We start from the raw sequence: 57,671 nt of genomic DNA, 5'->3' as shown, positions 1-57,671 counted from the left end.
GTCGCGGTTGGCGTTCGTGGCGCTCGCGTTGATGAAGGTGACGTAGATGATGCTGTAGTCACGCGCGGAATTGGCGGCCGCCCAGGTCTGCAGGGCGCCGACGTCGATCTGGAAGACGTCCACGCCGATGTTCTCGCGGTTGTCCCAGTACGCCTGGCTCTTGCCGTAGAACATGGCGCAGCTGGCGCCGGTGGGCAGGGGCGAGCCGATGATGGTCAGGCCGGCGCAGGTGTTGACGTTGTTCAGCTGGGCCAGGTCCACCGTGATGTGCGCCGTGGCCTTCCAGGCGAACTTGACGGCGCGGGTGTCGGCGTCGTCGGCGCCGCTGCGGGGCCGGATCAGCTCGATCGGCGGCATCCCGGTGGGAAGCGGCAGGCGGAGGGGCTGTACCCCGCTCACGCCGGTCATGACCCGGCCGTTGAAGAGGCTGTTGCTGGCCGTCACGAACGACTGGCCGGGGTTGCTCCGGCTGTCGAAGTTGAGCGTCCGGGGGGTGCCCGAGGCGTCGTTGATATAGGTGTGGCTGTCGCGGTCGTTCTCGTTCTTCCGCTGCCAGAAGATGCTGTCCGGCGTGGTGATCAGGTCCATGAAGTGCTGCGACGAGCCGGAGTTCAGGTACAGGTTGGAGTTGGTGTGCACCCAGCCGGCAAAGTCCAGGTTGGGACCGTTGTGGATCTCGAGGTCGCCGTCGTAGAACACGCCGAACTGGAAGAGCGGGATCGACTGCGCGTTGGCCGTGACCACGACCTGGGCCCGGTTGTTGGCCGGGTCGGTGGCGGTGATGCCGATGTCGATCTGCTGGTTGAGGCCGATCAGCCCGCTGAAGGGGCCGTAGGTGATGGTCCGCGGGACCGGCGACCCGATCTGGGTGACGGTCGGCGCGGCAAAGGTGAAGCCCGAGAGCGTCGGCAGGGTGATGGAGGCGAGGTCCGCCGAGCTCAGGATGCCGTCCGTCATCTTCGCCGCCAGCTGCGAGATGACGGCGTCGGCCCCCGCCTCGGCGGCGTAGGACACCCGCGTTCCGCGGTAGTCCACGCTGCCGGAGCGCTGCACCATCACGTAGCTCGCCACGGAGGCGCCCACGAGGACGGAGATGAGGACCAGCACGATCAGCGTGGCCTCCAGCGCGAAACCGCGCCGGTCGGCCATCAGGGTCGTGAGCCGGCTCGCTGCCGGGGAGGTCGGTTCGGGGCGCATCTCGGACTCCTGCTTCGGGTCGGTGGATCGGGTTCCTGGCCACACGGGTGGCCTGACTGGGGAGCTGAGGAAGCAATTCAGGTGCCGGGCAGGGGCAGATTCCTAAGCCATTGCCATGTAGGAAGATAGGTGATTTCCTGCCACGCCCTTTCATGCAGGGAACAGCCGATCGTGCCGTGCATTGCGTGCAAAGTCTTGCAGAGAACCCGTTGCTTGTCGCTCCCTCCGGGCCCGTCTATTATCCCGCGTATCCAGACTCCTCCTTCACCCCCCTCCCTGCGAGCCGGCAGATGGCCGACACCACCCTCATGGACAAGCTCGTGTCGCTCTGCAAGCGGCGCGGATTCGTCTTCCAGTCTTCCGAGATCTACGGCGGCCTCGGCTCGGTGTGGGACTACGGCCCCCTCGGCGTGGCGCTCAAGAAGAACATCAAGGACCGGTGGTGGCACGCCATGGTCCAGGCCCGCGACGATATCGAGGGCCTCGACGCCGCCATCCTGATGCACCCCAAGGTGTGGGAGGCCTCCGGCCACGTCTCCGGGTTCACCGACCCGCTGGTCGACTGCAAGACCTGCAAGGCGCGGTTCCGGGCCGACAAGCTCGACGACGCCCCGTGCCCCCAGAAGCCGAGCAAGAAGGCGGGGCAGCACACCACCTGCGAGCTCACCGAACCCCGGCTCTTCAACCTGATGTTCAAGACCTTCATGGGCCCGGTGGAGGAGTCGGCCGCCGTGATCTACCTCCGTCCCGAGACCGCCCAGGGGATCTACGTCAACTACCTGAACGTCCTGCAGGGGTCGCGCCAGAAGGTGCCCTTCGGCATCGCGCAGATCGGCAAGGCGTTCCGCAACGAGATCACGCCGGGGAACTTCATCTTCCGGACCCGCGAGTTCGAGCAGATGGAGATGCAGTTCTTCGTGAAGCCGGGCGACGACACCGAGTGGTTCGAGCGGTGGCGCGAGATCCGGATGGCCTGGCATCACGCCCTTGGCCTCAATCCGGCCAAGCTGCGCTGGCACGAGCATGGCGAGGGGGAACTGGCGCACTACGCCAAGGAGGCGTACGACATCGAGTATGAATTTCCCTTCGGCTGGAACGAGATCGAGGGGATTCACAACCGCACCGACTTCGACCTCCAGCGGCACCAGGCGGCCTCCGGGAAGAAGCTCGACTACTTCGACCAGGCAAACAACGAGCGGTTCGTGCCGTACATCGTCGAGACCTCGGCCGGGGCCGACCGTGTCACCCTGACGACGCTGGTCGACGCCTACCGCGAGGAACAGGTCGAGGGCGACACCCGGGTGGTGCTCGGCTTCCATCCGTCCATCGCGCCCATCAAGGTCGGCATCTTTCCGCTGGTCAAGAAGGACGGGATGCCGGAGTTTGCCACCCGGCTCTATCACGACCTCAAGCCGCACGTCCCCGCGTTCTACGACGACAGCGGCGCGGTCGGCCGCCGGTACCGCCGGATGGACGAGGCGGGCACGCCATTCTGCGTCACCGTGGACGGGCAGACGCTTGAGGACGGCACCGTGACCGTGCGGCACCGTGATTCGATGACGCAGGACCGGGTGGCGGCGGATACGCTCAAGGGGTGGCTCAAGGAGCGGACTGAAGGCTGAAGACCGACAACAAGGGCGGATCAATGAGCAAGCATCGCGAGATCGGCGGGAAGCCGTTGCGACCCGAGAGCCTGATGATGAGCTACGGGTACGATCCGCGGCTCAGCGAGGGGGCGGTGAAGTGCCCGATCTTCCAGACCTCCACCTTCGCCTTTGAGTCGGCCGAGGCGGGCAAGGCCTTCTTCGAGGTGGCGTACGGCCTCCGGGAGCAGCGGAGCGGGGAGGAGATGGGGCTGATCTACAGTCGGCTCAACAATCCCGACCTGGAAATTCTGGAGGGCCGCCTCGCGCTCTGGGACGACGCCGAGTCGTGCGCCGTCTTCGAGAGCGGAATGGCCGCAATCACGACCTCGCTGCTGGCCTACCTGACACCGGGTGACGTGCTGATCCACAGCGAGCCGCTCTACGGCGGCTGCGACCACTTCGTGAAGCACTACCTGCCGCGGCTCGGCGTCATTCCCGTGGGCTTCCAGGCGGGGATTCCGATGGCGGACCTCGCCGCCGAGGTGACGGCCAAGGTCGCCGGGCGCCCGGTGGCCGCCGCACTCCTCGAGACGCCCGCCAATCCCACCAACGCGCTCGTGGACATCCAGGCCATCTCGGACCTGGTGCACAGCCTTGCGGCCCCTGGCCGCCCCGCCGTGGTGATGGTGGACAACACCTTCCTCGGCCCGCTCTGGCAGCATCCCCTCCAGCACGGCGCCGACCTGGTCCTCTACTCCGCCACGAAGTTCATCGGGGGCCACAGCGACGTGATTGCCGGCGCCGCCTCCGGCTCCGCCGAGGTGATGCTGCCGATCCGCACCCTCCGCACCTTCATGGGCACCATGGCGGGCCCGTGGACCGGCTGGCTCCTTCTCCGGAGCCTCGAGACGCTCAAGATGCGGATGACGGCGGCGATGAAGAACGCGCGGTACGTGGCGGACTTCCTCGCCGAGCATCCGAAGGTGGACGAGGTCCACTACCTCGGGCATCTCGCCGAAGGATCTCCCATGTTCGACGTCTACCAGCGGCAGTGTGTGGCACCGGGGTCGATGATCTCGTTCGACGTGCACGGAGGAGAGGCCGGCGCGTTCCGCTTCCTCAACGCCCTGACCATGGTCAAGCTGGCCGTCAGCCTCGGCGGCACGGAGTCACTGGCCCAGCATCCCGGCTCCATGACCCACGCCGACATCCCGCCCGAGGACCAGGTCCGCATGGGCATCACCGCCGGGATGGTGCGGCTGTCGGTGGGGGTGGAGCATTACGAGGATCTCATTGCGGACCTTGCGCAGGCGTTGGACGCGGCGTAGGCAGGGCGGCGGCGGGGCAGGGAGGCAGCATGAATCTCGCCGATTTTCGGAGGTTGGTCACGAAGCTCAGCGCCGAGGTGCCGGCCGAGTTTCTTGACGGGATCTCCGAGATCACCGTCTCCCCCCGCGCCGTGCCGCATCCCACCCGCGGCGAGATCTTCACCCTCGGGCACTGCATCCCCTTCCATGCCGGCGAGACCGGCGCCGTCGACGAGATCCAGAGCCGGGTGGTGCTCTACTACGGCTCGTTCCTCGCCCTCGCGGAGCTGGACCCCGGCTTCGACTGGCGTGGGGAGGCATGGGAGACGCTTACCCACGAGTTGCGGCATCATCTCGAGTGGCGCGCCCGCGAGGGGGCGCTGGAAGCGTTCGACGAGGCCGCCGAGGAGAATTTCGCGCGGGGCGAGGGCGAGGCGTTTGATCCCCTCTTCTTCCTCGACGGCGAAGCGATTGCCGACGACATCTACCAGGTGGACGACGACTACTTCCTCGACCACATCGTTCGTCGGCTCCCCGCGGCGCTCGAATTCGGGTGGCATGGCCGTCGCTATCGGGCGATGGCGCCCGCCGAGGCAACCCTCCCGGCCTTCCTCACGGTTGAGGGCATCGCCGACCCGCCTCCCGGTGATTTGGTCCTGGTGTTCCGGCGGCCCAGCGGGCTCCTGAATTTCCTGAAGCAGGCAGCGCCCTTCCGGGGGACGGTGTCGGCGGAACCGGCGGGGAGCGGTTAACTTTGGGGTCGGTACTCACGCGTCGGAGGGATGCAATGCGGGGCTCGCTCTTGCTGGGACTCTTGCTGGTCGCGACGCCACTCGCCGCCCAGTCGTACCGGGTCGGGGTGGTCAGCGAGTCGGGGGACATCGTCACCTGGCTCCGGCCGGAGGGCGCCACGCTGGTGGTGGACCACGTGGTGCCGGTGGGCGTCATGCCCGCGGACATCGACGGCCCGCACAACATCACCGTCTCCCCCGACCAGCGCTGGTACTATGTGTCGATTGCGCACGGCACCCCGTACGGGACGCTGTGGCGGTTCGACGCCAGCAACGACACCGTGGCCGGCCGGGCGCAACTTGAATACTTCCCCACCACCATCTCGGTCACGCCTGACGGCGACTTCGCCTTCGTGGCCAACTCCGACTTTCATGGCGACCACCCCCGGGTCAATTCGGTCTCGGCGGTCTATACGCCGGACATGATGACGATCACCGACATCGCCGCCTGCGACATGCCGCACGGCGTGAAGGTCAACCATGCCGGCACGGCGGTGTGGATTTCGTGCATGCACAGCGACGAAGTGCTCCAGATCGACCCCGCCACACTCGAAGTGGTCCGCCGGGCCAAGACCGGCTCCGGCATGGCCATGCCAGCGGCAGCCGCGGGCCACGCGGGAATGAACCACGCCGCACCGGCCAGTGCGCCCGCCGCCGCGCCGCCGGTGGACAACGAGTGCGCGCCGACCTTCGTCAGCCTCTCCTCCGACGACCGGACGCTGTACGTCGCCTGCAATCACAAGGGGACGCTGCAGGTATGGGACACCGATGCGCTGACGATGCGCCAGGAAGTGCCCGTCGGCGCGGGCGCCTACAACGTGGAGCCGTCGCCGGACGGGCGGTACGTGGTGGTGACCAACAAGAAGGCGCAGAGCGCGAGCGTCGTCGACGCGAAGACGCTCAAGGAGGTGGCGCGGATCCCCACCACCAAGAAGATCGTGCACGGCGTGGCGTTCAGCCCGGACAGCCGCTACGCCTACGTGACCCAGGAGTCCATCGGCGCCGACCCCGGCGCGGTGGACGTGATCGACCTGACCACGCTCACCAAGGTGAGCACCACCCCGTTGCCGGCGCAGCCCACCGGCATCACCATCCTCAAGCGCTGAGCGGACCATGGTGCACGAGACGACGACCACGCTGTCCGGCCCGGAGGTGATCGGGCTTGCCAAGACGTTCTTCACCCAGCGGATGCCGCAATCGGCGGCCTTTCCCGAGGAAGAGGGTCCCGCGTTCCTGACCCTGCGGGGGCAGGGGGGCGAGGAGATCGCCCTGGCGGTCTTTGCCGCCGACGGTGCCACGCGGGTGCGCGCCTCGACTCTCTTCTTCGATCAGGCGGTGGGGCGCTTCCTCTCCACGCTGCCGACGCCGGTGGTGGTGACGACATGAGCGCGGACGCGATGCTGGTGCGGGTCACGGTCCAGGACGCATGGGATACCGTGGAGCTCCAGATGCCGGGCACCGCCTCGGTGGCCGAACTCAAGCTCCGGGCGCTCGTCATGACGCATGTCACGAAGGACCCGAACGGCTACGAGGTGAAGTTCCGCGGCGCCTCGCTGCACGACGAGACGGCGTCCCTCGACCAGGCGAAGGTGGTCGACAACGCGGCGCTGATCGTGCTGCCGACGCGCCGCCGTCCGGTCAAGTAGCCTCCTCTCCCCTTCGGCGGGTGTCATGGCCGTCGCCGTCTACAGCCATCCCGGCTGTGTGCTCCACGATCCGGGGCCTGGGCATCCCGAGGCCCCGCGGCGAATGGAAGCCGTGCTCGATGCGCTGGCGGCGGTGCCCGCGGCAGAACTGATCACGGCGCTCCCGGCCGACCCCGACGTCATCCTCACCGTCCATACCCAGGCTCACCTCGCATTGCTGACCGCCGCCCACGCCGCCGGCGGCCGGCCTCTCGACCCCGACACCGTGATGAGTGCCCACAGTTGGGACGCCATACTCGGTGCCCTCGGCGCGGTGCTGGCCGCCGTCGAGCGGGGGAATGCCAGGGCAAGCCACGCCTTCGCGGCGGTGCGTCCACCGGGCCACCACGCCTTTGCCGACCGGGTGATGGGGTTCTGCTTCGTCAACAATGCGGTGATCGCGGCGCGTCGGTTCCAGGCGCTGGGCCGGCGGCGGGTGCTGATCGTGGATTGGGATGTGCACCATGGAAACGGCACGCAGGCGCTCGTGGAGCACGACGCCGAGGTGCGGTTCGTGTCGCTCCACCAGTCGCCATGGTGGCCCTATACCGGGTCCGCATCAGAGCGCGGGGTGGGCAACATTTTCAATGTGCCGAGGCCGCCGGGGCTGGAGCCGGAGCAGTACGTGCGGGATCTCTGGCTGGCCATCGAGGTGGCCACGCGGGACTGGATGCCGGACGCGGTGATCGTCTCGGCGGGGTTCGACGCGATGGCAGGGGACCCGCTGGGCGGGTTCACGCTGGAGCCGAGGCACTACCGGATTCTCACGGAGCGGCTGCGGGAGCGGATGCCCGACACCCCGATCGTGGGGACACTTGAGGGCGGGTATGTGCCAGGACGGCTGGCCAAGGGAGTCGCGGCCCACGTGGCGGCGTTGGCCTAGTTCCGCCCTCTGGGATATTTACGAGGGAGGGTCGGAGAACTGCCGGAGGGTCGGAAGAAAAACTTGGTGGGTGCGGCCGCACCCCCGCTCGCAGTTTCTCCGACGATCCATAACCTCCGACCCTCCCTCGTCTTGTTAGTTTCCGGGCGTTAGCTTTCTCGGGTGACCGAACCCCTTTGACTGGATCTTTTCATGCTGCGTCTCCAGGCCGAATACCTCGAACTCAAGACCCGCCACCCCTTCATCATCGCACGCGGGGGCCAGAGCGACTACAAGACTGTCTGGGTCCGCCTGACCGACGGCGACGGCAACGAAGGGTGGGGGGAGGCGGCGCCGACCAAGTTCTACGGCGAGACCTCCGAGACGGTGATGCAGACCCTCCAGAACTATGCGACGCACCTGCCGGCCGACCCGTTCGACCTCGAGGAAACGGAGCGGCGCCTCGAAACCGCGCTCAAGGGGAACCCCTCGGCGCGCGCCGCGCTCTCCGCCGCGCTGCACGATCTGGTCGGCAAGCGGCTCGGTGTCCCGGTGTACAAGCTGTGGGGGCTCGACCCGGCCAAGGCGCCGATGTCCACCTTTACCATCGGCATCGACACGCCCGACCGGATCCGGATGAAGGTGGAGGAGGCTGCGGAATACCCGATCCTCAAGATCAAGCTGGGTGGCGAGCACGACCTCGAGACGCTGGAGGCAATCCGCGACGCCACCGACCGCGAAATCCGCGTGGACGCCAACTGCGGCTGGACCGTCAAGCACACGATCCGGATGCTGCCGGTGCTCGAGGAGTTTGGCGTGACGGTGCTGGAACAGCCGCTGGTGCCGACCGACCTCGATGGCCTCAGCATGATCCGCATGGCGGCCTCCATCCCGATCATCGCCGACGAGTCCTGCAAGGTCGCGAGCGACATCCCGGGGCTCGTGGGCCGGGTGGACGGCATCAACATCAAGCTGGCCAAGTGCGGCAGCCTCCGCGAGGCGCTCCGGATGATCGCCGTGGCGCGGGCCAACCACATGATGGTCATGGTCGGCTGCATGATCGAGAGCTCGCTCGCCATCACCGCGGCGGCCCACTTCACCCCGCTGGTGGACATCGTGGACCTCGACGGCGCGGCGCTGCTCGCCAAGGATCCGTTCGTGGGCGCCACCATCTCCGGCGGACAGCTCCGCCTTCCCACCGGTCCGGGGCTCGGCGTCACGCCGCGATGACGGAACGGTATGCGCAGGTCGCGCTCCCGCTTCCCCTCGCCACTCCCTACACCTACCAGATTCCCGATACCCTGGCCGACCGCGTGGCGGCCGGGGCGCGGGTGGTCGTGCCGGTTCGGGGCCGGGAACTCATCGGCGTCGTCACGGCGGCCGATGCCCCCGCCCCGGAGATGACCGCCCGCCCCATCCTGGCCGCACCCGACGATGAACCGGCGCTCACCCCGCCCCTCCTCCGCACCGTGGAGTGGATGGCCGGCTACTACGGCGCGCCGATCGGCTTGGCGCTCAAGGCGGCGCTGCCGGCGGGGCTCTGGGGAAGTTCCGAGGTGATCGTCGAGATCGCGGCGGCGCACCGGGTCCCGGGGGGCACCGGCGCCGAGATCCTGGGCTGGCTGGAGCGCAAGGGGGGCTCCGCCCCGGTCGGGTCGATTGCCCGCGCGATGAAGCGCACGGTGTGGGACGCCGTCGACCGGCTGGCGCGGGTCGGCGCCGTGACGCTGAGGATCGAGTCTCCCGACACCGGGGGCGGCGCGGTGACCGAGCGCGTGCTGACGCTGCCGGAGCAGCGACCGACGCTTCTGGAGCGCCAGGCGCTCTTCGGGAGCAGGCACCGCCAGCGGGCGCTCTATGAGGCGGTCGAGGAACTCGGGGGCACCGCCTCGGTGGCCCACCTCCGCACCCAGCTCGGCTTCAGCGGTGCGTTGATTCGCGCGCTGGTGGCCCGAGGCCAGGCGACCATCGAGGACGTCGAGCGGGTGCGCGATCCCTTCGCCGGCGAGGTCGGCACCCCGCCACCCGACAATCTCTCCGGCGACCAGCAGCGGGCGCTCGCGGAGGTCGAGAGCCTGCAGGGCGGCGAAGGGGCGCTCCTGTTCGGGATCACGGGAAGCGGGAAGACATTCGTCTATCTCGAGGCGATCCGGCGCGGGCTGGAAAGCGGCCGGGGCGCCATCATCCTCGTTCCCGAAATTGGGTTGACGCCGCAGACGGTGCGTCGAGTCCGGGGCATGTTCGGCGACGACGTTGCGGTGCTCCACAGCGGGCTGTCGGATGGGGAGCGGGCCGACGCCTGGCGGGCGCTGCGCCGGGGGGAGCGGCGGGTGGCCGTCGGCGCGCGGTCGGCCATTTTCGCGCCGGTGGTGGGGCCGGGGGTCATCGTGGTCGACGAGGAGCACGAGGCGACCTACAAGAACGGCGAGACGCCGAGGTATCATGCGAGGGAAGTGGCCGCGGTGCGGGCGCGGCTCGAGGGCGCGCGGCTGGTGCTGGGGAGCGCGACGCCGTCGCTCGAGAGCTGGGCGGAGTCGGGGGAGGGGAAGCGCCTGCGGCTGGTACGGCTGCCGGAACGGGTTGGGGCGGGGAAACTGCCGCCGGTGGAGCTGGTGGATTTGCGCTCCACGCCGAAGGTCGCCGGGTCGGGCGCCATCCCCTGGTCGGAAACGCTCGACGCCGCGGTCTCCCGCATCCTTGCCCGTGGTGAGCAGGGGATGCTGCTGCTCAACCGGCGCGGGTTCGCTGCGTTCCTCCAGTGCCCCGATTGCGGGCATGTGCCGGAATGCCCCTCGTGCAGCATCAGCCTGACGGTGCACCAGTCGCCACCGGCGCTCCGCTGTCACTACTGCGCCTTCGAGGCGACGCTCACCGGGAATTGCGTCTCCTGCGGACACGCCGTGGCCCAGATGCGCGGGATCGGGACGCAGCAGCTCGAGCGCTGGCTGTCCGAACGCTTTCCGGAGGCGCGCCTCGCCCGGATGGATCTCGACACCACCAGCACCAAGTGGGCGCACCATCGCATCCTCGGCACCGTCGAGCGCCGGGAGGTGGATCTCCTCCTCGGCACGCAGATGATCGCCAAAGGGCTCGATTTCCCGAACGTGACGCTGGTCGGCGTGGTGGACGCCGACACCGCGCTGCATCTGCCCGACTTCCGGTCGGCGGAGCGTACCTTCCAGTTGATCGCGCAGGTGGCCGGCAGGGCGGGGCGCGGGCCCCGTGGCGGGAAGGTCATCGTCCAGACCCGGCAGCCGGCGCATCACGCGTTGCTGCACGCCGCCGAGCATGACGCGGAGGGCTTCCTGGGCGAGGAGTTGTCACTTCGCCATTCCCCGGCGTATCCCCCCGCCACCGGGCTCGTGAACCTGGTCATCTCCGGCAAGGACGAACCTGCGGTGGGCCGGGTGGCGGCGGAGACGGCGGAGTGGGCGGCCGCCCTCGCCGATCGGCACGGACTGGACCTGGTGGTGCTGGGGCCGGCGCCCTGCCCGCTGGCGCGCATCAAGACGCGGTGGCGGTGGCACGTGGCGCTGAAGGGGGATGGAAGCGTGCTGGGGCGGGTCGTGCGGTACGCCACCACGCGCCTGCCGGGGGACCGGGAGACACGGGTAACGATCGACCGGGATCCGGTGAGTCTGCTCTAGCGCCGAACTTCCTGGAGGGATTGCCATGGAACACAGCATCATCACCACACGGTCGAGCGCCGGACGGGCGCCGGGCAGGGAGGATGCGTGGTGACGACCGGCGCCAGGCAGGAACCGGTTCTCCCGATGGGGCCGCTGCCCTTTGGCCTCCTCGGGGTGCTGGTCGGGGTGGTGGCCGGCTTCGGCGCGGTGCTGTTTCGTGGCCTGATCGGCCTGGTCCACAACGTCCTGTTCCTCGGGCAGTTCTCGCTGCAGTACGACGCCAACACCCACACGCCGGAGAGCCCGTGGGGGGCGCTGGTCATCCTGGTGCCGGTCGTGGGCGCGGTCGGGGTGGCGTACCTCGTGAAGACCTTTGCGCCGGAGGCCAAGGGGCATGGCGTCCCGGAGGTGATGGACGCCATTCACTACCGCAGCGGCATCATTCGGCCGATCGTGGCGGTGGTCAAGTCCCTCGCGTCGGCGCTGTCCATCGGCAGCGGCGGGTCAGTCGGGCGGGAGGGACCGATCATTCAGATCGGCTCGTCCTTCGGCGCGAGCCTGGCAAAGCTCCTCCGCGTGCCGCGCTGGCAGCGCATCGTGCTCATTGCGTGTGGCGCCGGCGGCGGCATCGCGGCCACGTTCAACACGCCGATCGGCGGCGTGCTCTTCGTCGTCGAGATCCTGCTGGTGGAGGTCAGCGTCCGCACGCTGGTGCCGGTTGTCCTCGCCACCGTCACGGCCACCTACATCGGGCAGGTCTTCCTGGGCGCCCATCCCTCCTTCGTGATCCCGGGGATGGCGACGCCCTATTATCACCTGCTCAAGCCGCACATGTTGCCGGCGTACCTTGGCCTCGGCGTGCTCATGGGGCTGGCCTCCACGCTTTTCATCCGCACCCTCTATGCCTTCGAGGACTTCTTCACGACGCGCGTGAAGGGGAGCTATTACCGCCAGCACCTCCTGGGCATGCTGGCCGTCGGCCTCATGATCTACGGGTTCATGGCCGTCTTCGGACACTATTACATCGAGGGCGTCGGATACGCTACGGTGCAGGACATCCTCAGCGATCAGCGATTCTCCCTCGGCCTGATGCTGCTCCTCTTCGGCGGGAAGTTGCTGGCGACCTCGCTCACGCTCGGCTCCGGGGCATCGGGCGGCATCTTCTCGCCGGCGCTCTTCCTGGGTGCGACCCTGGGGGCCGCCTATGGCATCGTCCTGCACATGGCATTCCCCGGTATAGCCATCAGCACGCCTGCCTTCGCGGTGGCGGGAATGGCGGGGATGATCGGCGGGTCGACCGGGGCGGCGGTGGCCGCGATCGTCATGATCCTCGAGATGACCCTCGACTACAGCGTGGTTGTGCCGATGACGGCGGTGGTGGCGGTGAGCTACGGCGTGCGGTCGCTGCTGTGCAGGGACAGCATCTATGCCATGAAGCTCTCGCGCCGCGGACGCGTCCTGCCGACCGCGCTCCGGGCGGCCACGTACCTCGGCGACCGGGCACAGGCGGTCATGGAGACGCGGATCGGGCGGCTCCGCAGCGAGGCCTCAGCGGATGAAATGGCGGCCGGCCTGGCGGTGGAGGGTGGCGCATCGTTCTTCCTGGTGACGGATCAGCACCGGGTCGTCGGATTCCTGACGGCGGACGCGATCTGTCGAGCCGCCGCGCGAGGCCCGACGACGGCGGGTGCGGCGGCTGATCGTCGGTTTGCAACTGTCACCAGTGCGGCGAGCATGGAGGCCGTGATGGGGGCCATGCGCGCGGCGGGTGCCACGGTGGCCCTCGTTACCGGGCGCACCGGGCCGTTCTTGGTCGACACCGACGTCGAGGGCGTGGTGACGGCACAGCAGCTTGCCCAGGCGATGCTGGACGAGGGAGCGTTCTTCCTCGACGCATGATCTGCGCACTTCAGCGTGGCCTATCAGTCCTTGTTAGAGGTGACAGTTGGTGCTGATGGGGGATGGGAGGGGGGACTGGGGCGGATCGTCCGGTACGCTAGACGCGCCTCCCTGGAACCAGGGAGGCGCGTCAGGCGATTGACCGGGATCTGGTGAGTCTGGTCTAGCGGCCGTTGTGACTTGAGGGCGCAGCCGCCTCGAACAGGAACCAGGTGCGCCGTTCGGTTTCGTCGATCCAGACCTCGATCAGGCTGGTGGTGGCGACGTCGCCATGCCCACTGCACACCTCATGCGCCTCCCGAAGGTTCGAGGTGAGCGTCTTGTTATCCTCGCGGAGCTCGGACAGCATGTCCTGGGGGTCCACGAAGTCCGCGTCGTTGTCGGAAATGCGCTGCAGCCGCGCAATGTGGCCCGCCGACCGGATGGTGGTGCCACCGAGCTTCCGCACCCGCTCGGCGATGACGTCGGTCATGGCGAAGAGTTGCGCCGCCTGCTCGTCGAGCAGCAGGTGGTAGTCGCGAAAATGCGGCCCGCTCATGTGCCAGTGGAAGTTCTTGGTCTTGAGGTACAGCGCGAAGACATCGGCCAGCACGGCGTTCATGGCGCCGGAGATGTCACGGGTGGCGGCCGGCTTCAGGTCGGTGGGGGTGGCAAGGGGGGCATCGCGCCGCTCCCTGAGGTCTTTTCGAGTTGGGGCATCGAGAGTTCTCATGGTGGTTCTCCACATCGTGTGAGACGACAATCTTTGTTATAACACATATATACCGTATCGCCAGAACCGCTGGCCCCTGAAAGATACACCGGGGGAGTGTAAGCTCCCCCGATGGATCCCAGGGCCGAGTTCGCGCCGCTACTTGACCAGTTCGATCTCCGTCGGCCGCCAGCTCTTGTCGAAGAACGACTCGAGCGGGCTGTAGAGGCGCAGGATCGTGAACCACCCCTTGGCGGGGTCGGTCTGGATCCAGTTGCCGCGATCCACGCCCGCGGGCTGCTTCGGGCTGAAGTAGATGGTGGTCGAGCCGTCCGCGCTCGCCTTGGCGGCCGGCGAGGGGTAGCTCTGGCTGCCCGCCCGCGGATAGAGCTGGGGCGTGGCCAGCATCGAGCGGGTCTGGTTGTCATACAGGGTGAACGACCAGAACGCCCGGGCGGGGATGTTGGGCGGCAGGGTCACCTTGTAGGTCTTGGCGCCATCGAACGGATTCTTGTTGGCGTCCAGGAACCCCATGAGGTACTGGGAGCCGACCCCAGGAATCCGCATGATCATGCCCGGCGAATCCAGGGTGTAGCCGTAATAGAACGCCGTGCGCGACGCGAGGGTCCGGGCGCCGGTCGGCGGGAGTGGCTTGAACATGCCGTCCTTGGTGAACATCGGCGGCGGGGTCTCGAAGAAGGCGCCGCCCTCCCAGAGCATGCTGGTCCACGAGGACCCGGGATAGTATGACCAGTTGAGCGACTCGAACGGCCGCCAGTTCAGCACCCGGCCGGTGGCGTTTCCGACGGCGGCGGCCTCGGTGAGGATCTTCTTCATCCGGGCGTCAGGATTGAACGGCTTGCCCTTCACGATGCCGATGGCCGCCATCTGCCCGGCCAGTTCCACATCGTAGCTGGTGGCCGGCTCTTCCTGCACGTTGGCGTTGATCATCTCAAAGAACGAGTAGTCGCTCGGGGGGATCGTGTTGAAGACCCGGTTCGATCCCTCGATGAACTTGGTCTCGGGAATCGGTGGGTTCTGCGCGATCCGGACCGTCCCCTCGAGTGCCGAGGCGATGCTCGTGCCCTCGGCGCCCGGAGTATAGGGGTAGATCTTCATGTACTTCTTGATCATCGCAACGGCCGGTTTCGGGTCGTTGTCGACCAAGTAGGCGCGGGCGGCGTAGAGCGCATAGTTGGTGCTCGAGTGCGCCACATAGTATCCGCCCTCGGGCAGCGGGCCGTCGTAGCCCGGGGGCACGATCAGGTACCGCCCGCCCTCACCCCGGTCGGGGCCGGGGGTGCCGATGTCGATGATCCAGGAAAACCACATGTCGTTGATGGTGCCGACCGACTTGGGCGGCTGCTCGATGACAATCGGGCCCTTGGTAAGGTCGAGGATGGAGAGGTAGTAGATGGTGTCGGCGTTGCCGGTCAGGAAGACCGACTTCGAGTCCATCAACTGCGAGAAGATCAGGACGTCGTTGCCGCGGGCACCGAGGCTGTAGAACCCGGTCCGGAGCCCGTACGCGGAGGCGCCCCGGAAGCTGTTGTTGTAGACGTCCAGGGCGTTCGTAAACGCCAGGGCCGAATGGACCGCATCGGCGGTAGCAGCCGTCGGGGCGCCGTCCTTGAACTCAAGGGCGCCAAACCGGCTGTCCATCTTGGCGGGGGCACCGAGGGTCTGCACGTTGGCCGGGGGCAGGGCGGGTGCCTGGGCGCTCAGCGTGCCCGCGAACGCGAGACACCCCGCCAGGGAAGCCGTCAGGGGAAGGGCAATGCGCATACGTGTGCTCCATGCATTCAGGGGGAGATCTCCGGGAACCACAAAGATAATGGGGGCCACCCCCTGCTGTACCGAAGGTGGCCCCCGATTGTTCCGAGACCGTTACGGATGGTCCGGCACGAGGTCACTCGATGCCGAGCGCCGCATTTCGATCCAGCTCCTCGAGGCGCTTTTTCTGCTCGGGCGTCAGCTCCAGCTCCTGGGTCTTGATCGTCACCCTCACGATCGCACCGGCGTAGCCGTTGTCCCAGGCCGGGTAGTCGGGTGAGACCGGCGTGCCCTCGTCGAGCCCCACGTCCGCGCCATCATCCGAGGAAAAGACGCTCGCCTGGGTATGGCCAATGCGCCCCTGTGCCACTTCCCTCCCGTTGACGAGGATCCGTTCCACGCCCCCGGAACCAGGGTCCCCGCCGTCGTACACGAAGACATACTTCAGCGTCACCGTGCCGCTCGGCAGCGGGGTGGGGGAGCTGACCTTGAACATCTCGAGCCCGAGGTAGTTGTAGGCGTACACCGGCCGGTTGTTCTTCACATAGAGCGACCAGCCCCCAAACCGCCCGCCCTGGGCCAGGATGACGCCGTCGGCACCCCCCGGCGGCACCACCAGCTCGGCGGTGATGTCATGCGACCGGTTCTTCACGTTGATGAAGGCGTTTTCCATCATGCCGTGCATGCCCGGGTACACGGTGAGTTCGGTGCGCCCGTTCATGAGGTCCGGCCGGCCCGCCAGCCCGGCATCGAACCGCTCCACCCCTCGGTCGTCGATGGGCAGGACGTGGTTCTTGGCCGCCTCCTGCATGAACAAGTCCTGCATCTGCTTGAGCCGCTCCGGTTCCTGCTCGGCCAGGTTGTTGGCCAGCGAAAAGTCGGCATCAACGTTGTACAGCTCCCAGACGTCGTCCTTGAGGGGGCGGCGCGGCACATACTCCCACGGCGCCCGGTGGATGGTGCCCGCGAACCACCCGTCGTGGTAGATGCCGCGGTTGCCGAACATCTCGAAGTACTGCGTGCCATGCCTTGTCTTGGCCGACGCGCTGTCGAATGCGTAGAAAAGGCTGGAGCCGTCCATCGGGAGCTGGACCACGCCGTTGACCGTCTTCGGCTCCGGGAGCCCCGCGGCCTGGAGGACCGTGGGGGCGATGTCGGTCACGTAGGTGAACTGGGAGCGGATGTCTCCCTTCGCCTTGATCCGGGCGGGCCACGAGACGACCAACGGATTCTGCGTCCCGCCGAAATTGCTCGCCACCTGCTTGGTCCAGGTGAACGGTGCGTCGCCCGCCACGGCCCAGCCCGCCGCGTAGTGCGGAAAGGTGGTCGGCCCGCCCAGCTCGTCCATCCGCTTGAGGAGGTCCCCGAGCTTCTCGGGCACCCCATTGAAATAGGTCATCTCGTTGAAGAGGCCGATCATGCTGCCTTCGGCGCTGGCGCCGTTGTCCCCCGCCTGGTAGAAGACGAGGGTGTTGTCCGCCACGCCCATGTCACGGAGCGCCCGCAGGACGCGCCCGATTTCGTGGTCGGTCTGCGCGGCGAAGCCGGCGAAGACCTCCATCTGGCGCGCGAACAGCTTCTGCTCGTCGGGTGAGAGCGCGTCCCAGTCCTTGATGGCCTCCGGCTTTGGGGCCAGCGGGGTGCCGGCCGGTACGACGCCGAGCTTGATCTGCCGGGCGAGGGTCTCCTCGCGCACCTTGTCCCACCCCTGGTCGAACTGTCCCTTGAACTTGGCGATCCATTCCTTCGGCACATGGTGCGGGGCATGGGTGGCGCCCGGGGCGTAGTAGACGAAGAACGGCTTGTCGGGGGTCAGGGCGTGCTGGGCCTGCATCCACGCGATCGTCTTGTCCGTCATGTCCACCGTGAAGTGGTACCTCGGGTCCCGCGGGGGCTCGATCATGGTGGTGCCGTCATAGAGCAGCGGCGCCCACTGGTTCGTCTCCCCGCCGATGAAGCCGTAGAACTTGTCGAACCCCGAATGGGTCGGCCAGCGGTCGTAGGCCCCCGACACGCTGACTTCCCACGGGGGCGTCTCGTGGTACTTGCCGAACGCGGCCGTGCTGTAGCCGTTCTGGCGGAGGATTTCCGCCAAGGGCGTGGTGCTGAGCGGGCGGATGCCGGTGTTGCCGGTGAAGCCGGTGGACACCTCCATGATGGCGCCGGTATTCACCACATGGTGGTTTCGCCCGGTGAGCAGGGCCATGCGGGTCGGGGAGCAGAGCGCCGTCGTGTGGTACTGGTTGAACCTCAGCCCCGCGGTGGCCAGGGAATCCATGGTCGGCATCGGGATCGGGCCGCCGAAGGTGCTCGGCTGGCCGAAGCCCATGTCGTCGATCAGGATGACGACGACATTCGGGGCGCCCTCGGGCGCGGTCACCCGGAAGGGCGGCGGGGGGGTCGCGTCACGAACATCCAGCGTGGTGATGGTCGGTGTCGGAGGCGGCACGATCGGGAGCGAGGTCCGGTCGATGCCACCGGCGGCCGCGACACCGCCTGGCGGTGCCTTCTCCGACGGCTGACAGGCGGCGAGGAGGCAGATGCTGACCAGATGCATGAACTGGAGGGCGCGGCGGCGCGTGGGCATGAGATCCTCCGGTGGGATGCTGTGGAGTTGCTGCGCGGGCGGAACGACGGGGAAGATTCTCTGACAATATCCCAATATACCCCCACGCAATCGCGGGACAAACGACGGGTGATGGCGCCTTGAATCCCCCCTCCGCCACCCCTAAGATTCCCCAACCTATGGCCACTCCACGATATACCCCGCCTGACTTCACAACTGTCCCGCTCGCTGGGGCGCCCGCGGCGCGCTTCGCCCCGCTCCCCGCCGACGGGGTCCTCCCCGAGGGTTTCTTCTCGACTTCCAACCTCCCGACCTACGTCCATCTCGGCGGCGGAACGTGGGTCATGCCGGTTCGGCCACGGATGGACTGCGTCATCGTCCGGCAAGGTGAGGGGCTGGCGGTGTCGGAACCCCGGCGGCTGAAGAAGGGCGACCAGATCGTGATGGGGGAGGCGGAAGACGGCAGCCAGGGCGTGTACGTGCACACCACCGGCTTCCTGTCCGGCGCGCACAGCGGCAACGAGTTCCGCTTCATGTCCACGGAGGTGAGCCGGGAACGGCCGGTCAACTACGAGGAATTGGCGGCGAAGCTCGGCGAGGAGAAGCGGCGCGGCGGGTACGTCCTCTGGGTGGCCGGGCCGGCGCTGGTGCACTCCCGCGCGCGTGGCGACTTCGAGTGGTTCATTCGGAACGGATACGTGCAGGCGGTGCTGGCGGGCAATGCCGTGGCCGTCCACGACATCGAGGCGGCCATCTTCGGCACGACGCTCGGCATGACGAATACGGGGCAGGCCACCGAGGGGGGCCACGGGCTCCACATGCGGGCCATCAACCGGGTGCGCGCCGCCGGGTCGATTGAACAGGCGGTCGCGTCGGGGCTCATCACGAGCGGCATCATGCACGCGCTGGTCACCAGCAAGGTGCCGTACGTCCTGGCCGGCTCCATTCGCGACGACGGGCCGCTGCCCGGGGTGATCCACGACGCGCTGGCCGCGCAGGACGCCATGCGTGAGCATGCGGTGCGGGCCACCGGCGCCATCTTTGTGGCCACCGCACTCCACGCGATCGCGGTGGGCAACATGCTCCCCGCCTTCCATACGCATTACGACGGCGTCCCCGCCGAGTTGATGACCATTTGCGTGGATCAGACCGAGTTCGTGGTGAACAAGCTGAAGGATCGCGGCACGCATCAGGCCTACGGCGTCGTCACCAACGCGCAGGACTTCATGCACGTCCTCCGACTCTACGTGGAAAAATGGGAACAGGCTACCAGGTAACGACGCCCCCGGAGCCGGGGGTCGGCAATGGATGGGCGCTGCTCGCCGAGGCGGTGGCGACGGAACTGCCCGTGGCGGACCTGCACGGCCTCTGGGTGTTCCGCCCCTTCCGGCGGGACGGCAAGGAGTATGGCACCGCCATCCTCTCGCGGATCGTGGACGACCGGCTGTGCATCTATACCGCGCAGTACGCCCACACCCTGAAGGGCAAGAAGCGGGGGGAGTTCGCCTCCGAGTTCGCCGAGGTGGGGAGTGGCCCGGTCGACGCCGTCGAGGAGCTCGTGGCGCTGGTCCCGAAGCGGACCGAGGAAGAGCCGCCGGTCCAGATTCCGCTGGAGCGGTGGTATCCCGCCGAGGACGATGGCGCACCTGACCTCGGCTGAGGCCGCCGACCTCCTCGAGCGGTTCCGCCATTATCTCCGGGAGCATCGCCTCCCCGTGACGCAGCAGCGCGACTTGATTGCGCACGCCATCTTCACCGCCCCCGACCACCTGAATGCCGCCGCCGTGCACCAGCGCCTCTCCGGGCAGGGGAAGCGCATCGGCATTGCCACGGTCTACCGCACCCTGGACCTGCTCGTGGAAAGCGGGCTGATCCGGCGCCACGAGTTCGGGGACGGCTCTCGACGATATGAGGGGGCCACGCCGCAGGGATCGCACGGGCACCTCGTCTGCACCTCCTGCGGTGGGGTCGAGGAGTTCACCAACGAGCGCCTGGAACGGATGCTCCCGATCATCGCCGACGAACATCGGTTTCGCTATCGCACTCACCGCGTCGAGCTGCACGGCACCTGCCGTGACTGCCAGAGTCGCGCCCTGGAGGGGCTGTGAACACTCCTGACAACCTCGGCTTCTTCGTGGCCTTTGCCGCGGGGGTGCTGAGCTTCCTCTCCCCCTGTGTGCTGCCGCTGGTGCCGAGCTACCTCGGTTTCCTGACCGGCATGACCCTGGAAGAAATGAGCGGCCGCCGCCGGATGGCCATGGTCCACGCGCTGCTGTTCGTCTTCGGGTTCGCGCTCATCTTCGTGATTCTCGGCGCCAGTGCCACGGCGCTGGGCTCCGCGCTCAAGTACTACCAGGTCTGGCTCCAGCGGGTCGGCGGGGTGCTGATCATCCTCTTCGGGCTGTACGCGATGGGGGTCCTCAAGTTCCGCTTCCTGCAGATGGACCAGCGGGTGCACCTCGACCGGAAACCGATCGGCTATCTCGGATCGGTGCTGGTGGGGATGGCGTTCGCCGCCGGGTGGACACCGTGCATCGGCCCCATTCTCGGCGGCATTCTCGGCATGGCAGCGACGCAGGGGGATGTGGGGCGGGGGATGGCGCTGCTCGGTGCCTACTCCGCCGGGCTCGCCGTGCCGTTCCTTGCGGCGGCGTGGGCCATGGAGGCGTTCCTCGACTGGTTCCAGAGGTTCCGGAAGTACCTGCCGTGGGTCATGCGGCTCAGCGGATTGCTGCTGATCCTGGTGGGCCTGCTGATGGTAACGGGAGAGTTCACGCGGATGGCGGGGTGGCTGCAGGGGCTGACACCGGGGTTCTTGAAGGGACGGTTGTAGGGCTCACCTCACCCCCTGTCCCCCTCTCCACCATGTGGAGAGGGGGGGACGAAGGGGCGCGGACCAACGCGGGGCAGGGAGCAGAGAATAGCTTCCTGCCCCGCTGCCCCGCTGCCCCGCTGCCCCGCTGCCCCGCTGCCAACCTCGTTGTTCTGCTGATTCCCGTTCAACAGCACATTCAGCGCGTCGTCCACCGAGAAGCTTCCTGCCTTCTGACGCGGCGGGAAGTCCTTGAAGCTGGCGAGGAACCGCCCCACGTATTCCTGGGCGGGCACCAGCACGAAGGCATGCTCGATGCGCCACTTCCCGTAGTTGATGCTCTCGTGGTCCGCCGTCTCGAACGGATCCGACCGGAGGTTGAAGAGCTTCGGGAAGCGGAGCGGCACGAACGGATCCTGCCAGACGTCCAACCCGTCCGCCCGCTGCTCCGCGAAGACCACCTTGTACTGGTTGTAGCGGAGCCCGACCAGCGAGCCGTCGTCGTTGAAGTAGAAGAAGTCCTTCCGCGGATCCGGTCCCTTCCCGCTCAGGTAGTCGGTCAGGTTGTACCCGTCGAGGTGGACCTTGAAGGTCTTGCCGTCGGCGGCGTAGCCGTTGAGCAGCTGCTCCTTGACGTTCGGATTGCCGGCGGCCGAGACCAGGGTCGGGACCCAGTCCTCATGCGACACGATGTCGTTCAGCACCGTGCCCGGCTTGATGGTGCCCGGCCACTTGATCATCCCCGGCACCCGGAACGCCCCTTCCCAGTTCGACGCCTTCTCGTTGCGGAACGGCGACGTGCCGCCGTCGGGCCAGGAGAATTTCTCGGCGCCGTTGTCGGTCGAGTACATCACGATGGTGTTGTCGGCGATGCCGAGGCTGTCGAGCAGGGCCAGCAGCCGGCCGACCAGCGCGTCGTGCTCCACCATGCCGTCGGGATAGACGCCGAGGCCGGTGACTCCCTCACTCTTGGGCTGGAGATGGGTCCAGATGTGCATCCGGGTGGAGTTGAACCAGACAAAGAACGGCTTGTCGCCCTTGGCGGACTTGGTGATGAAGTCCTTCGCGGCCGCCTCGAACTCCTCGTCGATCGTCTCCATCCGCTTCTTGGTGAGCGGGCCGGTGTTTTCGATCCGCTGGCCGCCGTTGGGCAGCGCCCAGCTGTGGAGGACGCCGCGCGGCGCGTACTTGGCGCGGAAGGCGGGGTCCTTCGGATAGTCGGGGTTCTCGGGCTCTTCCTCGGCGTTCAGGTGGTAGAGCGAGCCGAAGAACTCGTCGAAGCCGTGCATCGTCGGGAGCATGGCGTCGAGATCGCCGAGGTGGTTCTTGCCGAACTGGCCGGTCACGTACCCCTGCGGCTTGAGGAGCTCAGCCACGGTCGCGTCCTCGGGCTGCAGCCCTTCCTTGGCGCCTGGGAGCCCGACCTTGAGGAGACCGGTGCGGAAGGGGCTCTGGCCGGTCAGGAAGGCGCCGCGGCCCGCGGTGCAGCTCTGCTGGCCGTAGAGGTCGGTGAAGAGCGCGCCCTCACGGGCGATCCGGTCGATGTTGGGCGTCTTGTAGCCCATCTGGCCGAGGTTGTAGGCGCTGATGTTCCAGTAGCCGATGTCATCACCCCAGATGACCAGGATGTTGGGCTTGCCGCCAGGCTTCTTGGCGGCCTTCTGCGCGTGGGCCGCTGGCGTGAGGGCCAGGGAGGCGACCAGCGCGAGCGTCAGGGGGATACGCATGCTGATGGGACTCCTTTGTTCAGGTTGAGACTAGAAGCTAATCACTCCGAAGAAGCTCAGGGTACTGCGTGACACGCTTGGCTGCGAGTCGAACCCGAGCAATGCCGCGTTCTCGAATGACACCCCCAGACCGCTGTGGTAGGACGCCCACTCGCCCTTCAGGCTGACATCGACCCCGCGGAAGAGGGGGGCGTTGCTCCGCAGCAGGAAGAACTCGAGCCCGGCCCCGTAGTGGGTCGTATTCGGCCAGAGGTTGTTGTTCGGAAAGAAGGTGGGCTGCCGGATCCACGGGCCGTCGGGGTTGGAGAGCGGGACGCCGTCGGTCGCGATGTCGGTCACCCGATACCAGCTCCAGCCGTACCCCACCTTCAGGTATGGCTGGATCCCGCCAGTCAGCAGGTTGTAGCGGATGCTGCTGGCCAGTTCGTAGAAGTTGAGCGTGCCGGTCACATCGAACGGGTCCGCCGGGCTGTCGGTGATGGGGACCGAGATACTCAGGCCGCTGGTCGAGTTGTGGAAGGTGTTCTCCGTGACCCAGCGCTTGCCCAGATAGAAACCCATCTGCACCGCGTACGAGGTGGCGTTCTCCGCGTTGTCGGTTTCCTGGCCGGAGGGCGTGAGGCTGGAGTCGGCGATGACGTAACGGCCCAGGATCTCGCCCAGCTGCGGCCCCGCCAGCAGGAGCGCCACCCAGTCGGATTGCATGTTGGCGGTCATGACGCCGCCGCCCACCGACATGACCCGGACCGGCAGCTCGGCCTTCGGGATGTACTGCACGGGGAACTTGCCGAACATCCGGCGCACCGGCAGGAGCAGAATCTTGTAGATCACGTCGACCGGCGGGAGGGTGATCAGCGCGACGATCGGGGCATTCAGGTAGCCGAGGTTGTTCTGCACCTGGTCGAGCGGCGAACTGGTCACGATCGCGTGGAGCCGGTGCGGATCGTAGAGGTGATAGCCCCCCGACGCGCCGCTCCGGTTCCATCCGCCGTTGTAGGTCACGGTAAACGGCGCCAGGTTGCCGGTCTCCGCATGGCTCACGATCCCGGCGAACGGAGACTTGGCGGCGGGGTAGCCCGAGCGGATCGGGAGGACGAACCAGGCCCAATCCCGCCGGTAGTCGGGGTCGGTGTACACCTGCGTGTAGACTCGTTCCCAGTCGGGGAGGAGCTTGACGCGACTGGCCGAGTCGAACGGTTCCACGTAGTCGGGGAGGGGCGCCCCGCCGGTCAGGTACGCCTGGTGGTCGAACCCCTTCTTGACTTCTTCGGCGGCGTCGGCGGGGCCGATGCCCTGGTAGATCCCCGCGAACGGGTAGGTGCCGTGCCCGTCCTGGTTGTGGGCGCCCGGCGAGTAGAGGAAGAGGTCGAGGCCCTTGCTGTTGGCGCCGATGTAGGCGATCGGATGGGTGTTGACGACCGTCTCCGCGGTGTCGGCCCACGCGCGGTACCGCACGATGGCGGCGACTTCCGCCATGCCGTATTTCTCTCCTGAAATGGCCTGGTGTTGCCGGCGCCACTCCGCGCGCGGGGCATAGGCGTTGGGCGACGAGTAGTCCACCGGCATCATGTTCTCGTGGAAGTAGTAGTCCACGCGTCGGATGACGAGCGGGTCGGCGCCGCCGAGCTCGTCGGGGGTGCGCCGCAGCAGTGCCTCGATCTGGTCGGGGGTCTGCGGGGCGGTCACCTGCGACATCGGGCTCACCACGACGTTGATGTGTTCCCAGTCCCCCTCGTGCTTGTTCCCCGCGTCGTTGTACGGGTAGAAGAACCAGTATTGCAGGATGAATTCATAGCGCTGGTCGGGGCTCCCCAGCACCCCCACGGGCGAGATGAACGGGTGCACGTAGATCGAAATGGCGGGCCAGTAGGCCTCCTTCATCAGTCCGGTTCCCGGGTCCTCGAACGCAGCCTTCCAGGTGGCGGGGCTGTACCCCGGCCAGTTCCAGTACAGCACGGAGAAGAAATCCGCGTCTGCCGGGACGGCCGCGGTGTTGAACCGCTCGGCCAGCGGGCTGTTGGGGTTGAACTCCCGGAGCAACTGGAGCACGCGGCAGTCTTCAATCGGCGTCTGCACGCGGAGGAGGGCGAGCAGGCTGTCCCGGGACACGGTGCCGGCAGGGCAGGGGTCGTCCCCGAGCGACGCGAAGTTCACCGTCTCGGTGCCGACCAGCCGCGCCGCAGCGTGGATGTCCCACCGGTCGACGGTCAGAATGGTCGAGCCGCTGATTTCCTGGGCCTTCTGCATGTCGAGGGGGACGTTGCCGGTGTTGCGGATCATGAAGGGCGCGAAGCGGACGCCGAGGGCGTGCAGCAGCTCTCCCCGGGTGTCGTCGACGCCGTCCCGCGGTGCCACGTCCATGAATCCGTTGCCGGCAGCCGGACCGTACAGTTGGAAGATGCTGTCGGCGATCGTCTGCCGGACGATCCGCGGGTAGGTGAGCGGCACGTACTGGAAATATTCCTGCTTGGTCATCTCGGCGGTCTGCGCGCGGAGCGGCGCGGCCGTGACGAGCAGGGCACCAAGCAGGGCGCCGAGGCGAAGGGCTGAGCTCGAGGGCATCACAAATCTGCTCCCGGGGTAAAGCGTCGGTTCAGTCCTTCAGGAAATATTCCACGGTCGAGACCACGCGGACCCGCTTCGAAATCTGGCCCTGCTCGCTGATGCCAGGGGCCTGGTCGCGTGCCAGGATCTCGAACACGCCCTGGTTGGCGCGGCGGATGCCTCCGAGGTGGCTCTTCGAGTCGGTGGCAAACTGGTCCGCGGCCTCGCGGGCACGGCTCGTGGCCTCGGCGATCATCTCGGGCTTGAGGTCGTTCAGGCCGGAAAAGACGAAGGTCGGCCCACCGCCGCCATATTCCTGACCCGAGGAGAACACCACCCCCGCCTGAACAAGTTCCCCCACCTTCTGGCTGGCCGCCAGTACACCGGCCGGATCGCTGCTCCGCACCATGAGGGTCTGGTTGATGACATACCGGGTGACCGCCTCGGACGTGCGGTACTGGTTGGTGGAGGCGTCGCTGACCGAGAATGCCTGCAGCTCCACCAGCGACGTATCGATGCCCTGCCGCGCGAGGAAGCCGCGCACCTGCTGGAGCTGGGTCGAGAGCCGCGAATATGCACGGTTCAGGTCGTTGTCGCTGACGACCAGCCGAAGCGGCCAGAGCGCGAGGTCGGCCTGCGCTTCCCGCTCGGCGATGCCCTTGACGGTCACGTACCGGTCGGCGGTGCGGCTGGCGGCAAGGCCGGCGCCCGCCAGCCATCCCGCGGCGGCGATGCCGACAGCGAGGATGGCCGCGCCGGTGATGATGCGCTCGGGCTGCTTCATGCGATTCTCCAGGTGGTTCGCGATGTCATCACTTCGGCAAGCGCTCCCTCCCTCGTCTTTGTCTCCGCCTCACCGTTATACCTCCAGCTGTTCCTCGAGTTCCTGCCTGCTCAGCAGTTCCCAATACCGGCCGCCGGCCGCGAGCAGGTCGGCGTGGACACCCTGCTCGACGACCTTGCCGCGGTCAAGCACGATGATCCAGTCGGCGTCGCGGACTGCGGCCAGCCGATGAGAAATGATAACGCTGGTCCGTCCGGCGAGGGCGTCCCGGAGCCCGGTCAGGATGCGCGCCTCGGTATGCGCGTCGACCGCGCTCAGCGCGTCATCGAGAATGAACACCGGCGGATCCTGCGCCAGCGCACGGGCGATGGCCGCCCGCTGCTTCTGGCCGCCGGAAAGGTTGATCCCCCGTTCGCCCAGCATGGTGTCAAAGCCCTTCGGGAGGTCGGGCAGCGCTTCGGCCAGCTGCGAGACTTCGGCCACCCGGTCCAGCCGACCATCGTCGGGGGCACCCAGCAATATGTTCTCCCGGACGGTCGCGCTGAAGAGGAAGGTCTCCTGCGGCACCACCCCCAGGTTCCTTCGGAGCTCCTCCAGCGCGAGGGTGCGGATGTCCAATCCGTCCAGGAGGACTCGCCCTTGGTCGGGGTCGTAGCTCCGGGAGAGGAGCTCGGCAATCGTCGACTTGCCTGACCCGGTGGCCCCGACGATGGCCAGGGATTGCCCCGGCTCCACGCGGAAGGACACGTCCTGGAGCACCCAACCGCGGTCCTGGGCGCCGGGATACGCGAACCAGACCCCCTCCATGCCGACGCTGCGGGCACCGCGGCGCGGTGGGAGCAGGGCGGGACTGGTGGGGGAGGTGATGGCGGGCCGCTCGTGGAAGAGGGCGTTGATCCGGCCCATCGCCGCCTCGCCGCGCTGGACCAGCGTGACGGCCCACCCGAGCGCGATCAGCGGCCAGGCGAGCATCATCAGGTAGACCCCGAAGGCGACATACTCGCCGACGCTCACCGTGCCCGCCATGACCAGCCGACCGCCGACGGCCATGACCACCACGGCGCCGAGTCCCGCCAGGAGGGCCAGCAGGGGGTGGAACGCCCCCTGCGCCTTGGCGAGCGCGATGTTCCTCGTCCGGTACTCATCGTTCAGCCGCCGGAATTCCGCGGTCTCGGCGGCTTCCTGCCGATACGCCCGCACGATCCGGAGCCCGGAGATGTGTTCGTGGACGTGGGTGGTGATCGTGCCGAACTGCTCCTGGATGGCCAGCGAACGCCGGTGAATCTGCTGGCCGAGCGAGATCATCACCACGGGGAGGCCGAGCAGGGGCAGGAGCGCCAGGAGCGTCAGCCGCGGGCTCATCGCCAGCATGGCGGGCAACACCATCGAGATGCGGACCGCCGTGTCCACCATGTACATCAGCGCCGGGCCGGCCGCCATCCGCGCGGCGAGGAGGTCGTTGGTCGACCGGGCCATCAGGTCGCCGGTGGAGGACCGGTCATAGAACGCGGGCGACAGGCGCTCCAACTGCCCGAAGAGGTCGTTGCGGAGGTCGAACTCGACGCGGCGGCTGCCGCTGTTCAGGAGCTGGCGCATCCCGAACCGGGCGGTGCCGCCGAGGAGGGTCACGCCGACAAGGAGGAGCGCGGCGCGGCCGACCGCGGCCGGCGAGGCCCCGCCGTCGATCAGGTTGATGCCATGTTCGAGAATCTTGGGGCCGAGAGTGATCAGCGCGTTCGATACCACCACGCACACCATCCCGATGGCGTAGGTGGATTTGTATTTTGTGAGGTAGGGCACAAGCGCCCGGAGCTGCTTCAGCATATATTCAGGATTGTCATGAGATCAATCTCGTCGAGTGTATTGTCACCCGGCAAGCCGTCCCCATAGGAGTTCCACCATGCGCAACGTACTCGCCGCGTTCTGCGTCCTGACCATCGCCGCGTGCGGTGGTGGCGACAAGTCCGACGCCGCCATCGCCGACAGCCTCAGCCGCGACCTGCAGCTCGCCCAGCAGGACTCGACCAACCCGATGGCCGACACGGCCGCCACGCCGGCCAACGCCCCGGCAACGGCGACCACCCCGGCCACGGCCAAGCCGAAGACGACCACCCCGAAGCCCACCCCCAAGCCGGTCGCCCCGGCGCCGGCGCCCGAACTGGCGGCCGGCACCACCTTCTCCGCCACCGTGTCTGACACCGTGAGTTCCCGGACCACCCAGTCCGGCGCCATGATGCAGGCCAAGGTCGGCGCGGACGTCATGTCGGCCGACGGCCGCCTCGTCATTCCCGCCGGCTCCACCGTCAACATCCGGCTGGACCAGTTCAAGTCGGCCCCGACCAAGGGGGGCAAGGAGACGTTCTCGGCCTCGCTCGTGTCCGTCATCATCGACGGCACCAGCTACCCGATTTCCGGGAAGGTTGATCACCTCGACTACACGCTGAAGGGTCGGGGCATCACGGCGGGCACGGCCGGCAAGGTCGGCGCGGGCGCGGCGGCCGGCGCAGTCCTCGGCAAGGTCATCGGCGGAAATTCCAAGGGCGCGGTCATCGGTGGCGTGGTCGGCGCCGCCGGCGGAGCCGCGGTGGCCAACGAGACCGGCGACCAGGACATCACGGTCCTCCCGGGCGCCCAGGTCTCAATGACGGTCACGGAGGCGTTCGCCGCCAGGTAGGCAGGGCGGCGGCAGGGCGGGGAGGCCGAACGAGTTGTTCACTGCCTCCCCGCCTCGCTGCCTAACTGCCTTGCCTTAGTATCCTGCTCCCCCCCCACCCAGCCGCGGATCACTCACCCCCTGCCAGCCGGTGGGGGTGCGGATGATCGCCTCGACGTCGCCCGTGTATCCCGCCTCGTTCACCTCGTGCCCCATCTTCTCCAACTGGGCGATCACCTCCGGTGAGAAGCCCCCCCGCTCGATCCGAATGGCGTTCGGCAGCCCCTGGTGATGCAGCCGCGGCGCGGTCACCGCGTCCGACAGCGACATCTGGTGGTCGATCACGTTGCTGATCACGTGATACACCATCGTGATGATCCGGGGACCGCCCGGCGTCCCGACGACCATCAGCAACTGCCCGTTCTGGTCCACCACGAGGCTTGGAGTCATCGCCGAGAGGGGACGCTTGCCGGGCTGGATCGCATTGGAGTCACCCTGCACCAGGCCGTACATGTTCGGCTTGCCGGGGGCGCTGGCCAGGTCGTCCATCTCGTCGTTGAGGAGGAACCCGGCGCCCGTCACCGTGACGGCGCTGCCGTAGCTGTTGTTGAGCGTCGTGGTGATGCTGACGGCGTTGCCGTCGGCGTCCACGATGGAGTAGTGGGTGGTGGAGGGGCCGTCCTTCAGGCCCGGCAGCACCTCCCCGGTCTTCGAGGCACGCTTGGGATCGATCGTGGCCCGGCGCTCGTCGGCATAGCTCTCGGAAAGCATCTGGCCGATCGGGTTGTGGACGAATCCGGGGTCGCCCATGTAGGCGTTCCGGTCCATGAACGCGCGGCTCATGACCTCGGCCTCGAGGTGCATCAGCTCGGCCGATCCGAAGGGCGGGAGGGGCGAATACCCCTCCATCATGTTGAGGATCATGCCCATCGTGGTGCCGCCGGAGCTGGCGGGCGGCATCGAGTAGATGGTGTCACCGCGGTACGGGACGATGATCGGGTCGCGCCAGTAGGTCTTGTACGCCGCGAGGTCGGCGTGAGAAATCAGGCCGCCGCTCCGTTCCATCTCGGCCACGATGAGGTCGGCGGTCGGCCCGGTATAGAACCCGGCGGCGCCCTTGTCGCGAATGCGCTCCAGCGTCCGGCCGAGGTCGCGCTGGACGAGCACGCTGCCGACGACGGGGGGCTGGTTGTTGGGGAGGAACTGCGCGCGCGAGGCGGGAAAGAGGTAGAGTCGCGACATCTCGTCGCCGATGGACTCCCGCCGGTAGTCGTCGACGACATACCCCTCGTTGGCCAGCGTGATGGCGGGGTTGATGACCTGGGCAAAGGGCAGCCGTCCGAACCGCCGGTGCATCTCGACCAGCCCGGCGGGGGAGCCGGGCACGCCCGCCGCCAGCGCGCCGGTGATGCTGAGATCGGACACATCACCATCCGGCTCAAGGTACATGTCGCGGCTGGCGCCGGAGGGTGCCTCCTCTCGGTAGTCGAGCGCATAGACACCGCCGCCCGCCTCGCGGTACATCAGGAATCCACCGCCGCCGATGTTCCCTGCCTCCGGATGCACCACGGCCAGTGCGAACCCGACCGCGACGGCGGCGTCGATGGCGTTGCCCCCCGCCTGCAGGATGTCCCGGCCCACTTCGCTCGCGATCGGGCTTCCGGACACGACGACGCCGCTGGCCGCGTCGGTGACGCGGGCCTGGTCGGCAAACTTCCAGCCGGCGGCGACGCCGGAGGGTTGCGGTCCGGCACAGGCGGGGAGCAGCAACAGCAGCGCAACGGCGGGATGACGTAGGCGCACGGAAATCCTCGATGGGAGAGGGCGGTGGCGTGGAGGTTGCCCCGGAGTGAAGGGCTCCCCTAATTTAGCGATATCTCACGCGTGGCAAGTCCGCCCCCTCTTTTCCCGGTCCAGGTGCCCCCGTGCGCGACCCCAGGCTCACCGAGCGGAGAAACCCGCGGACCGCGGCCATCGACACGCTGGACAGCCTTCAGCTGGTCGACCTGGTGACGGCCGAGGACGCCACCGTCCCCGCGGCCGTTGCCGCCGCCCGCGAACCGATTGCCCGGAGCATCGACCTGATCGAAGCCGCCTTCCGCGCCGGAGGGCGGCTCTTCTATGTCGGGGCGGGCACCAGTGGACGGCTCGGCGTGCTCGACGCCTCCGAGTGCCCGCCGACCTTTGGATCGCCGACGGAAATGGTGCAGGGGATCATCGCCGGCGGTCCCGCCGCGCTCGTCACCTCCGTCGAAGGGGCGGAGGACGACCTCGACGCCGCCGTCGCCGTCATCGACGAGCGCCGGGTGGGTCCCGGCGACGTCGTGGTCGGCATTGCCGCCAGCGGCACCACGCCGTTTGTGCGCGCCGCCATCGGCCGGGCCCAGGCGCTGGGGGCGCGCACCGTGTTTCTCAGCTGCACCGAGCCACCCCGAGACATGGCCGAGAGTTGCGACGAGTGCATCACCGTGCCTGTCGGCCCCGAGGTGGTGACCGGTTCCACCCGCCTGAAGTCGGGCACCGCCACCAAGCTGGTGCTCAACCTTCTGACCACCGGCGCCATGATTCGCCTCGGCAAGACCTACGGCAACCTGATGGTGGATCTGCAGGTCCGAAACCAGAAGCTGGCCGACCGGGGCGAGCGGATCGTGATGGAGGTGGCCGGCGTCGATCGAGACGGCGCGCGGGCCGCGCTCGAGGCGGCGGGCGGGAGTGTCCGCACGGCCATCGTCATGGTGCGCACCGGGAAGAACCGCGCCGCCGCCGAGTCGCTCATCGCCGACGCCAAGGGCCGGCTCCGTTCCATCCTCGGCAACCCTCCACCGGTGGAGCCCTCCTGATGGAACGACCCTCCCTCATCATCGGGCTCATGTCCGGCACGTCACTCGACGGGATGGACGCCGCGCTGGTCCGGTTCACCGGCCCGACACACGCAGAACTGGTGGCGTTCGCCACCCGGCCCTATGACCGCGACGAGCGCTCCACGGTCCGCGCCGCGCTCGAAGGGCGCGCCGCCGCGCCCGCCCTGGCCCGACTGCACGTGCAGATTGCCGAATGGGCCACCGAGGCGGCACAGGCCGTCCTGCACGCTGGGGGCGTGCGCGCCGACCAGGTGGACGGGATCGCCTTTCCCGGCCAGACGATCTGGCATGAACCGCCGCTGGTCAGCTGGCAGCTCGGCGAGCCGGCGGTGCTGGCGGAAGCATTCGGTGTCCGCGTGGTGAGCGGATTCCGCGCGCGGGATGTGGCGGCGGGCGGGCAGGGTGCGCCGCTGGTCCCGATGGCCGACGTGCTGCTCTTTGCGGACGCGGAGCGCGATCGCGTGCTGCTGAATCTCGGCGGAATGGCCAACATCACCCTGGTGCCGAGTGGCGGCCGGGAGCAGGGGGCCATCGCCTTCGACACCGGCCCCGGGATGGCCATCATCGACGCGGTGGCGCACCGGGTGGACGACTCCCTCGCCTGTGACCTCGACGGGGCGCTCTCGGCGGCGGGCCGGGTGAACGATGCGGTGCTCGCGGACCTGTTGCAGGATGAGTATTTCCTCGGGGAGCCTCCCAAGAGCACGGGGCGCGAGCATTTCGGGGACGCCTACGCAGGAAACCTGCACGCCCGTGTGCCCGGCGCGGATGGCGTGGCCACCGCGGTGGCGCTCACCGCGCGGTCCGTCGCGGAGGCCATCGGGCGTTGGGCGCCTGCGGCGGGAGAGGTGCTCGTGTCCGGAGGCGGGGTGCATCACCCGGGGCTGATGGCGTCGCTGACGAGACTGCTGGCCCCGATCACCGTGCGCCGGTTCGACGCGGTCTACTTCGACGGCGACGCCAAGGAGGCGGTGGCCTTTGCGCTCCTCGGCTACCTCACCCTGCACGGCCAGCCCGGCAACCTGCCCGCCGCCACGGGCGCGCGTGGCGCGCGCGTCCTCGGCTCGATCACCCCTCCCTGATGCACGGACGCCTGATCCTCCCCGCGCTGCGCTGGCGGGACGACAGCGGTTTTGGGCATGAGGCCGAGACCATCGCGGCGGCGCTGCGCTTTGGGGCGGGCGGATTCATCATCTTCGGCGGCAAGCCGGAGGCGGTGAAGGCGCTGACGGCCGAGCTCCGGGAGCGGGCCGGCCGCCCCCTCCTGATTGCGGCGGACCTCGAGCGTGGGGCGGGGCAGCAGTTCCCCGGACTGACGGGGTTTCCGCCGCCTGGCGCGCTGGCCACACTCGACGACCCCGATGTCATTCGCGCGGCGGCCTCGACCACCGCCCTCGAGGCGCTTGACGTCGGCGTCAACTGGGTGCTGGCACCCGACGCCGACCTCGACATCGAGGCCGCGAATCCCATTGTGCAGACGCGGTCCTTCGGGAGCGATCCGAAGATGGTCGGCGTCGCGGTGGCGCTCTGGGTGCAGGCCTGCCAGCAGGCCGGCGCGCTCGCCTGCATCAAACATTTCCCGGGACATGGCCGCACCACGCGGGACAGCCACGATGAAGTGCCCGCGGTGGAGGTCGACCGGGCGACGCTCGAGGCGACAGACCTCGTGCCGTTTCGCATGGGCGTCCTGGCGCAGGTCGCCACGGTCATGACAGGACACCTGCGGGTGCCTGCGCTCGATCCGACCGGCACACCCGCAACCTTCTCCCCGCCGATCCTGCGGTACCTGCGCGAGGAACTCGGATTTTCGGGACTGATCGTCACCGACGCCCTGATGATGGGGGCGGCGGTGCAGGATGCCGCCGGCAATCCGGCCGTGCGCGCGCTGGCGGCGGGATGCGACCTGCTCTGCTATCCGGCGGATCCACAGGCGGCCTACGACGCGATAGGGGAGGCGCTGCGGACTGGCGCGTTGAGCGAGGACCGGGTGGAGGAGGCGCTGGTGCGGTATGGAGAGGCGCTGCTGCGGGCGCAGGCTGGGCCGCGGGGGAGGGGGGCCGCGGGGCAGAGTGCCGTGATAGCGGACCGATTGCTTGCACAGGGTCTCCTGCGCGGCGCCGCACCCGTGGTCCGTATTCCGGTTGACCTTGTCATCGTCGACGACGATCAGGGCGGCGCGTGGCCCGCCTCATCTGCGGAGTACGTCGAGATGGCGCTGCGGGGAACAGGGGTGGCGGTGGATCGAGGCGGCAGCAAGGTGGTGCTCGCCTTTGCGGAGCCGCGCGCTTCGAAGGGGCGCGCCGGGTTCGGTCCGGCGGCGCTCGCGGCGTTGAGCCAGCATGGCGACGCCGACCTGGTCGTCGTGTTCGGGCACCCCCGGCTCGTGGCGGAGGTGCCAGGGGATGCGCCGGTGCTGCTGGCGTGGCACCGGCAACGGTTGATGCAGGAGGCGGTCGCCCGCTGGCTGGTGGGGCAGCTCGGTTGAGGGCGCTCGACTGGGGGGTTGTGGTCGCATATCTGGCCGGGACGCTCGTCCTCGGCCTCTGGGTGGCGCGGCGCGGGGCGCGGAGCCTCACGGAGTTCTTCGTTGGCGGGCGGGCGATCCCCTGGTGGCTCGCGGCCACCTCGATGGCCGCCACCAGCTTCAACGTGGACACCCCACTGTACGTGGCAGGCCGGGTGGCGAAGGACGGCGTGGCGGGGAACTGGGAATGGTGGGCCTTTGCGCTCAGTCACGTCCTCCTGGCCGTCGTGCTGGCCAAGCTCTGGCGCCGCGCAAAGGTGCTGACCGACGTGGAGATGACGGAAATCCGCTACGGCGGCCGCCCTGCCGCCTCCCTGCGGGCCTTCCGCGCCTTCATGATCGCGGTTCCCTTCAACTGCCTGAGCATCGGCTACGGCATGCTCGCCATGCGCAAGCTGGTGACGGCTCTCGGTGTCTTCGACGGCCTGCCCCCACTCCCCGGCGACGAACGGCTCTGGGCCATCCTTCCCATCCTCGTAATCGTCGTGATCTACACCGCGGCGTCGGGACTCTGGGGCGTCGTCACCACCGACTTCCTGCAGTACATCCTCTCCATGGTCGGCGCGTTCCTCGTGATGTTCTACGCCCTGGCGGAAGTCGGCGGGCTCAGCGGATTGACCGCCACCCTGCGGGAGAGCGGACAGGGCGACAAGCTGAACCTGTTGCCGACAGGTCCGGACGCGACGCTCCCGATCAGCACCTTTTTCGGCTATCTGCTCGTGCAGTGGTGGGCGTTCCGGAACAGCGACGGTGGGGGGATGTTCGTGCAGCGGCTCTCCTCCACCGCCACCGAGAAGGATGCGACGAAGGCCGCGCACCTGTTCAACATCCTCAACTACGTCGTGCGCACCTGGCCCTGGGTGCTCGTGGCGCTGGCCGCGCTGGTGGTCCTGCCGAACCTGTCAGACCCCGAGCTCGCCTATCCGATCATGATGATGCGCTACCTGCCCACCGGTGTCCTCGGTTTGGTCTTCGCGAGCCTGGTGGCGGCCTTCATGTCCAGCGTCTCCACGCAGGTCAACTGGGGCGCCAGCTACCTGGTGAACGACCTCTACGCCCGGTTCACCGGCGAGCAGGACGAGGCGCGGCTGATGCGCGCGGCACGCTGGGCGTCGGTGATGCTCGCCACCCTGGCTGGGGTCGTCTCCTTCTTCATGGACAGCGTCGGCGGGGTGTTCCGGTTTGCCATCCTGATCGGCACCGGCCCGGGGCTGGTGCTCCTGCTCCGCTGGTTCTGGTGGCGGATCAACGCCTGGGCGGAAATTGCCGCGATGGCGGCCGGGCTGGTCCTGGCCATCCTCAGCTATACCTCGATCTTCGCGTCCATCACCTTCGGGCAGCGGCTCATGCTCTCGGCGTTCGGCGCCATGGCGGTCTGGGTGCCGGTCATGTGGATGACCGCGCCGGAGTCGGAAGCGACGCTCGACGCCTTCTACACCCGGGTGCGGCCCGCCGGCGCCTGGGGGCCGGTGCGCGCGCGGACCAAGCTCGCCGCCCTCGACGACGGGGTGCGCGATGCGCGGCGCTGGCTGGGCTGGTCGATTGTCATTTTGGGTGGGACGCTGCTCATTGGATGGATCTTGCTGGCGGGGTAGTAACGACCACCTCCGCGGTTTTCCTCCGACCCTCCCTCGTTTCGTTTTTTTCTTCCCCGCTCCCCCGCGTTCCCGCCTTACTGCAACTGGTCCAGTAACTCCAGCGCAAACACCACCGGCACCGCGTCGTAGAGCCGACCACCGGCCGAAGGGGCCGCGCTCGACACGATGCCCGCCACCAGCCCTTCGTCGTCGATGACCGGGCTGCCCGCGCTGACCGGCGTGCCCCAGCCATCCACGGTAAGGAATCCTGTCGTGATCAGCGCCACGGTGCCGGTGGTTGTGGTGGAGGCAAGGTTGAATGAACGCCAGTCGTTCCTGGCCGGGATTTCAATCGGCGGGGGGTAGCCGATGAGCGCCACCGGTCGGCCGGCTGCCACCGGCGGGGTCCGCCAGGCCAGCCCCTGGACGACCGGAATCCCGCCGCGCTGCTGCACCCGCAGGAGGGCGATGTCCTCGACCATGTGCGTCTTGAGCACGCGCGCGGCGATCGGCTGGGCCACGCCGGGCATCAGCACCGCGAGTTGTACCGGCGACTCGCCTGCCGCGTTGAGCACGACGCCCTTGGTGGTGAGCAGCACCCCGCCGGTGCCGTCCCGTCGGATGGCGAAACCGGTCGCCAGCGCGGTGCTGCCGTCGGCGTACTGGGCAATGACGAGTCCGACGGCGGGTGCGCTGCTTGTCGCGGCCGCTTCCGGGTTGAATTCCGCCGCGTCCGCGATGTCACGCTCGCGGCTGATGGCAGAGTCGAGCGACTTCATGATGGAGGAACTGGCCACGGCGTTTGGACCAGCGTCCGCCAGCGACGCGCGGAGCCGGGTGGCGGCGGTGCGCGCGGAGTCGAGCGAGGTCCGCATGAAGGGTGAGGCCACGTCGATCGCGGCCACGCTCGCCATCATGCTGTCGGCCTGGGAGAGCATGAGGAGCCGCGCCTCCTCCTGGACGCGCCGCGCTTCCCGCCGCTGCCAGAAGAGGATACCGGCCACCACAACGGCAACGAGGACGGCCACGCCGCCGACGATCTGGAGGAGCCGCCGCTTCCGGGCGGCCGCCGCGGCGTCGCGGGCCAGCTGCCCCGCCTGTTCCTCCGCCAGGATCCGTTCCAGTTCATCGGCACCCATGATCGGCTTCGCTGGCTGGGCCTGGGTCGGTTCGCGGCTCGGTTCTGCCACCTCGGCGCGATCGGAGAGGAGGAACTGGACCTCGGGGCCGGTGGCGCCGAGACGGAGGAGGTCGCCGTCATTCAGCGGCTGCTCCTCGGCAATACGCTGGCCGTTGAGGTAGGTCCCCTGCATGCTGCCCAGATCGCGGACAATCCAGACGCTGTCCCGCTGCTGGATGATGGCGTGCCGGTTGGATACCTCGGTGTCCTGATCGGCGTCGAGACGGATCTGGCAGGTCGGGTGACGTCCGATGCTCGCGACGGCGCCCCTGATCGGCTCCACCGTGCCCGCACGGCCTCCGGAGAGAATGGCGAGGCGCGGGGTCATCGGGTGATCAGCCAGTAGAGGAGGGCGGCGGCGAGGAGGAGCGCCGTGCCGATCAGGCCGACGGGAGGACGGGGGCGGAGGGGCGGCGCCGGGGGTTCCTCGCGCACCGGCAGCGAGAGTGGCCGCTCGATGCGGATGCCGCCGGTCTTGAAGCCGACGCGGATGTCGTCTTCGATCGGTTCATCGCCCGGCAGTTCAAAGACGTGGTGGCCGGGTCCCTGGGCCGTCTCGGCGACCGCGAGCCCCTCGCCGTCGAAACGCGCCGCCACGACCGTGATGTTGTCGGGCCCGCCCCGCTCGTTGGCGAGCTGGATGAGCGCACTGCAGAGCTCGGCGAGGTCGGTGATCCGCCCGGCGTACTCGGCAAATTCTTCGCGGCGCACCTGCCCGCTCAAGCCGTCGGAGCAGAGAATCAGGACATCGCCGCGCCGGAGCTCCTCGTAGGTCAGGTCCACCCGCACCTGCGGGTCGGGGCCGAGCGCCTGCAGGATGATGTTCTTCCGCTCGCTCTTCTCGGCCTGTTCCTCGGTCATCTCGCCGGCGTCGACCAGCCGCTGCGTGAGGGACTGGTCCTTGGTCAGTTGCGTGGCGACGCCGCGGCGGACGAGGTACGCCCGACTGTCGCCGATCTGGGCCAGGTAGAGGTCGGTCCGGTACACGCCGGCCGCCGTGACCGTGGTGCCCATTCCCCGCACGTCCGGATTTTCGAGGGCGTACTGGTGGATTTTCCTGTTGGCTTCCTCGACCGCTTCCCGCACCCGGAAGGCGAACTTCTCCCGGCTGTCCTCGGTATCCCCCGCCCAGGTACCCATCAGGTGCTTGTGGATGGTCTCCGCCGCCAGCGCGGCGGCCAGTTCTCCCGCGGCCGCCCCGCCCATCCCGTCCGCCACCATGAACAGTGAGCCGCGCGGGCCGACTTCGCAGACCTGCGCCTCATCCGCGTCGCAGAGCTTGCCGCTGCTGAGGTCGGCCACGAGGTAGGTATCCTCGTTGTGATCGCGGGTGCGGCCGACGTCGGTCCGACCGGCGACCAACACATGGACGTGGGGAATTGTCACCGGGCGCGGCGGGTCAAGGCGGTGGAACTGAGGGTGGAATGACGCGCCACGAGTGCTCCGGGCCGAAGAGGGTGGGGGAGGCGGAATCTAGGCCGCCTCGGAAGGGGCGTCAATCGTTTGGGGACTCCGGCGCCCCCGACCCCACGTGCTTGTCGCAAGTCGTGTTTTCGAAGTACCTTCCGGCGATGCACCCTCGCCGACTCCTGACCCTTCTCTTCCTGGTTGCCGTGGCCGCCCCGCTTGGCGCGCAGCAGCCCAGGCCGAAGGCCGCGGCCAAGCCGGTCGATCCCAACCGGGGGCGCCTCCCCGCCATCCCGAAATCGACGGGACCGCTGGCGCTGACCGTGGTGTACCCCGCCAAGTCCGATGTCGTGTCGACCACGGGCGACTACTCCTTCCTGTTCGGGAGCACCGGCACCGGCGACGCGCGCCTCACCATCAACGGCGATTCCGTAAAGGTCTGGCCCAACGGCGCCTACATCGCCTGGCTGCCGTTCCCCAAGGACAGCGTGATGTCGTTCACGCTCCGGGCGCGGCGGCCCGACGGCTCGCGCGACTCGCTGGTCTACAAGGTGCGGCGCACGGTGCGGGCCGAGCCGCCCACCACACCGCTCTGGATCGACTCACTCTCGTTCAAGCCGCGCGGCAAGGTCTGGTGGCCGGCCGAGGAATACCTGCCGCTCTCGGTCCGCGCGGCGGAAGGCTCCGAAGTGCGACTGGTGCTCCCCAACGGGACCATCGTGCCGCTCGCCAATTCCGTCGGCTACGACGATGTCTCCTGGGGCGTGCGCGCCTTCGACCGCGACACCGCCAGCCTGGCGCGCTCGGTGCGCGCCGATCGCTATGTGGGCGTGGTCCGCGGCGCCGCCTTCGGCGCCGATCCGGGGCCGCTGCTCGGCGTGGAGCGGGCGCCCGGCTGTCCGCGCTGCCGGCGGCGGAGCGCCGAAGGGCCCGACACCCTCCTGGCCATCGTGGAAGCCATCAAGGGCGCAGACACCGTGCGGGCCAAGTGGCCGCTCCGCGTCTCCCTGCTCGACAGCCTCCCCGTCGTGGTCGAACTCGACGACGACACGGCGCAGACCGGGAAGACCGATCGGCTCACCGTGGGGCGCGCCGCCCCCGGCGCCACCTACAACTGGTTCTTTCCGACCGGCACGCGGGCCAACGTCTCCGGCCGCCTGAACAGCGACCTCCGCCTCGCGCTCTCGGCCACCTCGCTGGCCTGGATCGCCGCGGCCGACGCGCATGCCCTCCCCGCCGGGACGCCGCCCCTCGAGGCCATCGTCGGGTCGGTGTCGCTGACCTCCGCGCCGAAGAGCGCGACGCTCCGCATTCCGCTGAGTGCCCGGGTGCCGTACCTCGTGACGGAAACGCAGTCGTCCCTCACCGTGCGGCTCTACGGCGCCGCGGGGGACGTCAACTGGATGCGCTACGGCGGGTCGGACTCGCTGGTGACGCAGATGGACTGGGAACAGGAGACGGCGGACGAGGTCACCATCACCCTCGATCTCTCGCAAGATGTGTGGGGCTATCGCACCCGCTGGGACCGGACCGACCTCATGCTGGAGATTCGCCGGCCGCCCGCCATCCAGAAGTCCCACCCGCTCCGCGGGCTGCGGATCGTGGTGGACGCCGGACACCCGCCCGGTGGCGCCACCGGCCCCACCGGCTACAAGGAAGCGGAGGCCAACCTCGGCGTGGCGCTGAAGCTCCAGGCGATGCTCGAGGCGGGTGGCGCCGAGGTGCTGATGACCCGCACCACGGACCGGCCGGTCGACCTGGCCTGGCGGCCATTCTATGCCGACAGCGTGGACGCCGACCTGCTCATCTCAGTCCACAACAACGCCCTCCCCGACGGGGTGAATCCGATCACCAACAGCGGGACGAGCGTCTTCTATAACCAGCCGCGCAGCGCCGCCCTTGCCCGCGACGTCCAGGCGGCCCTGGTCAAGCGGCTCGAGCTCCGCAACCTCGGCGCCGGCCGGGGTGACCTGGCGCTGGTGCGCCCGACCTGGATGCCCTCCATCCTGACTGAGGCAATGTTCATGGCGATTCCGGAGCAGGAATCGGCGCTCCGCACACCCTTGGGGCAGCGGATGTACGCCGAGGGGGTGTACAACGGGGTGTTGGAGTACCTGAAAGGACGGTAGGCTGGGGGGCCGGGAGGCGGGGTGGCAGGGTGGCAGCCAGGGTGTGAAGGAATCGCTGGATGCGGCGTCCCCCTCATTGTACCCTCATCGCCAGGACACATGACACCTCGTTTCTTTTCCCGATACGGCCTCGCTGCCGCCCTGCCGTTCTGCCTCGCGATGGCGGTCTTGTCGGGCACGCCGTCGCGGGTTGAGGCACAGAGCGTCGCCGACAGGGCCGCCATCGAGGCCTGGCGCGACACCCTCGCACAAACCACCGACACCATCATGCTGCTCCGCTGGGAGCGGCTCATGATTGCCGACGCGAAGACCGACCGCAACAACACGATGCTGCACCTGCGGCTCGGCTTCCTCTCCCTCCGCTATGGCGACCTGGCCGGCGGCATCCACTACGACGACGCCGCCTCCGAGTTCGAGTGGGCCACCCAGCTCGAGCCGACGTGGCCCTATCCCTGGTACGGCCTCGGCATGGCGGAACTCGCCATCGGCGATTCCCAACTCGCTATCGTCACCGGCCTCAAGACCATGTTCGGCAAGGACGCGCTCGCCAAGGCGGCGGACGCCTACGCCCGCTCCGCCGAGGTGGATCCGGGGTTTGTGCAAGGGCTGGTGGAACTGGCCAACACGTCGCTGGCCCAGCGGGTCAATATCCGCCTCGATGTCGCCCTCGACGCGCTGCGCCAGAGCGCGCACAGCCCGTCGGCCGAGAACCCGCAGGTGCTGCTGGCACGCGGCCGCATCGAGCGCGAGGTGGGTAGCCCGGACTCGGCGGTCACGGCCTTCGCGAGGTACCTGACCAACGGTGGCGACCCGGCGTCGGCCGCTATGAACTGGCACGCACGCAGCTCGGGCTCGGCCTCGATGCCGGGGCGGTGAATTACTTCGCCGGCGCGGCCTACAACGACTCCCTGAGCGTGCCGCTCTTCCGGGAGGACCTGCAGTACTTCGCGTCGGCGGACGAGCTGGCCGCGTTCGATGCCAACTCGGGCGAGGCACGCGCCACCTGGCTGCACGAGTTCTGGGACGGCCGCGACAACGCCAGCCTCCGGAGCCCCAACGAGCGGCTCAAGGAGCACTACCGGCGGCTCCAGTACGCCCGCACCAATTTCCGGCTGGCCAGCCCAAACCGGCATTACAACATCGAGGAGATCTATCACTCCGGCAGCACGGAGTTCGACGACCGGGGCATGATCTACATCCGGCATGGCACGCCCTCCGACCGGGCGTCGTATGCGGAGCCCGGCATCGAGCCGAACGAGACCTGGGTCTATCGTCAGGCGGACGGGGATCTCGTCTTCCACTTCGTGTCGCGGGAGGATGTGCAGGACTTCAAGCTTGTGGAGAGCCTCCTCGACATCTTCGGGTACGCGACGGCGGTGCAAATGCAGGGGGCGTCGACCTCGCTTGCCTACAACACCACCACCGAGCAGCTCCTCTCCTCGCGCCAGAACATCTCGCCGGTGTACGGCAAGATGAAGAGCGCGGGCGGGGCGAGCATCAGTCGGTACATGTCCGAGGAGCGGAGCCAGGGGCGGGAGAGCTACACTCGCGGGACCAACAGCGACAGCTATGAGCTCCACTTCGATCGATCGCTGAGCGCCAAGGTGCAGGTGCTGGCGGTCGGCTGGGACGAGAAGGGCGCCCTGGTGCAGGTGGCGTACGCGATTGCGGGCGGATCGTTGGTCCCGGTGCCCACGTCGCGGGGGCAGGTCTATCCGGTCCGCCTCCGGTTCTCGGTCCTCGATTCAGCGGGCAAGTCGGTGGCGTCGATCGACACCACGCGGTTCTTCCTTTCGCGCACACCGGTGCCGGTGTCCGAGCACCTGGTCGGGCGCGCGGAGGTGAACGTTCCGCCGGGCAACTATCACTACCGGGTGCTCGTGCAGCAGGGCGAAGACGCCGGGTTGATCCTCCCGACCGACACCGTGCGGGTGAGCGCCGAGACGCAGCTTGCCGTCAGCGACCTGGTGCTGGGCCGCCGCGCCAATCACCTCGTCTGGGTCGCGGCGCCCGAGGACACGGTGTACCTGAATCCGCTGCAGACCTTCCGGCGCACCGAGGACATGCAGCTCTACTACGAGATCTACGGCGCCGTCCCCGGGGCGGTCCTGAAGACCGAGGTGGTGGTCAAGAAGGGCGGGAGCGGCGGGCTCTTCGGCAAGGGGGGCTCGGCCATCAGCCTCAAGTTCGAGGAGAAGGCCCAGGGCGAGGTGACCCGGGCCAACCGCAACATCGACATCTCGAGGCTCAAGGCGGGGAGCTACACCATTGGCGTGCGGGTCACGCGGCCGGACAGCTACACCAATTACCGGACGCAGCAGTTTACGGTGATTGATCCGTAGCCGGGACAGCGGCATAGCGGGAACGCGGGAAAGTGATGGCGGGGCAGGGGGGCGGTCGGCGGCCTCTCTGCCCCGCTGCCTCCCAGCCCCCTGCGAGGCGTTTGCGCCTCCCCCCGGGAGCCCGTAGCTTTGCCCCATGCACTGTTCGCACTGCGGTCACAAGCTGGAGGACGCCTGGACCGCTTGTCCCATCTGTGGGTCACGGGTCGGGGGCGTGGCTGACGCGCGGGGCGTCACCATGGGGGACGTCTCCCAGACGAGCCTGATCCGCGACACGCTGGCCACCGAGTACGAGATCCTCGAAGAATTGGGCCGGGGCGGGATGGCCATCGTCTACCGGGCCCGGGACATTGCCCTGGACCGGGAAGTGGCCGTGAAGGTCCTGCCGTTCTCGCTCGCCTTCGACAGCGAGTTCGTGGAGCGGTTTCAGCGCGAGGCCCGGACCGCCGCGCAGCTCGAACATCCTAACATCATCCCGATTTACCGGGTCGGCCGCACCGGGCAGGTCATCTTCTTCGTCATGAAGCTGGTGCGTGGCGGCTCACTGGCCACCCTCGTGGAGGGTGGGGGGCGGCTGCCGCCGAGCGAAATCCGCCGGATCCTGGTGGAGTCGGGCAAGGCGCTCAACTACGCCGCGGAGAAGGGGATCGTTCACCGCGACATCAAGCCCGACAACATCATGTTCGACGAGCACGGCGCCTGCGTGATCACCGACTTCGGGATCGCCAAGGCGGCGAGCGGGCAGCGGCTCACGAGCACCGGGATGTCGATCGGGACGCCGCACTACATGAGTCCGGAGCAGGCGCGGGCGCAGGACACCGACGGCCGGAGCGACATCTACTCGCTGGGGGTCGTGGCGTACCAGGCCTTGCTGGGTGAGGTGCCGTACAACGGCGAGGACTCGTTCTCCATCGGGTACAAGCACATCATGGAGCCGATCCCGGAGCCGGTGCTCAATACCGCCGACGAGCGGCGGCTGTACACGGTCATCAGGAAGATGCTGGCCAAGGACCCGGCCGACCGGTTCCAGACCGGGCTCGACCTGGTGGAGGAAATCGAGGGGCGGCCCTCGGCGCCGAGGCGGATTTCGGGGGCCACCACGCGGGAGCGGCTGGCGGCCATGCCGACCACCCCGATCCCGAAGGAAACAGTGGATGCGCTGCGTACCTCGCCTCCGGCCCGGACCTCTGGGCCGTCGCGGCCGGCGATGCGGCGCTCGGCGGCGAGCCGGGAACTGGGCCAGAAGAAGAGCGGCAGCCTCCTGGTCTGGCTGGTCGTGCTGCTGGTGGTGGCCGCGGGCGGCGTCTTCGGGGCGGGGAAGCTGGGGCATGGACCGCTGGCGCCGGAGGCGCCGGAGACGCCTTCGGCGTCTGGCGAGGGCAGCGGGGCAGCGGGGCCGGGAGGTGGTGGGCCCGCTGCTGCCACCGCCCCCGTTCTGGACCCCACACTTCCCCACGGCGCGCTTCCGGACTCGGTCCGCCTGGGCAATACGAGCTCGGATTCCGCGGCTGCCCCCCTGCCGCCCAGCCCCGCTGCCGCCCTGCCATCCGGCCCGCCAGGTTTCCTCCGAATCGTCGGCCTGCCTCGGGGCTCGACGGTGCTGGTGGACGATGTCGCGCCTGATTCCACGCCGATACGACTCGAGCCAGGGCAGCACATCGTCGCCATTTCGGCGCCGCAGCACGTCTTCTACGTCGATACCGTGAACATCCGGTCCGCGCTCGAGTTGACCTTCACGCCGCTGCTGACGCCGGTCGGGGAGCCGCTCCGCACGGAGCGCGGGGGGACACAGACCCTCGGTCCGGTGGACACCTCCGTCGCCACCTGCGACCGGCCGGGACCGGGTTACAATAAGGACCAGCTCTGCTGGGATGTCCGCCCACTGCCGGTGGCCCCGCCGCGGGTCCGGGTGCCGGCGGCGACGACCCCGTTGCCAGGCTCGGTTGTCCTCCTGGTCAAGGTGAACGCTGACGGGACGACGGCCGAAATGGCGACGCTGCGCCCTTCCGAGAGCGATGCATTCAACAGCATGGCCATTGAGTACGCCGCGACGATGCGCTGGCGGCCGGCCACCAAGGACGGGGTGGCGGTGGTGGCGTGGACGCAGGTCCGACTCGAAGCAATTCATCAATGAGCCGAGGGACATAGTGCCAAATATTCACGAGACAGCCTGGGTGGCCCCGACCGCGGTGGTCATCGGTGACGTGACCCTGGGACCGGAATCGAGCGTCTGGTACACCACGGTCATGCGGGGCGACATGGCGCCGATCACGATCGGGGCCCGGACCAACATCCAGGACGGTACCATTGTCCACGTGGATGCCGGGTTTCCGTGCATCATCGGCGAGCGGTGCGGGGTCGGGCACCGGGCCATCCTGCACGGCTGCACGGTGGAAGACGAGTGCCTGATCGGGATGGGGAGCATCCTGCTCAATGGGGTGCACATTGGGACGGGGAGCGTGGTGGCGGCGGGGGCGGTGGTGCCGGAGGGGATGCATGTGCCGCCACACAGCCTGGTGATGGGGGTGCCGGGCCGAATAGTCCGACCAGTTACACCGGAATTGCGGGAGCGGATTACCGGCACCTGGGAGCACTACGTGGCGCAGGCGAGGGACCATCGGTCCGGCAAGTACCCGGTGGTTTGACCAGAATACGAGGGAGGGTCGGAAAACAACCGGAAACGGGGGAATACCGCCCACTTCTGTCGTTTTCTCCGACCCTCCGGCTTTCCTCAGACCCTCCTTCGTCTTTTTTCTTTTTCCAGTCGTCTTCCGAGTTTCCCTCGCTCTTTTTTGGTGTTTTCACACGAGAGCAGGTTTGTGATGTTGACAACGATTTTTCCCACCACTGCGGCATAATTTCGCGCATTGCATCGCATCATCGTTTTGCCTAACTTGCTGTCCACTCTTCGGTACTGTCCGGTTACCAACTAGCGACATTCCGATCTCACCACAGACTCCCTTCATCTAGCAAGGGAAGAGGTAGGCATGACTCAGTCCTCGTCGCGGGGGGCGCTCGATCTGTCCCCGAACGCCATCACGGTCCTCGAAAAGCGCTACCTGGTCAAGGACGACGCCGGCAAGCCGGTGGAGTCGAGCGAGGACCTCTTCTGGCGTGTGGCGAGGACCATTGCCGGTGCCGACAAGAAGTACGGCGCCTCCAGCGGCGCCATCGAGGAGCTGGCCACGGCCTTCTACGGCTCCATGGCGCACCGCGAGTTCATGCCCAACAGCCCCACGCTCATGAACGCCGGGCGGCCCCTGGGCCAGCTCTCGGCCTGCTTCGTGTTGCCGGTGGCGGACGTCCTTTCCAACGGCAAGGACGGGATCTACGACACCCTCCGCGCCATGGCGCTGGTGCACCAGTCGGGTGGCGGCACCGGGTTCGATTTCAGCCGGCTCCGGCCCAAGAACGACGTGGTCCGCTCCACCATGGGCGTGGCGTCCGGTCCCGTCTCTTTCATGTCCCTCTATGACGCCTCCACCGAGGTGGTCAAGCAGGGTGGCACCCGCCGCGGCGCCAACATGGGCATCCTCCGGGTCGACCACCCCGATATCCTCGATTTCATCGAGTGCAAGAGCGACACGACCAAGATCACCAACTTCAATATCTCGGTCGGCATCACCGACGCCTTCATGCAGGCGGTCGAGGAAGATCGCGAGTACGACCTGATCCACCCCCGCAGCAAGGCCGTGGTGGGCCAGCTGCGTGCGCGTGAAGTCTGGGAAAAGATCATCCACGGCGCCTGGAAGACCGGCGAGCCGGGGGTGTTCTTCATCGACAAGGCCAACCACTACAATCCGGTGCCGCATCTCGGCGCCTACGAGGCCACCAACCCCTGCGGCGAGCAGCCCCTGCTCCCGTACGACGTCTGCAACCTCGGCTCGATCAACCTCGGCATGTTCGTCGAGAACGGCAGCCTCGACTGGGACAAGCTCCGGCGCACGGTCCACCTCTCCACGCACTTCCTGGAGAACGTGATCGACGCCAACAACTATCCCCTGCCCGAAATCACCGACTTGGCGCAGCGGATCCGCCGCATCGGGCTCGGCGTCATGGGCTGGGCCGACGTCCTCATCAAGCTCGGCATCCCCTACGACTCCGACGAGGCGGTCGCCCTCGGCGCCCGGGTCCAGGCCTTCGTGGACAACGAGGCCAAGGTGGAGTCGGAGCGGCTGGCCACCATTCGCGGGCCGTTCCCTGAGTGGGACAAGAGCATCTGGGGGCCGGACAAGACCTGCGCCCGCGATGCCCAGGGCAACCGGATCCGGCCGATGCGGAAGCTCCGCAACTGCAACGTGACCACCGTGGCGCCGACCGGCACCATCAGCATCATTGCCGGCTGCAGCTCCGGCATCGAGCCGCTCTTTGCGGTGGCCTTCATGCGGAACCAGGCCGGCGTGCTGATGCCCGACGTGAATGAAGAGTTCGTGGCTATCGCCAAGAAGGAGGGGTGGTACTCCGAGGGCTTGATGACCCGGATTGCCGAGGCGGGCAACATCAACTTCGAGGAAGTGCCGGAGAAGTGGCAGCGGGTGTTCGTCACCGCCAACCACATCAAGCCGGAGTGGCACATCCGGATGCAGGCCGGCTTCCAGGAGTCGAACGACAGCGCCATCAGCAAGACCTGCAACTTTGCCTTCGACGCCACCGAGGCGTACGTGGAGGAGATCTACCGGCTGGCGTACCACCTGAACTGCAAGGGTGTCACCGTCTATCGTGACGGCAGTCGGGATATGCAGGTTCTCTCCACAGGTTCGACGGCCAAGAAGGTGCAGGAACAGGCTGTCTCGAGTGGCAAGTCGGTCGCGCGGGCCGACTTGGCCCCGTTGGCCGAGGGTGAGGCCGTCGAGGGCGTCGCTGACCTGATGGGCGAAATGGCCGAGATCCGTGCCGAGAACGAGCGGCTGCGGCGGATGGTGCACGACCTGGAGGCCGAGAACCTGCAGCGGCGCCAGAAGCGGAGCCGTCCGGAGGCCTTGAAGGGCACCACGCGCCGCGTGGAGACGCCCCTGGGCACCCTCTACGTGACGATCACGGAAGACGACAAGCACCAGGCCTTCGAGGTGTTCATGAGTCTTGGCAAGGCCGGTGGGGCCCTCATGGCCGACGTCGAGGCCATGGGACGCCTGGTGTCGCTGGCGCTGCGCTCAGGGATCCCGATGAAGGAGATTCACCGTCAGCTCCGCGGCATCAGCAGCGACCGCACCATCGGCCTCGGCAACAACAAGGTCCTCTCGGTGCCGGACGCGGTGGGCATTGCCATCGAGAAGTGGATGCAGGACAAGGCGGGGGTCCAGCAGGAGCTGATCCCGACCGACGAGGCCGAGGTGGCCCCGACCGTCCAGGTGACCCAGGGGGCCACGCAGTACGAGCTGAGCCGCCCGGCGCCGATGATGTCGGGGGCCTGCCCGGACTGCTCCTCCCAGCTGGAATACGCCGAGGGGTGCATGAAGTGTCATGTGTGCGGTTTAGTGAATGTGGGTGAGGTGAGGCTAGGTGGGTGATAGTTGGTAAGGCCGGGGCCCCAGAGATGGGGCCCCTTGCTGTGCGGCGACGGTTCAGCCTACTGAATCCCTTCGCATCGTCGTGCCGGGGTCTTAGCGCTCAAAATTCAACCGCTTCATCAACGCCCTGAACCTCGGCTCCTCCCGCGGTGGATCCCAGATCGGGTCCTGCTTGAGCCGGACCGGCTGCTGGGAGTCGCCGGCGTAGGCCTGTACCGAAGTAGTCGACGGCGCGGACATGATCGCCGAGCCTGAGATCAACCGAGGCTAAGCGGCAGGCGGCCACCTCACCCAGACGATGCGGACTTGGGGGTCCGACCCCGCGCCTGCGCCCCGGGTGCCTGCATACATTCGCTATCCGCAGGCAGGCTCCGGCCAGGGGCCTGCCGAAGAGTCCTCGGATGTGCGCGTATCGTGCGGAGGAACCATGCGCGCCGCCCTGGTCATCTGTCTGCTCCTCAAGGTCGCCGTTCCGGCCGCCGCTCAGGATGGTCTCCGCGCGCTCCAGAAGGAACGGGACGTCGCTGTCCGCATTCCCCACATCACATCGTTCGCGAAAGGCCACGGATTCCGGTCCTTCGAAGCGTTGGTCGACGTCTCGGACTCGGTCATCACCATCAACCGGAACTCCGAATGGCTTTATGATCAGCCCGCGCAAGGTAGGCGGACTCACTGTCGACCGCCGGAAGGGCGTCCTTCGCGTGGACTTGCACCGCAACTTTCGCCACGTACGTGACAACTATCACGTCGTCATTCCCCCTCGCCGACACCGCCTTCGTCCTTCCCCGCCTCTACCTCCCCGGCCGACTCTGGCGTCTTGGTCAAGGACTCGTACGCGGCGGTGGCGGTGGCCGTCTTCGGTGCCGCCCGGGACTCCATTCCTCAGCAGGTACAGGACACCATTCTCAGCGTGGTCGACTCCATGCTGGCAGCCCGGGGCGCGCAGCGGATGGAATGGGTCGACGGCCAAACCTACCTGCGGCTCTGGGTCAGAGGTGATTCGCTCGTCCCCATCTACACGACAGGGACCAGGCGTCTGTGATGGAGAGGCTCGCGCGGGGGCAGTCGAGATTCTGTTCCCCATCGTGACGAGGCTGGCCGGGCATGCCGAGTCCTGGCTCCCCGGTTCGTTCGGGTTTGGCATCACCTTCCAGTCGCTGCGAAACGTATTCGTCGACCACTCGGATGCTGTTGCCCATTTTACGACATGCCGCGCGGTCAAGAACTCACGGTGTACGCACCGCCGACCGTGGCCCTCCTCGCCTCGGGTGGGGACACCGGCCAGCAATTTCTCGATGCCTGTTATTGGTCTTGCTGAAGGGGAGAGGGCGTGTTCGGATTGTGCTGAATCTGTAGGGGGTCGGTGGTCGCGGTTGCCAGGAGACGGATCAGTCCACGAAATTCAACCGCTTCATCAACGCCTTGAACCGCGGCTCCCTCGCGCTCGCCGCAGTTCGCGCTCGATGCGGTAGCGGTCGGACAGCGCTGCTAGCGTAAGCCGATCCTCCGCACCAGTTCGGCGTAGCGCGGATCCTTCCGCAGCGGCCCATACCCGGGTCGAGGTGGAGTAGATGAGCCCGGCGGAATGCGGGCGTCGAAGGCGCTCTGGAGCGACGCGAACGCCGCGTGGTCAGGTCGCCGAGGCGGCGTGCCCCATGGCCAGCACCTCGGCGCGGAGGTATTCGGTCTTGGCCTGGGCCTCGAGGCGCTCCATGATAGCGACGGCCTCTCCCGCTCCCCCAGGGCCACCAGCGGCGGACGATCATCGCGCGTCGTAGGAGCGCACCGCGGTGCCGAGCGACTGCCCCTTCCGGAAGGCCGCCAGCGAGGCGGCCAGGTTGCCGCGCGCGAGCTCGACCTTCGATGTCGAGATACGCCTGGAAGTAGCTCGGCTCGATCTCCAGCGTCTTGTGGCTCTGCTCCACCGTGGCCTCGTAGCGCTCGGCATAGGCGAAATCGCCCCAGCCAGCGGGAGAAGTGCGCCGAGAGGGGATCGAGCACCAGCGCCCTCCGCATCTCGTCGATCGCCTCCACCAGCCGCCCGACCGCCGGCGGGTGCTGCCGTACACGAAGTGCGCCTCGGCATAGTTCGGGTTGTACTCCACCGCCTTTACCAGGGCGCGCGACGCGCACTTCGAAGTCCCACTCGTACCAGCGACACCTTGCCGATCGAGGTGTGCGCCTCGCCCAGCGTCGGCTCCAGCTGGACAGCGCGCGCGTGGCAGCCGACTTGCCCTTAGGGTAGGCCTCCGGCGCCACGAAGTCGATCCACGCAAGTTGCACCAGCAGTCCGGCGATGCCCGAATAGGCGGGCGTGGCCGGGGTCGGCATCGACTACGCATACTGCTCGAAGAGCGACTGCGCCTTGTGGAGGTCGTGCTCGGCCAGCCGGTTGACGAAGAATCGTCCCTTGGGTGAAAGGGTGTACGCCTCGAGGTTCTCGGTGGAGGGCTTGACCAGCGGCTCCGTCTGCGCCCCGCCCATCAGCTTGATCTTGAGCGCCTCCGCGATGGCGCGGCTGATCTCGTCCTGGATGGCGAAAGACGTCCTCGATCTGGCGGTCGTACGTTTCCGACAGAGCTGGTAGTTATTGGTCGTTACCAGCTGCGCCGAGATCGGATCCGGTTGCCGATCTTGCGGACGCTCCCCTCCAGCACGGAGGAGACGCCGAGCCGGCAGCCCACCTCCCGATCTCGATCGATTTCCCCTTGAACGCGAACGACGAGGTGCGCGACATACCTGCAACCCGGGATCTTGGCCAGCGCGTTGATGATCTCCTCGGTCATGCCGTCGCTGAAGTACTCGTTCTCGGGGTCGGCGCTCATGTTGGCGAGCGGGAGCACCACGATGGACTGCTCGGCGGGCGCGACGCCGACCGGCGTGTTGCTGGTCGGCGTGCGTTCCTGCTGCTCGGCCTGGAGGAGCGCCTCAGCGAACTCGCCGGTCGTCGCGTAGCGGTCCACCGGGGTCCGCGCCAGCGCGCGCACGATGGCCCTGGTCCGCACCGGCTCAAGCGCGTCATGGCGCTCGCGCGTGCGGCTGGTGCGGTGCCCGGAGATGATGGCCTGCGCGTTGGGGCCGGTGTATGTAGCTGCTCCCCGGTGGGCATCGGCGCAGGACGCAGCCGAGGGTGGGGTCGCTCCGCCCGTCCACCGAGGCGTCGGCGGAGGCCTGCTCGGGGCTCATGTAGGCCGGTGTGCCGACCGCGATGCCGGTCTGAATTCAATTGGAACCGTCGTTTCCGCTGAGCGCCTTGCCGATGCCGAAGTCGGCCACCAGGGCCGACCCCTCATGCATCAGGATGTTCTCCGGCTTCACGTCGCGGTGGATGATCCCCTGGCGGTGCGCATGGTCAGGGCCCGAGGCGACCTCGCGGGTGATGCGAAGGGCCTCGTCGAGCGGGAGCATCGTGCCGCTGGGCATGCGGTCGCGCAGCGACTGTCCCGCCATCATCGGCATGGTAACGTAGAAGTAGAGGCCGTTCGCCTCGCCGGAATCGAACGGGCAGGATGTGCGGGTGGGTCAGCCGGGCGGCCATCCGGATCTTGCTCGAACTGAGTCGCCGCCGATTTCGGAGGCGATCTCGAGCCGGAGCACCTTCACGGCTACCTCGCAGCCGTGCCGGAGGTCGTGGGCCTGAAAGACCACAGCCATGCCGCCTTCGCCGAGCTGTCGACATTTCGATGGTGTAGCGGCCGGCGAGGCCAGGGCAATGCAGGTCTTGGCTCTGTCATGGTGGAGGGAAGATGGCACCGGCTGGCGCATAGCCGACTCAATGCGTGCCCGGATGGCCCCCGGCGAGTCCTGCACCAGCACCCGGTTCTTGCCGGGCCTTGACCTTGTACATCAGCTGGTCGGCCGACCGGATGGCGTCGTCGGGCGTGGTCGGGGGAGGGTGAAATACCCCGACGCCGATACTGATGCCGAGCGGCCAGCTGTGCCTGGCGGCCAGTGCGTTCATCGCGTCGTGAAGCCGTCCAAAAAAGGTCTGGGCGCCCTCGAGCGTGGTTTCCACCAGCAGCACCCCGAACTCATCGCCCCCGAGCCGCCCGGCGAAGTCGGTGCCGCGGAGTCGCTTGGCGATCGCAGCTGACACCTCCCGCAGCACCTGGTCGCCCACCGCGTGCCCAGACTCGTCGTTGATCCCCTTGAAGCCGTCGAGATCGATGTAGCCGAGCGCGATTGTCCGGTGGTGCCGGGCGGCGAGCGAAAAGGCCGGGTGACAGCGTTCCCGGAAGGTGCGGTCGTTCAGGAGGCCCGTCAGCCCGTCGCGCTGGGCCTGCGACGCCAGGGCGGCCAGCGCGCGGTGCAGGTCGTCGAGCAGCACGGTGATGATGAAGAAGAACCCGAGGTGACCGGCGGTGTTCCAGAGCGGGCTGGTGGTACTCAGGTAGACGTGGCCCCCTCTGGCGTCCACGACGAAGAGGATCAGCGCCGAGAGCACGGAGAGGAGCAGCCCGAATCGCCTGCCCAGGTACCAGGCGCTCAGGCCGACGGGAATGGCGTAGAAGATCGACAGGGAGAGCTCGTACCCGATCGCGAGGTCGATGGTCCCGACCAGGGCGAGGAGGACCAGGGCGTACACCCCGAGCAGGTAGGGGGGGCGCTTCGAGAGGTACCTGTCTATTGCAGCGAGCATGAGGATCCCGGGTCGGTCGTCCAGGGGACGGCGGAAGCGGTGCTGCCACGGAAGATGGCCCCGGCCCCGGCGTCGCGCCAGACGCCGTCCACCGGGCCCTCGAGGCCCCGTTCGCCTGGGGATCCCCCAGGATCCTGAAGCTCCGAGTGAAGAGATCTTCGGGATCGCTTACGACTGCAGGCCACGCGGCCAGTACTACGTTTCCTGTGGATTGGGTGGCGCACCGACCGCCGCCGTTCATCAAGCGGTGAGCTCAAATACCTGGAGGGTTTCATGCGAGGACGATTCGCGAGGCACCTGCTGGCGGCGCTGCCGGCACTCCTGTGGGTGGCCAGCGCGCAGGCGCAGCAATACAAGATGACCACTCCCATCGCGCCCGGCGTGATGGTGCCGGACAAGGTGGAGACCTCGATCGGGACGCTGCACCTGAACTACGGCTATCCCGACGACGCCACGACGCAGAAGGTCTACGACAACCTCGACGCGTCGCGGGCGCTTCAGGCGTACCTGCTCGGCATCCCGATCGTCAACCAGGTGGGGATGCGGGCCACGCTCCGGGAGTTCGGCCCCGTCAACCAGACCGACGTGATCTGGGAAGACCTCGTCGACTCCAAGACGGTCGAACTGACTGCGAACGACAACACCATCTACAGCTTCATCTGGCTGGATACCCACAAGGGGCCGCTGGTGGTGGAGGTCCCGCCGATGGTGCTTGGCCTGATCGATGATTTCTGGTACAAGTGGGTGGCCGACGTGGGCATCACCGGGCCCGATGGGGGCAAGGGCGGGAAGTACTTGATCCTGCCGCCAGGCTACACCGGCGCGGTGCCCGACGGCTACTTCGTGGTCCGTCCGAGTACCTACGGCAACTGGATGCCCTTCCGTTCGTTCCTGGTGGACGGGTCCACCAAGCCGGGCGTCGAGGCGGTGAAGAAGTACCTCAAGATCTACCAGTTGTCCGACGCCGCCAATCCGCCGGCCATGAAGCTGGTCAACGCCTCCGGCATCCCGTCGAACTTCGTCCCGCCGAGCGACTCGACCTTCTGGTCCCTCTTGAACGAGGCGATCCAGGAAGAGCCGAGCGAGGGCAGCGACCCCACCACGCTGGGCCTCTTCGCGTCGATCGGCATCGAGAAGGGGAAGCCGTTCAACCCCGACGCGCGCATGAGCAAGATTCTGGCCGATGCGGCGCGGATCGGCAGCGTGACCGCGCGAGCCGTCGCCTTCCGGATGCGGGATCCCGACGGGTTCATCTACCCCGGCCGGCCGTGGCGGAAGCCCTTCTTCGGCGGGTATAAGTTCGAGCTCGCGCCGGGTGTGTCGAATCTCGACGGGGCGATCTTCTTCTACTACTTCGCCACAGGGGTGACCCCGGCCATGGCGGAGAAGATGGTCGGCAAGGGGTCGCAGTACCCCTGGTCCGCCCAGGACGCGAACGGCCAGCCGCTCGAAGGCGCCAACACCTACAAGCTGCACCTGCCGCCGAACATCCCGGTCAAGGACTTCTGGTCGGTCATCGTCTATGACAACCAGACCCGGTCCATGGTGCAGACCGACCAGCGGTTCCCCAGCGTCAGCAGCCAGAAACAGGGCGTGGTCGTCAACAAGGACGGCTCGGTCGACGTCTACTTCGGGCCCAAGGCCCCCGCTGGCATGGAGAACAACTGGGTGCAGACCATCCCGGGCAAGGGGTGGTTCATGATCCTCCGGCTCTACGGGCCGCTGAATCCCTGGTTCAACCAGACCTGGCAGCCCGGCAACATCGAGCTGGTCAAGTAGTCCTCCCTGACGAAGTGCTTGGTGCGGGCGGTCGGCGCGTTGGCGCCGCCGCCCCACCCAGCGTCAGCACGATCTTTCCCCGAGCCTTGCCCGACACCAGGTACCGGATGGCGTCGGCCGCCTCCTCCAGCGGAAACGTCCGGTCAATGGTGGGGGTCACCTTCCCGGTCTCGACCAGTTCCTTGAGCACTGGGAGGTCGTCGGTTTGCTCCCCCGGAACCTGCATCCGGAGGTTCTGGCTGACGAATCCCGACAGCAGCGACGCCCAGACTCCTCGGCCGATCCCGCCCAGCCAGCGTCCCCCCGCCTCCCCGCCGACGATCACCAGCGTCCCTCGCTCGGTCAGGGCGCGCCGCAGACGGCGGAGCGGGCGATTCCCGCCCATGTCCAGGATGACGTCGTACTCGTGGTTGCCATCCGTGAAGTCTTCACGGGTGTAGTCGATCACGTGGTCGGCCCCGATCGAGCGGACCAGGTCCACCTTGGAGGTGCTGCACACGCCGGTGACCTCCGCCCCGTACGCCTTCGCGATCTGCACCGCGTAGCTGCCCACCCCTCCCGACGCCCCGATGACCAGGACCCGCTGCCCGGCGGTCACTTCGCCCATTTCCCGGACAGCCCGGAGGGCGGTGCGCCCTGAGATGGCGAGCGCGGCGGCCTGCTCGAAGCCGAGGTTCGACGGCATCGCTTCCAGGCTGGTCGCTGGTGCACTCGCGTACTCGGCGTAAGCCCCGGAGATTTCCCCGAAGACGCGGTCCCCCGGCCGAAAGCGAGTCACCCCGGAGCCCACGGCCTCTACGGTGCCTGCGACATCCATTCCCGGTACACGTTTGGCCGGTCTGCGGAAGCCATACCCCATGATTCGTACCAGGTACGGCAGTCCCGCCATGAGGTGCCAGACGCCACGATCCACACCCGCCGCGTGCACGCGCACGAGCACGTCCCCCGCGCCCGCCTCCGGCTTCTCCACTTCGCCGTAAGCCAGGACGTCAGGCGAGCCGTACCTGTCCTGCACGATTGCCTTCATGCGCCCTCCCTGATCTCCTGACGCTAAAGATTTCCTGCTCGAACGCAACATGAACGCGCGGAAGTCCCCTCTCCCGGAAGGAGAGGGGAAGGGGTGCGGGATGCTTGGTGGAGAGGGGGAGGACCTACGCCGTTTGCCTGTTCCGCTCCTTCAGCCGGTCTACCCGCCGGGTGCGTGTGCCGAGCCAGCCACCATGGCGTGGTCCGCCGCCGCGGAACTCGAACCGTTCCGGATCCAGCAGACGATCCGGCAGTTCGATGTCCAACCCTTCCTCGACCAGTCGATGGCCTTTGACCAGCCCCGCCAGCATCGCGGCGGTGTACCAGCGTCCTGGAACAACGTCGGGAAATTCATCCGCATATTCTTGTCTGAGCCGGACTTCGCGGAGCATCACTCCTCCATCTGGCGGGGTGGCCGAATCTTCGCCGCATGAGGGCAAAGATCCCATGAGTACTCCGTGAAGGTACGGCTCAGACTCGAGTTGGCGAGGGGGCTTATGTAACGGCCGGCGCCGCCACCTTGCCCCACTCCTCGACCAGTTGCTCCGTGGTGCGGAACTGCCGCGCCGGATCAGTGGCGTACCACGCCTTGAAGTACTCGAGACCGGCCTGATGCGCCTCCTCGGTGAACGCCTGCAGGGCGTCCGTCACCCACACCAGATCGAAGCCCTTCTGGAACGCGTCGCCGCTGGTGTGCCGCGCGCAGCAGTCGGTGTGGAGCCCGGTGACGTAGAGCCGGGTGATGCCACGGCTGCGGAGCAGTGCCTCCAGGTCAGTGCTGAGGAAGGGGCTGTAGGTCTGCTTCTCCAGCACCAGGTCGGCGGGCTGGGGCTCGAGCCCTGGGACGATCTCTGCCTGCCGAGTGCCCTTCATGGCGTGCGGGGGCCACTTCCTCAGTTCGCTGTCGCCCGGCTGATGGGCGTCGGTGGTGTAGACGACCAGGACGCCTGCCTCGCGCGCCGATGCGAGCAGCCGGGAGAGGTGGGGGATGATGGCTTGTGCGCGCTGCTGATATTCCGCCCCGCCGGCGTCCGCAATGACCCCGGTGGGGAACACGAAATCGTTGGCCATGTCGATGACGAGAATTGCGCTGCGATCCGGCATACTGCCTCCCATTGGTGATGTGGTGTCCCAGCCAGGGGGCCGTTTGGGCAACGCCTAAGCCCGACGGGTGTCGGGCTCTCCTGGTCCGGGGGCGCAAGCCGTGCGCCGACGGGGTCGTGCCTGCAATCTAGCGGTGGTCGCCCGTCGCTGGTGGGCCTCGCTATTCTTCGGGCATGCCAGGCCACATGCGATTCATCGCGCTCCTGCTCGCTGCGGCGCTTGTCGCCACCGCCGCCTGCGCCCAGCAGCCGTCCACGGCGGCGTCCCCCAAACCGGTCTGGGTCAACCTCGGCTCCGGGGTGTACCACTGCCCTGGCACCGAGCACTACGGCACCACGAAGCGAGGGGAGTATCTCCCGGAGTCCGTGGCCATCGACAGCGGCTACCGTGCCAACGGCGGCCGCGCCTGCAACCCCGCCCTGGAGAGCTCGGCCTCGCTCGCCGTCGGTCCACCGCCAAGCCCGCTTCCCGATTCCGGCCCGCCGTTGCCTGGGACCGGCTTGACCGCCTGCATCGTCACCAAGGTTCGCGACGGCGACACCATCGAGTGCAAGGGCAGGGGGCCCGTCCGGCTGATCGGCATCGACACCCCGGAACGGGACCAGTCTCCCTTCGGGGCCATGGCCACCGATGGACTCCTCGCGCTTGTTTCGCTGCGCGACACCATCCAGGTCAGCGGCGACAAGGAGGCGCGGGACCAATACGGCCGCCTCCTGGGGTACCTCTGGCGTGGGGGTGTCTCCGTGAACTTCCTCATGGTCCGCCAGGGATGGGCCGTGTCGCTGGAGTACTATCCCAACACGAGCTACGCCGACTGGTTCCGCGCGGCCGAGGCGCTGGCGGAGCAGGAGCAGCGTGGACTCTGGGAAATCAACGGGTTCAAGTGCCGGCCGAGCAAGCATCGCGCGGGACTCTGCTGACCGCCCCCCTCTCCCGGAGGGAGAGGGGCAACCTCCACGCAGTTCTCCGGCCTTCAGGCCGTTCTGCGACCCTCCCTCGTCTGTTATTGAGTTCGCGACGCGCCGCAGGTCGGTTGGCGAAACGATGGGTAGGCAGGCGGGTCGCCAAGAAGTACTTTGTGGTATCGCCC

47 protein-coding genes and 1 pseudogene (1 of these 48 running past the window's edge) are annotated in these 57,671 nt (G+C 67.8%); 29 read left to right on the top strand and 19 right to left on the bottom strand.

The annotated features are described in order from the left end of the window. Positions 1–1,197, bottom strand: partial view of a hypothetical protein gene (locus R2910_03640; GenBank protein ID MEZ4412061.1) — the 5' portion only. Its footprint begins 615 nt before the window's first position; the window shows 1,197 of its 1,812 coding nt (coding positions 1–1,197); its start codon is at positions 1,195–1,197; its stop codon lies off the left edge, out of view. A gap of 290 nt (positions 1,198–1,487) precedes the next feature. Between R2910_03640 and R2910_03635 the strand changes: the two genes are divergently transcribed. The 10 genes from R2910_03635 (at position 1,488) to R2910_03590 (ending at position 12,956) form a co-directional block, all read left to right on the top strand. Continuing rightward, complete coding sequence (locus R2910_03635; protein MEZ4412060.1) at positions 1,488–2,819, top strand: glycine--tRNA ligase; 1,332 nt, start codon at positions 1,488–1,490, stop codon at positions 2,817–2,819. 23 nt (positions 2,820–2,842) lie between these two features. Further along, positions 2,843–4,111 carry a cystathionine gamma-synthase family protein gene (locus R2910_03630; GenBank protein ID MEZ4412059.1) on the top strand — a complete coding sequence of 423 codons (1,269 nt, stop codon included), beginning with the start codon at positions 2,843–2,845 and terminating at the stop codon, positions 4,109–4,111. A 29-nt stretch (positions 4,112–4,140) separates the two neighbouring features. Continuing rightward, a complete protein-coding gene (locus tag R2910_03625) occupies positions 4,141–4,842 on the top strand; it encodes a metallopeptidase family protein (protein MEZ4412058.1) in 702 nt (233 codons plus the stop codon). Positions 4,843–4,877: 35 nt separating this feature from the next. Continuing rightward, positions 4,878–5,987 carry a cytochrome D1 domain-containing protein gene (locus R2910_03620; GenBank protein ID MEZ4412057.1) on the top strand — a complete coding sequence of 370 codons (1,110 nt, stop codon included), beginning with the start codon at positions 4,878–4,880 and terminating at the stop codon, positions 5,985–5,987. 7 nt (positions 5,988–5,994) lie between these two features. Next, positions 5,995–6,267 carry a hypothetical protein gene (locus R2910_03615; protein MEZ4412056.1) on the top strand — a complete coding sequence of 91 codons (273 nt, stop codon included), beginning with the start codon at positions 5,995–5,997 and terminating at the stop codon, positions 6,265–6,267. Continuing rightward, the gene (locus R2910_03610) at positions 6,264–6,527 is read left to right on the top strand and encodes a hypothetical protein (GenBank protein MEZ4412055.1); all 264 of its coding nucleotides are present in this window, start codon (positions 6,264–6,266) and stop codon (positions 6,525–6,527) included. The genes R2910_03615 and R2910_03610 overlap by 4 nt, the downstream gene beginning before the upstream one ends. Before the next feature lie 25 nt (positions 6,528–6,552). After that, positions 6,553–7,449, top strand: a complete 897-nt coding sequence (locus R2910_03605) for a histone deacetylase (GenBank protein MEZ4412054.1) — start codon at positions 6,553–6,555, stop codon at positions 7,447–7,449. 192 nt (positions 7,450–7,641) lie between these two features. Continuing rightward, positions 7,642–8,658: a dipeptide epimerase gene (locus tag R2910_03600; protein ID MEZ4412053.1), complete on the top strand. Its 1,017-nt coding sequence runs from the start codon at positions 7,642–7,644 to the stop codon at positions 8,656–8,658. After that, positions 8,655–11,075 (top strand): primosomal protein N', encoded by a 2,421-nt coding sequence (priA, locus tag R2910_03595; protein ID MEZ4412052.1) that lies wholly within the window; start codon positions 8,655–8,657, stop codon positions 11,073–11,075. Before R2910_03600 ends, priA begins: the two co-directional genes overlap by 4 nt. A 90-nt stretch (positions 11,076–11,165) precedes the next feature. Next, positions 11,166–12,956 (top strand): chloride channel protein, encoded by a 1,791-nt coding sequence (locus R2910_03590; protein ID MEZ4412051.1) that lies wholly within the window; start codon positions 11,166–11,168, stop codon positions 12,954–12,956. A 163-nt stretch (positions 12,957–13,119) separates the two neighbouring features. Here R2910_03590 and R2910_03585 read toward each other — a convergent pair whose 3' ends face one another. The 3 genes from R2910_03585 to R2910_03575 form a co-directional block, all read right to left on the bottom strand. Continuing rightward, positions 13,120–13,668, bottom strand: a complete 549-nt coding sequence (locus tag R2910_03585) for a DNA starvation/stationary phase protection protein (GenBank protein MEZ4412050.1) — start codon at positions 13,666–13,668, stop codon at positions 13,120–13,122. Positions 13,669–13,806: 138 nt separating this feature from the next. Further along, a complete protein-coding gene (locus R2910_03580; protein ID MEZ4412049.1) occupies positions 13,807–15,432 on the bottom strand; it encodes a DUF1254 domain-containing protein in 1,626 nt (541 codons plus the stop codon). A 124-nt stretch (positions 15,433–15,556) separates the two neighbouring features. Beyond that, positions 15,557–18,007, bottom strand: a complete 2,451-nt coding sequence (locus R2910_03575) for an arylsulfatase (protein ID MEZ4412048.1) — start codon at positions 18,005–18,007, stop codon at positions 15,557–15,559. 158 nt (positions 18,008–18,165) lie between these two features. Here R2910_03575 and R2910_03570 point away from each other — a divergent pair, with 158 nt between their 5' ends. From R2910_03570 to R2910_03555, 4 genes are read left to right on the top strand one after another with little or no spacing between them, the layout of a single operon-like run. Next, a complete protein-coding gene (locus R2910_03570) occupies positions 18,166–19,263 on the top strand; it encodes a hypothetical protein (GenBank protein ID MEZ4412047.1) in 1,098 nt (365 codons plus the stop codon). After that, entirely contained in the window at positions 19,242–19,646 is a 405-nt protein-coding gene (locus R2910_03565) for a hypothetical protein (GenBank protein ID MEZ4412046.1), read from the top strand. Before R2910_03570 ends, R2910_03565 begins: the two co-directional genes overlap by 22 nt. After that, complete coding sequence (locus tag R2910_03560; protein MEZ4412045.1) at positions 19,624–20,094, top strand: Fur family transcriptional regulator; 471 nt, start codon at positions 19,624–19,626, stop codon at positions 20,092–20,094. The genes R2910_03565 and R2910_03560 overlap by 23 nt, the downstream gene beginning before the upstream one ends. Next, the gene (locus R2910_03555) at positions 20,091–20,819 is read left to right on the top strand and encodes a cytochrome c biogenesis protein CcdA (GenBank protein ID MEZ4412044.1); all 729 of its coding nucleotides are present in this window, start codon (positions 20,091–20,093) and stop codon (positions 20,817–20,819) included. The genes R2910_03560 and R2910_03555 overlap by 4 nt, the downstream gene beginning before the upstream one ends. Before the next feature lie 8 nt (positions 20,820–20,827). On the opposite strand, the gene R2910_03550 is transcribed toward R2910_03555, so the two are convergent. The 4 genes from R2910_03550 to R2910_03535 form a co-directional block, all read right to left on the bottom strand. Further along, complete coding sequence (locus tag R2910_03550; protein ID MEZ4412043.1) at positions 20,828–22,525, bottom strand: arylsulfatase; 1,698 nt, start codon at positions 22,523–22,525, stop codon at positions 20,828–20,830. A gap of 30 nt (positions 22,526–22,555) precedes the next feature. Further along, positions 22,556–25,087 carry a hypothetical protein gene (locus R2910_03545; GenBank protein ID MEZ4412042.1) on the bottom strand — a complete coding sequence of 844 codons (2,532 nt, stop codon included), beginning with the start codon at positions 25,085–25,087 and terminating at the stop codon, positions 22,556–22,558. Between the two features lie 31 nt (positions 25,088–25,118). After that, complete coding sequence (locus tag R2910_03540; protein MEZ4412041.1) at positions 25,119–25,853, bottom strand: SIMPL domain-containing protein; 735 nt, start codon at positions 25,851–25,853, stop codon at positions 25,119–25,121. A gap of 75 nt (positions 25,854–25,928) precedes the next feature. After that, on the bottom strand, positions 25,929–27,677 hold the full coding sequence (locus R2910_03535; GenBank protein MEZ4412040.1) for an ABC transporter ATP-binding protein: 1,749 nt from the start codon (positions 27,675–27,677) through the stop codon (positions 25,929–25,931). A gap of 76 nt (positions 27,678–27,753) precedes the next feature. Here R2910_03535 and R2910_03530 point away from each other — a divergent pair, with 76 nt between their 5' ends. Next, positions 27,754–28,527, top strand: coding sequence for a glycine zipper domain-containing protein (locus R2910_03530; GenBank protein ID MEZ4412039.1), 774 nt, complete (start codon positions 27,754–27,756; stop codon positions 28,525–28,527). A 75-nt stretch (positions 28,528–28,602) separates the two neighbouring features. Here the strand turns inward: R2910_03530 and ggt are convergent, their stop codons facing one another. Next, entirely contained in the window at positions 28,603–30,309 is a 1,707-nt protein-coding gene (gene ggt / locus R2910_03525) for a gamma-glutamyltransferase (GenBank protein MEZ4412038.1), read from the bottom strand. A 122-nt stretch (positions 30,310–30,431) separates the two neighbouring features. Between ggt and murQ the strand changes: the two genes are divergently transcribed. Genes murQ through R2910_03505 form a run of 4 tightly spaced genes read left to right on the top strand, consistent with a single transcriptional unit; the run spans position 30,432 to position 35,486 of the window. Continuing rightward, a complete protein-coding gene (murQ, locus tag R2910_03520; protein MEZ4412037.1) occupies positions 30,432–31,346 on the top strand; it encodes an N-acetylmuramic acid 6-phosphate etherase in 915 nt (304 codons plus the stop codon). Further along, a complete protein-coding gene (locus tag R2910_03515; GenBank protein MEZ4412036.1) occupies positions 31,346–32,449 on the top strand; it encodes an anhydro-N-acetylmuramic acid kinase in 1,104 nt (367 codons plus the stop codon). Before murQ ends, R2910_03515 begins: the two co-directional genes overlap by 1 nt. After that, positions 32,449–33,852: a glycoside hydrolase family 3 N-terminal domain-containing protein gene (locus R2910_03510; GenBank protein MEZ4412035.1), complete on the top strand. Its 1,404-nt coding sequence runs from the start codon at positions 32,449–32,451 to the stop codon at positions 33,850–33,852. Before R2910_03515 ends, R2910_03510 begins: the two co-directional genes overlap by 1 nt. A 20-nt stretch (positions 33,853–33,872) precedes the next feature. Beyond that, on the top strand, positions 33,873–35,486 hold the full coding sequence (locus R2910_03505) for a sodium:solute symporter family protein (protein ID MEZ4412034.1): 1,614 nt from the start codon (positions 33,873–33,875) through the stop codon (positions 35,484–35,486). 77 nt (positions 35,487–35,563) lie between these two features. Here the strand turns inward: R2910_03505 and R2910_03500 are convergent, their stop codons facing one another. Continuing rightward, entirely contained in the window at positions 35,564–36,976 is a 1,413-nt protein-coding gene (locus R2910_03500; GenBank protein ID MEZ4412033.1) for an FHA domain-containing protein, read from the bottom strand. Continuing rightward, complete coding sequence (locus R2910_03495; protein ID MEZ4412032.1) at positions 36,973–38,034, bottom strand: protein phosphatase 2C domain-containing protein; 1,062 nt, start codon at positions 38,032–38,034, stop codon at positions 36,973–36,975. The genes R2910_03500 and R2910_03495 overlap by 4 nt, the downstream gene beginning before the upstream one ends. Positions 38,035–38,219: 185 nt before the next feature. Here R2910_03495 and R2910_03490 point away from each other — a divergent pair, with 185 nt between their 5' ends. The 6 genes from R2910_03490 to R2910_03465 all read left to right on the top strand — a co-directional run bounded on the left by R2910_03490 (position 38,220) and on the right by R2910_03465 (position 48,033). Continuing rightward, entirely contained in the window at positions 38,220–40,184 is a 1,965-nt protein-coding gene (locus R2910_03490; GenBank protein MEZ4412031.1) for an N-acetylmuramoyl-L-alanine amidase, read from the top strand. A gap of 99 nt (positions 40,185–40,283) precedes the next feature. Next, positions 40,284–41,060: a hypothetical protein gene (locus R2910_03485; GenBank protein MEZ4412030.1), complete on the top strand. Its 777-nt coding sequence runs from the start codon at positions 40,284–40,286 to the stop codon at positions 41,058–41,060. Next, positions 41,057–42,526, top strand: a complete 1,470-nt coding sequence (locus R2910_03480) for a GWxTD domain-containing protein (GenBank protein ID MEZ4412029.1) — start codon at positions 41,057–41,059, stop codon at positions 42,524–42,526. The genes R2910_03485 and R2910_03480 overlap by 4 nt, the downstream gene beginning before the upstream one ends. 214 nt (positions 42,527–42,740) lie before the next feature. Next, on the top strand, positions 42,741–44,660 hold the full coding sequence (locus R2910_03475; protein ID MEZ4412028.1) for a protein kinase: 1,920 nt from the start codon (positions 42,741–42,743) through the stop codon (positions 44,658–44,660). A gap of 40 nt (positions 44,661–44,700) precedes the next feature. Then, positions 44,701–45,171, top strand: coding sequence for a gamma carbonic anhydrase family protein (locus R2910_03470; GenBank protein ID MEZ4412027.1), 471 nt, complete (start codon positions 44,701–44,703; stop codon positions 45,169–45,171). Between the two features lie 342 nt (positions 45,172–45,513). Further along, the gene (locus R2910_03465; protein ID MEZ4412026.1) at positions 45,514–48,033 is read left to right on the top strand and encodes a vitamin B12-dependent ribonucleotide reductase; all 2,520 of its coding nucleotides are present in this window, start codon (positions 45,514–45,516) and stop codon (positions 48,031–48,033) included. Between the two features lie 93 nt (positions 48,034–48,126). Here R2910_03465 and R2910_03460 read toward each other — a convergent pair whose 3' ends face one another. Then, entirely contained in the window at positions 48,127–48,273 is a 147-nt protein-coding gene (locus R2910_03460) for a hypothetical protein (GenBank protein MEZ4412025.1), read from the bottom strand. Between the two features lie 187 nt (positions 48,274–48,460). Here R2910_03460 and R2910_03455 point away from each other — a divergent pair, with 187 nt between their 5' ends. Further along, on the top strand, positions 48,461–48,769 hold the full coding sequence (locus R2910_03455; protein MEZ4412024.1) for a hypothetical protein: 309 nt from the start codon (positions 48,461–48,463) through the stop codon (positions 48,767–48,769). An 81-nt stretch (positions 48,770–48,850) separates the two neighbouring features. Then, positions 48,851–49,075, top strand: coding sequence for a hypothetical protein (locus tag R2910_03450; GenBank protein MEZ4412023.1), 225 nt, complete (start codon positions 48,851–48,853; stop codon positions 49,073–49,075). 1,292 nt (positions 49,076–50,367) lie between these two features. Here the strand turns inward: R2910_03450 and R2910_03445 are convergent. From R2910_03445 to R2910_03430, 4 genes and pseudogenes are all read right to left on the bottom strand, one after another. After that, positions 50,368–50,517 carry a hypothetical protein gene (locus tag R2910_03445; GenBank protein ID MEZ4412022.1) on the bottom strand — a complete coding sequence of 50 codons (150 nt, stop codon included), beginning with the start codon at positions 50,515–50,517 and terminating at the stop codon, positions 50,368–50,370. A gap of 113 nt (positions 50,518–50,630) precedes the next feature. Beyond that, the gene (locus tag R2910_03440) at positions 50,631–51,038 is read right to left on the bottom strand and encodes a hypothetical protein (protein ID MEZ4412021.1); all 408 of its coding nucleotides are present in this window, start codon (positions 51,036–51,038) and stop codon (positions 50,631–50,633) included. A gap of 217 nt (positions 51,039–51,255) precedes the next feature. Then, positions 51,256–51,495: pseudogene (locus R2910_03435) on the bottom strand (protein kinase). A gap of 310 nt (positions 51,496–51,805) precedes the next feature. Then, a complete protein-coding gene (locus R2910_03430; protein ID MEZ4412020.1) occupies positions 51,806–52,672 on the bottom strand; it encodes a diguanylate cyclase in 867 nt (288 codons plus the stop codon). A 273-nt stretch (positions 52,673–52,945) separates the two neighbouring features. On the opposite strand from R2910_03430, the gene R2910_03425 reads away from it, so the two are divergent. Then, a complete protein-coding gene (locus R2910_03425) occupies positions 52,946–54,451 on the top strand; it encodes a DUF1254 domain-containing protein (protein MEZ4412019.1) in 1,506 nt (501 codons plus the stop codon). On the opposite strand, the gene R2910_03420 is transcribed toward R2910_03425, so the two are convergent. From R2910_03420 to R2910_03410, 3 genes are all read right to left on the bottom strand, one after another. Then, complete coding sequence (locus R2910_03420; protein ID MEZ4412018.1) at positions 54,444–55,478, bottom strand: NAD(P)-dependent alcohol dehydrogenase; 1,035 nt, start codon at positions 55,476–55,478, stop codon at positions 54,444–54,446. The genes R2910_03425 and R2910_03420 overlap by 8 nt on opposite strands. 124 nt (positions 55,479–55,602) lie before the next feature. Continuing rightward, positions 55,603–55,869: a hypothetical protein gene (locus R2910_03415; protein MEZ4412017.1), complete on the bottom strand. Its 267-nt coding sequence runs from the start codon at positions 55,867–55,869 to the stop codon at positions 55,603–55,605. A 103-nt stretch (positions 55,870–55,972) separates the two neighbouring features. After that, a complete protein-coding gene (locus R2910_03410; protein MEZ4412016.1) occupies positions 55,973–56,581 on the bottom strand; it encodes an isochorismatase family cysteine hydrolase in 609 nt (202 codons plus the stop codon). A gap of 173 nt (positions 56,582–56,754) precedes the next feature. Here R2910_03410 and R2910_03405 point away from each other — a divergent pair, with 173 nt between their 5' ends. Further along, complete coding sequence (locus tag R2910_03405) at positions 56,755–57,501, top strand: thermonuclease family protein (GenBank protein ID MEZ4412015.1); 747 nt, start codon at positions 56,755–56,757, stop codon at positions 57,499–57,501. The last annotated feature ends 170 nt before the right edge of the window (positions 57,502–57,671 follow it).

Source organism: Gemmatimonadales bacterium, assembly GCA_041390145.1.
Classification (GTDB): Bacteria; Gemmatimonadota; Gemmatimonadetes; order Gemmatimonadales; family GWC2-71-9; genus SPDF01.
Note: the sequence above shows the minus strand (reverse complement) of the source record. Positions and strands in the feature narration are given on the sequence as shown.

What these genes read in the sequence shown, in the direction of transcription:
- R2910_03575 (MEZ4412048.1), bottom strand. Translation starts at nt 18,007, where the DNA reads ATGCCCACGCGCCGCCGCGCCCTCCAGTTCATGCATCTGGTCAGCATC.
- R2910_03545 (MEZ4412042.1), bottom strand. Translation starts at nt 25,087, where the DNA reads ATGCCCTCGAGCTCAGCCCTTCGCCTCGGCGCCCTGCTTGGTGCCCTG.
- R2910_03625 (MEZ4412058.1), top strand. Translation starts at nt 4,141, where the DNA reads ATGAATCTCGCCGATTTTCGGAGGTTGGTCACGAAGCTCAGCGCCGAG.
- R2910_03490 (MEZ4412031.1), top strand. Translation starts at nt 38,220, where the DNA reads ATGCACCCTCGCCGACTCCTGACCCTTCTCTTCCTGGTTGCCGTGGCC.
- R2910_03540 (MEZ4412041.1), bottom strand. Translation starts at nt 25,853, where the DNA reads ATGAAGCAGCCCGAGCGCATCATCACCGGCGCGGCCATCCTCGCTGTC.
- R2910_03565 (MEZ4412046.1), top strand. Translation starts at nt 19,242, where the DNA reads ATGGGAACAGGCTACCAGGTAACGACGCCCCCGGAGCCGGGGGTCGGC.
- R2910_03550 (MEZ4412043.1), bottom strand. Translation starts at nt 22,525, where the DNA reads ATGCGTATCCCCCTGACGCTCGCGCTGGTCGCCTCCCTGGCCCTCACG.
- R2910_03455 (MEZ4412024.1), top strand. Translation starts at nt 48,461, where the DNA reads ATGCGCGCCGCCCTGGTCATCTGTCTGCTCCTCAAGGTCGCCGTTCCG.
- R2910_03560 (MEZ4412045.1), top strand. Translation starts at nt 19,624, where the DNA reads ATGGCGCACCTGACCTCGGCTGAGGCCGCCGACCTCCTCGAGCGGTTC.
- R2910_03570 (MEZ4412047.1), top strand. Translation starts at nt 18,166, where the DNA reads ATGGCCACTCCACGATATACCCCGCCTGACTTCACAACTGTCCCGCTC.
- R2910_03420 (MEZ4412018.1), bottom strand. Translation starts at nt 55,478, where the DNA reads ATGAAGGCAATCGTGCAGGACAGGTACGGCTCGCCTGACGTCCTGGCT.
- R2910_03415 (MEZ4412017.1), bottom strand. Translation starts at nt 55,869, where the DNA reads ATGCTCCGCGAAGTCCGGCTCAGACAAGAATATGCGGATGAATTTCCC.
- R2910_03410 (MEZ4412016.1), bottom strand. Translation starts at nt 56,581, where the DNA reads ATGCCGGATCGCAGCGCAATTCTCGTCATCGACATGGCCAACGATTTC.
- R2910_03430 (MEZ4412020.1), bottom strand. Translation starts at nt 52,672, where the DNA reads ATGCTCGCTGCAATAGACAGGTACCTCTCGAAGCGCCCCCCCTACCTG.
- R2910_03605 (MEZ4412054.1), top strand. Translation starts at nt 6,553, where the DNA reads ATGGCCGTCGCCGTCTACAGCCATCCCGGCTGTGTGCTCCACGATCCG.
- R2910_03500 (MEZ4412033.1), bottom strand. Translation starts at nt 36,976, where the DNA reads ATGACCCCGCGCCTCGCCATTCTCTCCGGAGGCCGTGCGGGCACGGTG.
- R2910_03515 (MEZ4412036.1), top strand. Translation starts at nt 31,346, where the DNA reads ATGGAACGACCCTCCCTCATCATCGGGCTCATGTCCGGCACGTCACTC.
- R2910_03620 (MEZ4412057.1), top strand. Translation starts at nt 4,878, where the DNA reads ATGCGGGGCTCGCTCTTGCTGGGACTCTTGCTGGTCGCGACGCCACTC.
- R2910_03510 (MEZ4412035.1), top strand. Translation starts at nt 32,449, where the DNA reads ATGCACGGACGCCTGATCCTCCCCGCGCTGCGCTGGCGGGACGACAGC.
- R2910_03445 (MEZ4412022.1), bottom strand. Translation starts at nt 50,517, where the DNA reads ATGGGCGGGGCGCAGACGGAGCCGCTGGTCAAGCCCTCCACCGAGAAC.
- R2910_03405 (MEZ4412015.1), top strand. Translation starts at nt 56,755, where the DNA reads ATGCCAGGCCACATGCGATTCATCGCGCTCCTGCTCGCTGCGGCGCTT.
- R2910_03630 (MEZ4412059.1), top strand. Translation starts at nt 2,843, where the DNA reads ATGAGCAAGCATCGCGAGATCGGCGGGAAGCCGTTGCGACCCGAGAGC.
- R2910_03485 (MEZ4412030.1), top strand. Translation starts at nt 40,284, where the DNA reads ATGACACCTCGTTTCTTTTCCCGATACGGCCTCGCTGCCGCCCTGCCG.
- R2910_03460 (MEZ4412025.1), bottom strand. Translation starts at nt 48,273, where the DNA reads ATGTCCGCGCCGTCGACTACTTCGGTACAGGCCTACGCCGGCGACTCC.
- R2910_03585 (MEZ4412050.1), bottom strand. Translation starts at nt 13,668, where the DNA reads ATGAGAACTCTCGATGCCCCAACTCGAAAAGACCTCAGGGAGCGGCGC.
- R2910_03425 (MEZ4412019.1), top strand. Translation starts at nt 52,946, where the DNA reads ATGCGAGGACGATTCGCGAGGCACCTGCTGGCGGCGCTGCCGGCACTC.
- R2910_03600 (MEZ4412053.1), top strand. Translation starts at nt 7,642, where the DNA reads ATGCTGCGTCTCCAGGCCGAATACCTCGAACTCAAGACCCGCCACCCC.
- R2910_03465 (MEZ4412026.1), top strand. Translation starts at nt 45,514, where the DNA reads ATGACTCAGTCCTCGTCGCGGGGGGCGCTCGATCTGTCCCCGAACGCC.
- R2910_03615 (MEZ4412056.1), top strand. Translation starts at nt 5,995, where the DNA reads ATGGTGCACGAGACGACGACCACGCTGTCCGGCCCGGAGGTGATCGGG.
- priA (MEZ4412052.1), top strand. Translation starts at nt 8,655, where the DNA reads ATGACGGAACGGTATGCGCAGGTCGCGCTCCCGCTTCCCCTCGCCACT.
- R2910_03530 (MEZ4412039.1), top strand. Translation starts at nt 27,754, where the DNA reads ATGCGCAACGTACTCGCCGCGTTCTGCGTCCTGACCATCGCCGCGTGC.
- R2910_03580 (MEZ4412049.1), bottom strand. Translation starts at nt 15,432, where the DNA reads ATGCGCATTGCCCTTCCCCTGACGGCTTCCCTGGCGGGGTGTCTCGCG.
- R2910_03635 (MEZ4412060.1), top strand. Translation starts at nt 1,488, where the DNA reads ATGGCCGACACCACCCTCATGGACAAGCTCGTGTCGCTCTGCAAGCGG.
- R2910_03535 (MEZ4412040.1), bottom strand. Translation starts at nt 27,677, where the DNA reads ATGCTGAAGCAGCTCCGGGCGCTTGTGCCCTACCTCACAAAATACAAA.
- R2910_03610 (MEZ4412055.1), top strand. Translation starts at nt 6,264, where the DNA reads ATGAGCGCGGACGCGATGCTGGTGCGGGTCACGGTCCAGGACGCATGG.